This window comes from Desulfomicrobium salsuginis (assembly GCF_054657795.1).
Genome location: NZ_BAAHYA010000001.1, coordinates 991,094 through 1,047,402, shown reverse-complemented (window position 1 = coordinate 1,047,402; position 56,309 = coordinate 991,094). Strand labels below are relative to the sequence as shown.

52 protein-coding genes (2 of these 52 running past the window's edge) are annotated in these 56,309 nt (G+C 64.5%); 13 read left to right on the top strand and 39 right to left on the bottom strand.

Annotated elements, in window-relative coordinates; all coding sequences use genetic code 11:
* The 8 genes in view from rplS to smpB are tightly spaced (at most 37 nt apart) and all read left to right on the top strand, a layout consistent with a single transcriptional unit that may run on beyond the window.
* On the top strand, positions 1-345 hold the 3' portion of the coding sequence (gene rplS, locus ACYQ3G_RS04710) for a 50S ribosomal protein L19 (RefSeq protein WP_028578080.1). It extends 3 nt beyond the left edge of the window; 345 of the gene's 348 nt are visible here — the last part of the coding sequence; the start codon falls outside the window, past its left edge; it ends in the stop codon at positions 343-345.
* Between the two features lie 37 nt (positions 346-382).
* Complete coding sequence (gene rnhB / locus ACYQ3G_RS04705) at positions 383-976, top strand: ribonuclease HII (RefSeq protein ID WP_459824182.1); 594 nt, start codon at positions 383-385, stop codon at positions 974-976.
* Positions 958-1,362 carry a YraN family protein gene (locus tag ACYQ3G_RS04700; RefSeq protein ID WP_459822931.1) on the top strand — a complete coding sequence of 135 codons (405 nt, stop codon included), beginning with the start codon at positions 958-960 and terminating at the stop codon, positions 1,360-1,362. The genes rnhB and ACYQ3G_RS04700 overlap by 19 nt, the downstream gene beginning before the upstream one ends.
* Positions 1,313-2,143 (top strand): 16S rRNA (cytidine(1402)-2'-O)-methyltransferase, encoded by an 831-nt coding sequence (rsmI, locus tag ACYQ3G_RS04695; protein ID WP_459822928.1) that lies wholly within the window; start codon positions 1,313-1,315, stop codon positions 2,141-2,143. Before ACYQ3G_RS04700 ends, rsmI begins: the two co-directional genes overlap by 50 nt.
* A gap of 2 nt (positions 2,144-2,145) precedes the next feature.
* Positions 2,146-2,892, top strand: a complete 747-nt coding sequence (locus tag ACYQ3G_RS04690) for a PTS system mannose/fructose/sorbose family transporter subunit IID (RefSeq protein ID WP_459822925.1) — start codon at positions 2,146-2,148, stop codon at positions 2,890-2,892.
* Between the two features lie 9 nt (positions 2,893-2,901).
* Entirely contained in the window at positions 2,902-3,180 is a 279-nt protein-coding gene (locus tag ACYQ3G_RS04685; RefSeq protein WP_459822923.1) for an HPr family phosphocarrier protein, read from the top strand.
* Entirely contained in the window at positions 3,180-4,946 is a 1,767-nt protein-coding gene (ptsP, locus tag ACYQ3G_RS04680; protein ID WP_459822920.1) for a phosphoenolpyruvate--protein phosphotransferase, read from the top strand. The genes ACYQ3G_RS04685 and ptsP overlap by 1 nt, the downstream gene beginning before the upstream one ends.
* A 23-nt stretch (positions 4,947-4,969) precedes the next feature.
* Positions 4,970-5,434 carry an SsrA-binding protein SmpB gene (gene smpB, locus ACYQ3G_RS04675; protein WP_459822917.1) on the top strand — a complete coding sequence of 155 codons (465 nt, stop codon included), beginning with the start codon at positions 4,970-4,972 and terminating at the stop codon, positions 5,432-5,434.
* 9 nt (positions 5,435-5,443) lie between these two features.
* Here the strand turns inward: smpB and ACYQ3G_RS04670 are convergent, their stop codons facing one another.
* Entirely contained in the window at positions 5,444-6,028 is a 585-nt protein-coding gene (locus tag ACYQ3G_RS04670; RefSeq protein ID WP_459822915.1) for a cysteine hydrolase family protein, read from the bottom strand.
* 138 nt (positions 6,029-6,166) lie between these two features.
* On the opposite strand from ACYQ3G_RS04670, the gene secA reads away from it, so the two are divergent.
* Positions 6,167-8,683 (top strand): preprotein translocase subunit SecA, encoded by a 2,517-nt coding sequence (gene secA, locus ACYQ3G_RS04665; protein WP_459822912.1) that lies wholly within the window; start codon positions 6,167-6,169, stop codon positions 8,681-8,683.
* A gap of 211 nt (positions 8,684-8,894) precedes the next feature.
* On the opposite strand, the gene ACYQ3G_RS04660 is transcribed toward secA, so the two are convergent.
* The 7 genes from ACYQ3G_RS04660 to ACYQ3G_RS04630 form a co-directional block, all read right to left on the bottom strand.
* Positions 8,895-9,734, bottom strand: coding sequence for a glycine betaine ABC transporter substrate-binding protein (locus ACYQ3G_RS04660; RefSeq protein ID WP_459822909.1), 840 nt, complete (start codon positions 9,732-9,734; stop codon positions 8,895-8,897).
* A gap of 18 nt (positions 9,735-9,752) precedes the next feature.
* Positions 9,753-10,589, bottom strand: coding sequence for an ABC transporter permease (locus ACYQ3G_RS04655; RefSeq protein ID WP_459822906.1), 837 nt, complete (start codon positions 10,587-10,589; stop codon positions 9,753-9,755).
* On the bottom strand, positions 10,586-11,779 hold the full coding sequence (locus ACYQ3G_RS04650; protein ID WP_459822903.1) for a quaternary amine ABC transporter ATP-binding protein: 1,194 nt from the start codon (positions 11,777-11,779) through the stop codon (positions 10,586-10,588). The genes ACYQ3G_RS04655 and ACYQ3G_RS04650 overlap by 4 nt, the downstream gene beginning before the upstream one ends.
* A 140-nt stretch (positions 11,780-11,919) precedes the next feature.
* A complete protein-coding gene (locus tag ACYQ3G_RS04645; RefSeq protein WP_459822900.1) occupies positions 11,920-13,050 on the bottom strand; it encodes a response regulator transcription factor in 1,131 nt (376 codons plus the stop codon).
* Between the two features lie 133 nt (positions 13,051-13,183).
* Entirely contained in the window at positions 13,184-14,560 is a 1,377-nt protein-coding gene (locus ACYQ3G_RS04640; protein ID WP_028578066.1) for a sigma-54-dependent transcriptional regulator, read from the bottom strand.
* Entirely contained in the window at positions 14,557-15,783 is a 1,227-nt protein-coding gene (locus ACYQ3G_RS04635) for a two-component system sensor histidine kinase NtrB (RefSeq protein WP_459822896.1), read from the bottom strand. The genes ACYQ3G_RS04640 and ACYQ3G_RS04635 overlap by 4 nt, the downstream gene beginning before the upstream one ends.
* Positions 15,783-16,925 (bottom strand): iron-containing alcohol dehydrogenase, encoded by a 1,143-nt coding sequence (locus ACYQ3G_RS04630; protein WP_459822893.1) that lies wholly within the window; start codon positions 16,923-16,925, stop codon positions 15,783-15,785. The genes ACYQ3G_RS04635 and ACYQ3G_RS04630 overlap by 1 nt, the downstream gene beginning before the upstream one ends.
* A 499-nt stretch (positions 16,926-17,424) precedes the next feature.
* Between ACYQ3G_RS04630 and ACYQ3G_RS04625 the strand changes: the two genes are divergently transcribed.
* From ACYQ3G_RS04625 to ACYQ3G_RS04615, 3 genes are all read left to right on the top strand, one after another.
* Positions 17,425-18,606: an iron-containing alcohol dehydrogenase gene (locus ACYQ3G_RS04625; RefSeq protein WP_459822890.1), complete on the top strand. Its 1,182-nt coding sequence runs from the start codon at positions 17,425-17,427 to the stop codon at positions 18,604-18,606.
* 80 nt (positions 18,607-18,686) lie between these two features.
* Complete coding sequence (locus ACYQ3G_RS04620) at positions 18,687-18,863, top strand: hypothetical protein (RefSeq protein ID WP_156902611.1); 177 nt, start codon at positions 18,687-18,689, stop codon at positions 18,861-18,863.
* Between the two features lie 176 nt (positions 18,864-19,039).
* Positions 19,040-20,761 (top strand): aldehyde ferredoxin oxidoreductase family protein, encoded by a 1,722-nt coding sequence (locus ACYQ3G_RS04615; RefSeq protein WP_459822886.1) that lies wholly within the window; start codon positions 19,040-19,042, stop codon positions 20,759-20,761.
* 327 nt (positions 20,762-21,088) lie between these two features.
* Here ACYQ3G_RS04615 and rpe read toward each other — a convergent pair whose 3' ends face one another.
* From rpe to ACYQ3G_RS04485, 26 genes are all read right to left on the bottom strand, one after another.
* Complete coding sequence (gene rpe / locus ACYQ3G_RS04610) at positions 21,089-21,757, bottom strand: ribulose-phosphate 3-epimerase (RefSeq protein ID WP_459822884.1); 669 nt, start codon at positions 21,755-21,757, stop codon at positions 21,089-21,091.
* On the bottom strand, positions 21,754-22,212 hold the full coding sequence (gene ahbA, locus ACYQ3G_RS04605) for a siroheme decarboxylase subunit alpha (protein WP_459822881.1): 459 nt from the start codon (positions 22,210-22,212) through the stop codon (positions 21,754-21,756). Before ahbA ends, rpe begins: the two co-directional genes overlap by 4 nt.
* Before the next feature lie 105 nt (positions 22,213-22,317).
* Positions 22,318-23,496 carry a heme b synthase gene (gene ahbD, locus ACYQ3G_RS04600; RefSeq protein ID WP_459822878.1) on the bottom strand — a complete coding sequence of 393 codons (1,179 nt, stop codon included), beginning with the start codon at positions 23,494-23,496 and terminating at the stop codon, positions 22,318-22,320.
* Complete coding sequence (gene hemB / locus ACYQ3G_RS04595; protein ID WP_028576811.1) at positions 23,496-24,473, bottom strand: porphobilinogen synthase; 978 nt, start codon at positions 24,471-24,473, stop codon at positions 23,496-23,498. Before hemB ends, ahbD begins: the two co-directional genes overlap by 1 nt.
* Positions 24,474-24,483: 10 nt before the next feature.
* Positions 24,484-25,677 (bottom strand): 12,18-didecarboxysiroheme deacetylase, encoded by a 1,194-nt coding sequence (gene ahbC / locus ACYQ3G_RS04590; RefSeq protein ID WP_028576812.1) that lies wholly within the window; start codon positions 25,675-25,677, stop codon positions 24,484-24,486.
* 132 nt (positions 25,678-25,809) lie between these two features.
* The gene (locus ACYQ3G_RS04585; protein WP_156902463.1) at positions 25,810-25,980 is read right to left on the bottom strand and encodes a hypothetical protein; all 171 of its coding nucleotides are present in this window, start codon (positions 25,978-25,980) and stop codon (positions 25,810-25,812) included.
* Complete coding sequence (locus tag ACYQ3G_RS04580; RefSeq protein WP_459822873.1) at positions 25,980-26,960, bottom strand: zinc-ribbon domain-containing protein; 981 nt, start codon at positions 26,958-26,960, stop codon at positions 25,980-25,982. The genes ACYQ3G_RS04585 and ACYQ3G_RS04580 overlap by 1 nt, the downstream gene beginning before the upstream one ends.
* Positions 26,961-27,011: 51 nt before the next feature.
* Positions 27,012-28,895 carry an asparagine synthase (glutamine-hydrolyzing) gene (asnB, locus tag ACYQ3G_RS04575; protein WP_459822870.1) on the bottom strand — a complete coding sequence of 628 codons (1,884 nt, stop codon included), beginning with the start codon at positions 28,893-28,895 and terminating at the stop codon, positions 27,012-27,014.
* A 78-nt stretch (positions 28,896-28,973) separates the two neighbouring features.
* Positions 28,974-29,384, bottom strand: a complete 411-nt coding sequence (fliS, locus tag ACYQ3G_RS04570) for a flagellar export chaperone FliS (RefSeq protein WP_459822867.1) — start codon at positions 29,382-29,384, stop codon at positions 28,974-28,976.
* Positions 29,385-29,394: 10 nt separating this feature from the next.
* Positions 29,395-31,455 (bottom strand): flagellar filament capping protein FliD, encoded by a 2,061-nt coding sequence (gene fliD, locus ACYQ3G_RS04565; RefSeq protein WP_459822865.1) that lies wholly within the window; start codon positions 31,453-31,455, stop codon positions 29,395-29,397.
* A 132-nt stretch (positions 31,456-31,587) separates the two neighbouring features.
* Positions 31,588-32,484, bottom strand: coding sequence for a flagellin N-terminal helical domain-containing protein (locus ACYQ3G_RS04560; protein ID WP_459822862.1), 897 nt, complete (start codon positions 32,482-32,484; stop codon positions 31,588-31,590).
* A 145-nt stretch (positions 32,485-32,629) separates the two neighbouring features.
* Complete coding sequence (tsaB, locus tag ACYQ3G_RS04555; RefSeq protein ID WP_459822859.1) at positions 32,630-33,373, bottom strand: tRNA (adenosine(37)-N6)-threonylcarbamoyltransferase complex dimerization subunit type 1 TsaB; 744 nt, start codon at positions 33,371-33,373, stop codon at positions 32,630-32,632.
* Positions 33,348-34,415, bottom strand: coding sequence for an RIP metalloprotease RseP (gene rseP / locus ACYQ3G_RS04550; RefSeq protein WP_459822855.1), 1,068 nt, complete (start codon positions 34,413-34,415; stop codon positions 33,348-33,350). Before rseP ends, tsaB begins: the two co-directional genes overlap by 26 nt.
* Positions 34,409-35,614: a 1-deoxy-D-xylulose-5-phosphate reductoisomerase gene (gene dxr / locus ACYQ3G_RS04545; protein WP_459822852.1), complete on the bottom strand. Its 1,206-nt coding sequence runs from the start codon at positions 35,612-35,614 to the stop codon at positions 34,409-34,411. The genes rseP and dxr overlap by 7 nt, the downstream gene beginning before the upstream one ends.
* Positions 35,615-35,623: 9 nt before the next feature.
* Positions 35,624-36,418, bottom strand: a complete 795-nt coding sequence (locus tag ACYQ3G_RS04540) for a phosphatidate cytidylyltransferase (protein ID WP_459822849.1) — start codon at positions 36,416-36,418, stop codon at positions 35,624-35,626.
* Positions 36,415-37,116, bottom strand: a complete 702-nt coding sequence (gene uppS / locus ACYQ3G_RS04535; protein ID WP_459822846.1) for an undecaprenyl pyrophosphate synthase — start codon at positions 37,114-37,116, stop codon at positions 36,415-36,417. The genes ACYQ3G_RS04540 and uppS overlap by 4 nt, the downstream gene beginning before the upstream one ends.
* A gap of 9 nt (positions 37,117-37,125) precedes the next feature.
* On the bottom strand, positions 37,126-37,680 hold the full coding sequence (gene frr / locus ACYQ3G_RS04530) for a ribosome recycling factor (RefSeq protein ID WP_459822843.1): 555 nt from the start codon (positions 37,678-37,680) through the stop codon (positions 37,126-37,128).
* 1 nt (position 37,681) lies between these two features.
* Entirely contained in the window at positions 37,682-38,401 is a 720-nt protein-coding gene (gene pyrH, locus ACYQ3G_RS04525) for a UMP kinase (protein WP_028576823.1), read from the bottom strand.
* A 176-nt stretch (positions 38,402-38,577) separates the two neighbouring features.
* Positions 38,578-39,381 carry a translation elongation factor Ts gene (gene tsf, locus ACYQ3G_RS04520; RefSeq protein ID WP_459822840.1) on the bottom strand — a complete coding sequence of 268 codons (804 nt, stop codon included), beginning with the start codon at positions 39,379-39,381 and terminating at the stop codon, positions 38,578-38,580.
* Between the two features lie 4 nt (positions 39,382-39,385).
* Positions 39,386-40,168 (bottom strand): 30S ribosomal protein S2, encoded by a 783-nt coding sequence (rpsB, locus tag ACYQ3G_RS04515; protein WP_028576825.1) that lies wholly within the window; start codon positions 40,166-40,168, stop codon positions 39,386-39,388.
* 129 nt (positions 40,169-40,297) lie between these two features.
* On the bottom strand, positions 40,298-41,950 hold the full coding sequence (locus ACYQ3G_RS04510) for a ribonuclease J (protein WP_459822837.1): 1,653 nt from the start codon (positions 41,948-41,950) through the stop codon (positions 40,298-40,300).
* Between the two features lie 120 nt (positions 41,951-42,070).
* Positions 42,071-44,134, bottom strand: a complete 2,064-nt coding sequence (locus tag ACYQ3G_RS04505) for a methyl-accepting chemotaxis protein (protein ID WP_459822834.1) — start codon at positions 44,132-44,134, stop codon at positions 42,071-42,073.
* 228 nt (positions 44,135-44,362) lie between these two features.
* Positions 44,363-44,812 carry a 4Fe-4S dicluster domain-containing protein gene (locus ACYQ3G_RS04500; RefSeq protein WP_028576828.1) on the bottom strand — a complete coding sequence of 150 codons (450 nt, stop codon included), beginning with the start codon at positions 44,810-44,812 and terminating at the stop codon, positions 44,363-44,365.
* 11 nt (positions 44,813-44,823) lie between these two features.
* Positions 44,824-46,911, bottom strand: coding sequence for a molybdopterin-dependent oxidoreductase (locus ACYQ3G_RS04495; protein ID WP_459822830.1), 2,088 nt, complete (start codon positions 46,909-46,911; stop codon positions 44,824-44,826).
* Positions 46,912-47,148: 237 nt separating this feature from the next.
* Positions 47,149-48,570, bottom strand: coding sequence for an SH3 domain-containing protein (locus ACYQ3G_RS04490; protein WP_459822827.1), 1,422 nt, complete (start codon positions 48,568-48,570; stop codon positions 47,149-47,151).
* A gap of 45 nt (positions 48,571-48,615) precedes the next feature.
* Positions 48,616-49,479, bottom strand: coding sequence for a YitT family protein (locus ACYQ3G_RS04485; protein ID WP_459822824.1), 864 nt, complete (start codon positions 49,477-49,479; stop codon positions 48,616-48,618).
* Between the two features lie 154 nt (positions 49,480-49,633).
* Between ACYQ3G_RS04485 and ACYQ3G_RS04480 the strand changes: the two genes are divergently transcribed.
* Complete coding sequence (locus tag ACYQ3G_RS04480) at positions 49,634-52,042, top strand: acetate--CoA ligase family protein (RefSeq protein ID WP_459822821.1); 2,409 nt, start codon at positions 49,634-49,636, stop codon at positions 52,040-52,042.
* Here ACYQ3G_RS04480 and arfB read toward each other — a convergent pair.
* The 5 genes from arfB to ACYQ3G_RS04455 form a co-directional block, all read right to left on the bottom strand.
* Positions 52,039-52,452, bottom strand: coding sequence for an alternative ribosome rescue aminoacyl-tRNA hydrolase ArfB (gene arfB, locus ACYQ3G_RS04475; protein WP_028576832.1), 414 nt, complete (start codon positions 52,450-52,452; stop codon positions 52,039-52,041). The genes ACYQ3G_RS04480 and arfB overlap by 4 nt on opposite strands.
* Positions 52,453-52,537: 85 nt before the next feature.
* Complete coding sequence (locus ACYQ3G_RS04470) at positions 52,538-52,855, bottom strand: IscA/HesB family protein (protein WP_028576833.1); 318 nt, start codon at positions 52,853-52,855, stop codon at positions 52,538-52,540.
* A gap of 128 nt (positions 52,856-52,983) precedes the next feature.
* Complete coding sequence (locus ACYQ3G_RS04465) at positions 52,984-54,330, bottom strand: sensor domain-containing diguanylate cyclase (RefSeq protein ID WP_459822817.1); 1,347 nt, start codon at positions 54,328-54,330, stop codon at positions 52,984-52,986.
* A gap of 73 nt (positions 54,331-54,403) precedes the next feature.
* On the bottom strand, positions 54,404-55,726 hold the full coding sequence (locus ACYQ3G_RS04460) for a divergent polysaccharide deacetylase family protein (protein WP_459822815.1): 1,323 nt from the start codon (positions 55,724-55,726) through the stop codon (positions 54,404-54,406).
* A 66-nt stretch (positions 55,727-55,792) separates the two neighbouring features.
* Positions 55,793-56,309 carry the 3' end of a S41 family peptidase gene (locus ACYQ3G_RS04455; protein ID WP_459822812.1) on the bottom strand. Its footprint extends 755 nt past the window's final position, so the window shows 517 of its 1,272 coding nt (coding positions 756-1,272); its start codon lies off the right edge, out of view; it ends in the stop codon at positions 55,793-55,795.

Here is a 56,309-nt window from a genome sequence, read left to right as displayed (position 1 = left end):
GACATCATCAAAAAGATCGAAAGCGAGCACCTGCGTGCCGACGTCCCCAAGTTCCGGGCCGGTGACACCGTCAAGGTGCATACCCGCATCATCGAAGGGGAGAAGGAGCGCATCCAGGTCTTCCAGGGCGTGGTCATGCGTCTGAAGAGAGGCACCACGGACAGCACCTTCGTCGTGCGCAAGGTTTCCGACGGCGTCGGCGTGGAGCGCATCTTCCCCCTGCACGCCCCGACCATCGACCGCATCGAGGTCGTGTCCGAAGGCGTGGTGCGTCAGAGCCGCATCTACTATCTGCGTCGCCTCAGGGGCAAGGCTGCCCGCATCAAGACCAAGAACGCCTGGTAGGCCCGATTTGCTCAGCCAGAAGGGCTGTTCCCGGGGCATGGACGGGGTCCGGGCCGGCATCGACGAGGCCGGCCGCGGTTGCCTGGCCGGCCCGGTCGTGGCGGGGGCCGTCATCCTGCCCCCCGGGTACGACCTCCCGGGCCTGACGGATTCCAAGAAGCTTTCCCCGCGGCGTCGCGCGGTGCTCGCACAAGCCATCAAGGCCCAGGCAGTGTCCTGGGCCTTAGGTTTTTCCTGGCCCCGGGAAATCGACCGCATCAACATCCTGCAGGCCACCCTGGCTGCCATGTCGCGGGCGCTGTGCGCCCTGCGCGTGCAGCCCGACTGCGTGCTGGTCGACGGCAACCGCCCCTTTCCCACGACCCTGCCGCTGACGACCGTGGTCGGGGGCGACGCCATCCATCCCTGCATCTCCGCCGCCTCCATCCTGGCCAAGACCTTCCGGGACGAGCTGCTCGAACGCATGGACGAGCGCTACCCGGGCTACGGCCTGGCCGTGCACAAGGGCTATGGCACGCAGGAACACCTGGACGCCCTGCGGCGCCTGGGCCCCAGTCCGGCCCACCGCCTGACGTTCAAGGGCGTGTGCCCCGCGCCCCGGGAGAAGACCCTGTGGCTGCCCGGCATCTGATCACGGGTCTGGCCGGGGAGGATCTGGCCGCCGCGTTCCTGCAGGAGAAAGGTCTGCGGGTCGTGGAGCGCAATGTCCGCTGCGTCGGAGGTGAGCTTGACCTGGTCTGCGAGGACAGCGGCGCCATCGTCTTCGTCGAGGTCAAGACCCGTTCGGGCCATGTGCGCGGCGAGCCGGGCGAGGCCGTGGGCCCGGCCAAGAGAAAGCGCCTGATCCGCGCCGCGTCGCAGTACCTGAGCCGTAAGAAGGCCTGGAGCAGGCCCTGCCGCTTCGACCTCGTGGCCGTGCTTTTCCTGGACGGGGAGACCCTCGTCGAACACTGGGAGGATATCATCGATGTACGGGACGGTCTGGATCGTGGCCACGCCCCTTGGCAACCTTGGTGATTTTTCGCCCCGGGCGCGGCAGACCCTCGAAGCCGCAGACGTCATCCTGGCCGAGGACACCCGCCGCGCCGGCCATCTCCTGCAGTTGGCGGGCATCGGCGGCAAGCGCCTCCTGAGCCTGCACGAACACAACGAGGACAGCCGCATCGCCGAGGTTCTGGAACTGCTCGGCCAGGGGCTGCAGGTGGCCGTGGTCTCCGACGCCGGAACCCCCCTCATCGCCGACCCCGGCTACCGTCTCGTGGCGGCCTGCCGAAGGGCCGGCGTTTCCGTCGTGCCCGTGCCCGGCCCCTGCGCGCCCATCACCGCCCTCATGGCCAGCGGCCTGCCCCCGTATCCCTTCGTCTTCCTGGGTTTTTTGCCCCGCAAGGCAGGCGAGGTGCGAGCCCTTTTCGGCGCGTACGCCCACGTGCCGGCCACCCTGGTCTTCTTTGAGCGCAAGAACCGCGTCCTGCCGACGCTCGCGCTGGCCTTCGAGGTCCTGGGAGAGAGGGAATTCTGTCTGGCCCGGGAATTGACCAAGAAACATGAGCAGTTTATCAACGGAAGGCTTGGTCAGGCCCTCGACATGGACGGCGAACTCCTGGGCGAGGTGACCGTGGTCGTGGGGCCCCCCGAGGCGGGAGCCGCCACGGGGGAGGCGGAAGTGATCGCCTTGGCCCGGACCATGATCGGGGAGGGCATGCGCCCCAAGGACGCCGCCCGGGCCGTGCGCGAGCGGACCAGAGGCTGGACCGCCAAGCGGATTTACGAGCTGATTCTCGAACAGGACGCGGAGTAGGGGTGGATACGCGTATCTTGCTGCAGGTTTTTCTGCGCACCTACATGGTCGGCGCCACGTTCAACACCCGCGGGATGCAGAATGTGGGCCTGGCCTTCATCATGGAGCCCGGTCTGCGCGCCCTGTACGCAGCAGACCCGGTCGCCCTGAAGCGCGCCCGCGGCAGGTACCTGAAGCACTACAACACCCACCCCTACTGGACGCCGCTGTTGGCCGGGATATTTTTGGCCATGGAGCGCAAGATCGCGGCGGGCCTGCTTCCCGCCGACATCCTGCCCAAGCTGCGCACGACCACGGTCTACACCCTCTCGGCCCTGGGTGACTCCTTTTTCGGGGGCAGCTTCCTGGTCATGTGGTCCCTGGTCGGGGTCAACCTCGCGGCCGCGGACCGCATCTGGCTCCTGGCCCTTTGGGTGCTGCTCTGCCTGGCCGCCCTGCAGTTTTTCAAGATGTTCACCTTCGGCCGCGGCTACGCCCAGGGACTGGCCTTTCTCCAGCGCCTCAAGTCCTGGGGGCTCATCGACTGGGGGCGGCGCCTCAAGCTGGTCAACGGTGTTCTGCTGGCCCTGTTCGTGCTGCAGGTCGCGCCGCGGGGCGGGCTCTGGACCCTGGCCGGGGCAGGTTGCGCGGCCCTGCTGGCCGCGTGCGGCATGTATCGGTCCAGGGACCGCGCCCTGATCCTGGCGGCGGTGGTGCTGGGCGGTTTGGCTGTTCCTTGGGAGAGGGTTCTCCCCCTTGTATCCATGTAGGTGATGCGTATGGACGACGTGCAGGAAAGAACCATCCGGGTCGGCAACAGTCTTGGCCTCCACGCCCGGCCCGCCGGCAAGATATCGCAGGAGGCCCAGCGCTATGCGGCCAGCATCAGCGTGCATTCCGGCGGCATGGAGGCCGACGCGAAATCCATCCTGGATCTCCTGTCCCTGGCCGCCCCGCAGGGCACGGAGCTTCGGCTGCGGGCCCAGGGGCCCGACGCGGTCCAGGCCATTTCGAGCCTGACCAGGATGTTCGAAGACATGTTTGGAGAGGACCGCTGATGCCTTCGCGTACCCTCTACGGCATCCCGGTTTCCGCAGGCATCGCCATCGGCAAGGCCTATTGCCTGAACAGGAACCATTTTTCCGGCATGGCCCGCCAGACCTTGGGCGAAGAGGACGTGCCGCGTGAAATGGAGCGCCTGGGCCGCGCCTTCGAAGCCGCCCTGCAGGACCTGGAACGGATCTTAAGCCTCGTGCCCGAGGACCTGAAGGAGCACGCGGCCATCATCGAGTCGCACCTCATGATGCTGCGCGACCACAAGTTCAGGAAACGCGCCCTGGATCACATCGAGAACACCAGGATCAACGCCGAGTGGGCTCTGGAGCGCGCCGTTGGGGACCTGCAGGAGGTCTTCGCCGCCATCGCCGACGAGTATCTGCGCCAGCGCATGCAGGACGTGCGCCTCGTGGCCGAAAGGGTCCTCGGCAAGCTCGTCGGCGGCGAAGGGGGCTTGAGCGCCATCACCCACCGCGCCATCCTCCTGGCTCACGACCTGTCTCCGGCCGACACCATCGAGCTGGACGTGAACAAGATCATGGCCTTTGCCACGGCCCAGGGCGGCAAGACCTCCCACGCCGGGATCCTGGCCAGGTCCCTGCAGATCCCGGCCGTGGTCGGCGTGGAGGGCCTCGGGGACGACCTGACCGAGGGCAGCATCATCGTCCTCGACGGCTTCCACGGGCGCATCATCCTGGACCCCGACGAGGACGAACTGGCCCGCTACACGGACCTGCAGGCCCAGTTCGAAAGCTATCAGGCCACCATCATGCGCTCCTGCCAGCTGCCCGCCGAGACCATCGACGGGTACCGCATGCAGGTCCTGGCCAACATCGAGCTTTTCGAGGAGGTCGTCGCGGTCAACGACAACGGTGGCGAGGGCATCGGCCTGTACCGGTCGGAATACAGCTACATGAGCCACGGCGGCATGCCCACCGAGGACGAGCTGACCGAGATCTACATGGACATGGCCTCTTTGGTCGCGCCCAAGAAGCTGGTCATCCGCACCCTGGACGTCGGGGCCGACAAGCTCATGCGCATGCAGATCCCGAGCGAACCCAACCCGGCCCTGGGGCTGCGGGCCATCCGCTACTGCCTGAAGCACCGTGACGTGTTCCGCACGCAGCTGCGCGCCATCCTCAAGGCCAGCGTGCTCGGCAACGTGTCCATCATGTTTCCCATGATCTCGGGCCTGCAGGAGCTCGTCGAGGTCAAGAAGTTCTACCGCGAGGTGCAGCGGGAGATGCACGCCGAGGGCATCTGCTTCCGCGAGGACATGCCCATGGGCATCATGATCGAGGTCCCCAGCGCCGTCATCACTGCGGATTTCCTGGCCCGCGAGGTCGATTTCTTCAGTATCGGCACCAACGACCTGATCCAGTACTCCCTGGGCATCGACCGCACCAACAAGGACGTGTCCTACCTGTACCAGCCCCTGCACCCGGCCATCGTGCGATCCATCAAGTGGGTCGTGGACTCGGCCCACCGGGCCGGCATCGAGGTCTGCCTGTGCGGCGAGCTGGCCGCGGACCCCTTCTGCATCCCCGTGCTCATGGGCATGCAGGTCGATTCCATCAGCCTGGGGCCCCACGCCATTCCGGGCATCAAGCGCATCGTGCGCCAGGCCTCCATGGAGGAGTGCAGCGCCCTCCTGAAACAGGTCATGACCAGCCAGTCCGTGGCCCGCAACAACAAGCTCGTCCGGGAAATGATCTTCCGACGCTTCCCCGAGGAGCTCATGTTCTACTCCTCCCTGGTGGACGAGTAGCCTTCAATTCCAAGGATTTTCCCATGTGCGCCAAACCGACGGGCATCAAGATCATCGCGACCAATCGCAAAGCCCGACATTATTACGAACTGCTGGACTTCATCGAGGCCGGCATCATGCTGACCGGCTCCGAGGTCAAATCCCTGCGCGACGGCAAGGTCAACTTCATGGACGGGTATGTGCGCATCTCCGGCGGCGAGGCCTGGCTCTCGGGCGTGCACATCTCGACCTACGCCAACGCGGGCTACGCCCAGCACGAGCCTGACCGCGAGCGCAAGCTCCTCATGCACCGCCACGAGATCGGCTCCCTCAAGTCCCGGATGGAGCAGAAGGGTCTGACCCTGGTGCCGACCAAGCTCTATTTCAAGGACGGCAAGATCAAGATCGAGCTGGCCCTGGCCAAGGGCAAGAAGGTCCATGACCGGCGCGAGGACCTCAAGCAGAAGGCCGTGGACCGCGACACGGAGCGTGAACTGAACCGGTTCTGAAGCGGGCTGCTAGGACGGTGTTTGGGCCCCGGCGGCCAGGCCGCGCAGGTATTCGTCGACGGTGACGCAGTCCATGCCCGCGTCGCGGATGTCGCGGATGTTGGCCTGGTGGATCTCCTCGGTGCGCGAGGAGGAGGCGTCCGTGATCAGGGTCATGCGGTAGCCAAGGCTCAGGCCGTCGAAGAGGGTGGCGCGCAGGCAGAAGGGCAGCTGGGTGCCCGTCACCGCGAGGTGCGTGATGCCCTTGCGGCGCAGGATCAGGTCCAGCTCCGTGAACATGAAGGCGCTGAAGCGCGGCTTGACGATGCGGTACTCGCCCGCTTCGGGCTCCAGGCCCGGGACGATGCGCACCCCCGGCGTGCCGGGCACGACCATGTCTTTTTCCTTCAGGGCGGCGAGGCGCGTGATCTCGACGTCCGAACCGTCGGCGCGGTATTCGCGCACGACGTGGAACACGGGCAGCCCCAGTTCCCGGAAGCGCAGGAGCACCCTGCGGATGGCCGGGATGGTGGCGTGGGCCCCGGGCACTTCGCACGTACCCCCGGGCACGGCGAAATCGTTCTGCATGTCAATGATGAGCAGGGCCTCGTTCATGGCGTCCTTCCTGTGGTTGTCATTGCGTGGAAACTGCCCTAGTGCGTGAACGCGGGCGGTGGCCAAGGAACTTAGCGGCCGCGGCCGCGCCCGGCAAGAATCTCTTACACCCCCAGGACCAACGAGTCGGGAGTATTCATGATCGGTTATTTGACCAAGAAGATATTCGGATCCAGAAACGACAGATACCTGAAATCCCTGCGTCCCCTCGTGGAGCAGGTCAATTCTTTCGAGCCCGCCATGCAGGCCCTGTCCGACGCCGACTTCCCGGCGCGGATGGCCGCCTGGCGCGACGAGGTGGCCGGCGGGCGCAGCCTCGACTCCCTGCTGCCCGAGGTCTTCGCCCTGACCCGCGAGGCCAGCAAGCGCGTCCTTAACATGCGCCACTTCGACGTGCAGCTCATGGGCGGAGTCGTCCTGCACCAGGGCAAGATCGCGGAGATGAAGACCGGTGAAGGCAAGACCCTTGTAGCCACCCTGCCCGTGGTGCTGAACGCCCTGTCCGGCAAGGGCGTGCACGTGGTCACGGTCAACGACTATCTGGCCCGCCGCGACGCGGCCTGGATGGGCCAGCTCTACACCTTCCTGGGCCTGACCGTGGGCGTCATCGTCCACGGCCTGACCGACGCCGAGCGCCAGGCCGCCTACGGCTCCGACGTGACCTACGGCACCAACAACGAGTTCGGCTTCGACTACCTGCGCGACAACATGAAGTTCTACCGGCACCAGCTCGTGCAGCGGCCCCTCAATTTCGCCATCGTCGACGAGGTGGACTCCATCCTCATCGACGAGGCCCGCACCCCGCTCATCATCTCGGGCCCGGGCGAGAAGTCGACCTCCCTCTACGCCCGCGTCAATTCCATCATCCCGAAGCTGGCCCGCGACGAGGACTTCTCCATCGACGAGAAGGCCCGCACCGTCGTGCTGACCGACGAGGGCGTGGTGCACTGCGAAGAGATCATGAACGTCGGGAACCTCTTCGACCCGGCCAACATCACCCTGCAGCACCACATCCTGCAGGCCCTGCGCGCCCACTACCTCTTCACCCGCGACGACCACTACATCGTCAAGGACGGGCAGGTGGTTATCGTCGACGAGTTCACGGGCCGCCTCATGCCGGGACGGCGCTTCAGCGACGGCCTGCACCAGGCCCTGGAGGCCAAGGAGGGCGTCAAGGTCGAGGCCGAGAACCAGACCCTGGCCAGCATCACCTTCCAGAACTTCTTCCGCATGTACGAGAAGCTGGCCGGCATGACCGGCACGGCCGACACCGAGGCCGTGGAGTTCCAGCAGATCTACGGCCTCGAAGTCATCGTGGCCCCACCCAACAAGCCCATGGTCCGCAAGGACTTCCCCGACGTTATCCTCAAGACCCAAAAGGAAAAATTCGAGGCCATCGTCGAGGAGATCCGGGAGCTTCACGCCAAGGGCCAGCCGGTCCTCGTGGGCACGACCTCCATCGAGAAGTCCGAGTTCATCTCCGAGCTCCTCAAGAAGAAGCGCGTCCCCCACGAGGTCCTAAACGCCAAGCACCACGAGAAGGAAGCCGAGATCGTGGCCGAGGCCGGCCAGAAGGGCCGCGTGACCATCGCCACCAACATGGCCGGCCGCGGCACGGACATCGTGCTGGGCGAAGGCGTGCGCGAACTGGGCGGCCTGCACATCCTGGGCTCCGAACGCCACGAGAGCCGCCGCATCGACAACCAGTTGCGCGGCCGCGCCGGCCGCCAGGGCGACCCGGGCTCCTCGCGTTTCTACCTGGCCCTTGACGACACCCTCATGCGCCTCTTCGGCTCCGAGCGCATCGCCGGCATCATGGAGCGCCTCGGCCTCGAAGACGGCCAGACCATCGAGAATCCGCTCATCAGCCGCTCCATCGAAAACGCCCAGAAGCGTGTCGAAGGCCACAACTTCGAGATCCGCAAGCAGCTCCTCGAATACGACAACGTCATGAACCAGCAGCGCGAGGTCATCTACTCCCTGCGCCGCGAATTCATGACCGTCGAGGACGTGCAGCCCACCGTCGAGGAGTTCATCGACGACCTGCTTTCTGACATCTACGAGCCCATGGAGAACCGCAAGGGCCACACCGAGTCCCCCGAGGAACTGAAGGGCATGGTCCGCTCCAAATTGGACGAGATCTTCGCCCTCGAACGCACGGTCGAGGCCGGCAAGTACGTCGAGAAGGACGAGGCCCGCGCCGCCGTCATCTCGGTCCTCGACGAGCACCGCGCCGCAGCCCCGGACCAGTACCAGGAAGTCCTGCGCTTCTTCCTCCTCGACGCCCTGGACCGCAACTGGAAGGACCACCTTCTGCAGATGGACTATCTCAAGGAGGGCATCGGCCTGCGCGGCTACGCCCAGCGCGATCCCAAGCAGGAGTACAAGCGCGAAGGCTTCGAACTCTTCGAGGACCTGCTCTTCCGCATCCGCGAGAACACCATGAAGGCCCTCATGCACCTGCGCATCGAGATCGTCCGCCAAGAGGAGCTCAAGCACGAGGAGCAGGAAGAGGTGAAATACGCCGGCGGCAGTGAACCCGCCGAAACCAAGCCCGACACCGTGCGCCGCGCCGACCCCAAGGTCGGCCGCAACGACCCCTGCCCCTGCGGCAGCGGTCAGAAATACAAACGCTGCTGCGGCAAGCAGGCCTGAAAAACGAAAACCCCGGTGCGAGCCGGGGTTTTCGTTGGTGGTGGGGAGAGGAGGAGGAAGAGGCCTCCGGCGGGCAGGGGGCGCGCCCCCTGCACCCCATTTAGGGGGGATGATCGGGGGGATCGACTGCGAGGGCGAGCCCCTAACCCCAAATCGGGTCAAGGGGCGAGCCCCTTGCGGGGCGCGGGGCGGAGCCCCGCATTGCATCAGCCTACTTGCCCATCCAGCCCTTCACGGTATCCGGGTGTTCCTTCAGGAAGCGTTTGGCGTTCTCTTCGGGGGTGCCGCCGGCCTGGTTCCAGGCCATGACCATCTGCAGCTGCGCCGGGGAGTCCCACTTGAAGTTGGAGAAGAAGGCGTGGACCTCGGGCATGTCCTCCTTCAGGCCCTTGCGCACGATGGCCTCGATCTTCTCTTCGCCGCCCAGCACGCCCTTGGGGTCCTTGAGGTACTTGAGATCCCACTTGCCGAACATCCAGTGCGGGGACCAGGCCGTGACGACGATCCATTTCTGGTTCTTGATGGCGGTGTCCAGGGCCGCGGTCATGGTCGCGCCGCTGCCTTCCATCAGTTCGAGCTTGTTCAGGCCGTAGTCGGCCATGGCCTGCTCGGACAGCTTCATGAGGCCCGCGCCGGGGTCGATGCCGATGATCTTGCCGTCGAACTTGTCGGCGTTGGCGTTCAGCTCCTCGATGGAGTCGATGGTCACGTACGCGGGCACGGCCCAGCCGAGCTTGGCTCCGCCCGAGACCACTGAGACCTTTTCGACCTTGTCCTTGACCTTCTCGTAGTAGTCGGCGTGGGTCACGGGCAGCCAGGCCGTGACCATGGCGTCCACGTCGCCCGTGCCCAGGGCCTGCCACATGGCGGCCGCGGCGACGGGCAGGGTCTCGACTTCATACCCCATCTGCTCCAGGGCGGCCTTGGCCGTCATGGTGCTGGCCGTGGCGCAGTCCCACTCGACGTAGGCGATGCGGACCTTGCCCTTGGCGGCGGTGGCCGGCGCGGCCAGGAACATCAGACAGATCAGGGTAAGCAGGATTTTCTTCATGCGATTCTCCTTTGTTTATTATGTGTCTTTGCGGGTGCCCAGTTTCTGCAGCACCCGGTCCAGGATCATGGCCACGATGACGATGGCGATGCCCGCCTCGAAGCCGCGGCCCATCTGCAGCCGCTGGATGGCCTTCCAGACCTCGCCGCCCAGGCCCTTGGCGCCGATCATGGACGCGATGACGACCATGGACAGGGCCAGCATGACCGTCTGGTTGACGCCGGCCATGATGGTCGGCGCGGCCAGGGGCAGGTCCAGCTTCATGAGGCGCTGCATGCGCGTCGCGCCGAAGGCCGTGGAGCACTCCACCAGCTCCGCCGGGATCTGGCGGATGCCCAGGCAGGTGAAGCGGATGGCCGGCGGCATGGAGAAGACGACCGTCGAGAAGATGGCCGCGGTCTTGCCCAGGCCGAAGAAGGGGATGGCCGGGATGAGGTAGACGAAGGCCGGCATGGTCTGCATCACGTCGAGCACGGGCATGACCGCCTGGTACATGCGCGTGTTGATGGCCGAGAGGATGCCGAGCGGCACGCCCAGGGCGATGGCGCACAGGGTCGAGACCAGTACCAGGGCCAGGGTGCTGACCGTGGCCGCCCAAAGCCCCATGTTCCAGATCAGGGCCAGGCCCAGGACGCTGCCCAGGGTCAGCCTGCGGTCCCGTGTCAGGAGCCATACGCCGGCCGCCGCCAGCACGATGAAGACCGGGATGGGGACCAACAGCAGGCCGCTTTCCATGGCCCCGAGGACCGTCTCGATGATGGCGGCGCTGGCCTTGGTGATGAAGGACAGGTGCTCGACCAGGAAGTCGATGCCGGATTCGATGGATTCGCCCACGGGCAGTCTGAAGTCGTTCATGCGGCACCTCCTCGTTCGGCCAGAGCCGCGACCAGGGTGCCGCGCACGATGAGGCCCTTGAACTTGTTGTTCTCGTCGACCACGGCCAGCGGGTAGGGCAGGTCGGCCATGATGCCGAAGAGGTCCTGGGCCGGGGTGTCCGGGAAGACGGTCTTGATCTCGGTGCAGATGGCCTCGGCCAGCTGTTCCTCGCCCCGGGCGGCCAGGTTCGCGGCCGCGTCGGCGGACACGATACCGACCAGCCGGTGGTTGTGGTCGACCACGAAGAGATGGGCGATGTTGTGCTTGCGCATCTTGCGCAGGGCCGCGCGCGGGCCGTCGGTGCGCAGGTCGGCCACGGCCTCGCTGCGTTTCATGACGGATTCGGCCGTCAGGACCTTGGTGATGTCCACGTCCTCGACGAAGCGGGCCACGTACTCGTCGGCCGGCGAGGTCAGGATCTGTTCGGGCGTGCCGATCTGCACGATGGCGCCGTCCTTCATGAGGATGATGCGGTCGCCGAGCTTCAGGGCCTCGTCCAGGTCGTGTGAGATGAAGACGATGGTCTTGCGCATCCTCTCCTGCAGGTTGATGAGCTCGTCCTGCATGTCGCGGCGGATGAGTGGGTCCAGGGCGCTGAAGGCCTCGTCCATGAGCAGGATGTCCGGGGACAGGGCCAGGGCGCGGGCCAGGCCCACGCGTTGCTGCATGCCGCCCGAGAGCTGGCGCGGGTAGGACTCGCCCCAGCCGTCCAGGCCGACCATGGACAGCGCCTCTTCGGCCAGCCGCAGACGCTCGGACTTGTCCATGCCCTGGATTTCCAGGCCCAGGGCGGCGTTTTCCAGCACGGTCCGGTGCGGGAAGAGCGCGAAATTCTGAAAGACCATGCCCATCTTGCGTTGCCGCAGGTGCCTGAGCTCCTCGTCACCCATGGTCGCGACGTCCTGCCCGTCGATGAGGACCTTGCCGGCCGTGGGCGTGATCAGGCGGTTGAGGCAGCGCACCAGGGTGGACTTGCCGCTGCCGGACAGTCCCATGACGACCACGATCTCGCCCTCCTTCACCTCGAAGGAGGCGTTGTTCACGCCAACGCCATGGCGGGTCTCGGCCATGATCTCGTCCTTGGTCCGGCCCTTGGAAAGCATCTGCAACGCTTTCTTGGGGCTCGGCCCGAATATCTTGTACAGTCCTTCGACACGTATTTTGTCCATTCAATCTCCTTGGCTGCGGGTTCGGGGGCGCGCCGCATCCGCGGCCCGCCTGTATTCAGCATCGGGCAGAATACCCATGACGGGCAGGGGATCAAGGGGACGTGGCGGGGATGGATCGGGTATGCGGGCATACCCGACGGCTAGAGGGGCGGGTGCTGCTGGAGAAAGGCGGACAGCGGGACGGGCCCGCCCTTGAGGCCGAGCTTGCGGCGGATGTTCTTGCGGTGGGTCTGCAGGGTTTCAAACGAGATGCCGAGCTGCTCGGCGATGGCGCGGCCCTGCCAGCTCTGCTGGATCAGGCGGCAGATGTCCATTTCCCGGGGGGTGAGCAGGGCGAAGAGGGCGGCCGTGTCGGACGGGGCCTCGGCCATGTCCGCGATGCGCTCCTCCAGGGCCGAACGGTAGGCCTGGCGGACGAGGTGGGAGTCCTCCTGGACGATGCGCTCCACCGTGGGCAGGACCTCCTCGCGGACCTGCTGCACGAGGCCTTCCTTGAGTTCCTGACGCTCTTCCTCGACATTGCGCAGGACATGCTTCAGGGCCGTGTCCATGTCCGCGACCTGCCGGCGGCTTTTGGCCAGGTCGCGCTCCAGGGCCATGCGCCGGCGCTGGTCGCCCAGCATGAATTGGTAGAGCCGCACCCGGCCGACGCTCAGGCAGCGGATGGTCATCCTGACGGGCGTCTCCTGGCCGGCCGGTCCGAGGGTGACCTGGGAACCGCGCCAGGACGCGCCGCTTTTGAGGGCCCGGGCTGTGGCCAGGATTCTGGGCTCGTCCGACGGGGGCAGGATCCGCGGCAGGGCCGAGCCGTCCAGACATTCGTCACCCGCGGCATAGAGCGTGTGGGCCTTGCGGTTGGCCGCCAGGATGCGGAAGGAGTCGTCCGTGAGCAGGATGGCGTCGCGCGCGTCGTTGAAGACCGCGTTGAACACGGCGTAGTCAAGGACGGACGCCGTGGGGGCGGGCGCGTCTCCGATGGGTGCCGCCAGGGTCAGGGCGGCCACGGTCAGGGTCGCCAGGTACCCGCCCGATGGCGCCAGCCGGCCCGGCAGGGGGACGAGGTTCAGGATCAGGGGCTGGCCCAGGGGGCCTGTCAGGCTGTGGGCGGTGCCTGTCGGGAACCGCGTCAGCAATTCCCCGACATCGGAAGCCTCCATGCCCAGCGCCTCCCACAACGGCGTTCCCGGCGGGAGGTTCCACTCCGGGTTCTTGCCGGCGCAGGCTTCCACGATCCGTCCCGCTTCATCGCAAAAAATCAGCACCGTCGGCATCGAGGGTCCTCCATGGCGCGCCAAAAAACAACCGTCACGTTCGGGCCACCGGCGCAGCCATGCCCGCTTGGCCGAACGCTTCCGGGAGCGAGCCTCCAGGCGGGTTTACGGGGGATGTGTCGAAATGACCCGGTCACTTGCCCAGGAATCCGATGTCCTGCCCCGCCACGTCCGTCAGGCTGTATTCCTCGAGTTTGCGGTACAGGGTCTTGCGGCCGATGCCCAGCATCTGGGCGGCCTTGGATTTGTTGCCCTGTACGGCGTGCATGACCATGCTGATGTGCGAGCGCTCCAACTCCTCCAGGGTGGAGAAGCCCTTTTCGCGCGGGTTCTGGCAGCTCTTCTGGCAGAAGGGCAGGGCCTTGACGTTGATGAGGTTGTTCTCGGCCAGGATCATGCCGCGTTCGATGATGTTCTTGAGCTCGCGCACGTTGCCGGGCCAGGGGTTGTCCATGAGCTGCTGCAGTGCCCGGGGGGAGATCTTGTACTCCTTGCCGTCCTTGGCCAGGGACATGAGGAAGTGCTCGACCAGGGACGGGATGTCCTCGCGGCGTTCGCGCAGGGGCGGCAGCTCGATGGTGAAGACGTTGATGCGGTGGTAGAAGGCGTCGTGGAACCGCCCCTCCTCCACCTCCTTGGCCAGGTTCTTGTTGGTGGCGAAGATGAAGCGCACGTCCACGCAGCGCTCCTCCTTGTCGCCCACCCGGCGGAAGTGCTGGGTCTCCAGCACGCGCAGGAGCGCGCCTTGCAGTTCGAGGCTCAGTTCACCCACTTCGTCGAAGAAGAGCGTGCCCTTGTGGGCCAGGGTCAGCAGGCCGTCGGTGCTGCGGTCGGCGCCGGTGAAGGCGCCCTTGCAGTAGCCGAAGAGTTCGCTCCGCAGAAGCTCCTTGTCGAACGTGCCGCAGTTCTTGATGATCAGCGGCTGGTCCGCGCGGCGGCTCTGGGCGTGCAGGGCGGCCGCGGCCACGTTCTTGCCCGTGCCGCTCTCGCCCGTCAGCAGCACCGGCACGTCCGTGGGGGCCGCCTTTTCGATGAGGTAGCGGACCTGCTGCACGGACTTGGAGTGGCCGATGAACTTGGGCATGGACTTGTGCTCCGAGTTGTGCCGCAGGAGTTCGTTTTCCCGCTGCAGCCGCACCCGCTGGTAGGCCTTTTCGATGACCTGCTCCATGCGTTCCAGGGAGAAGGGTTTGGTGATGTAGTCGTAGGCCCCGTTTTTCATGGCCTCCACGGCGTTGTCCACATCGGCGTAGCCGGTGATGAGGATGATGGCCACGTTGGGCACCGTCTCCAGCAGCTTGCTCATCAATTCAAGGCCGTTGGCGTCTGGAAGCCGGATGTCCAGGATGATGATGTCGCAGAAGTTCTTGTGCAGGAAATCGAAGGCCTCGGCGGCGCTCCCGACGGTATGGATGTTGCGCCCGGGGGACGTGAGTTCGCGGGAGAAAAGCTTGCGTATGTTGGACTCGTCGTCGACGACGAGGATCTCGATGGAATTGAAGATGCTCATGTGTTTGGTTCCTTGTTGTTTCCGGGGAATCCGGTGGGAAGCATGACCTTGAAGATGGAGCCCTTGCCCGGTTCGCTGCAGACGAGGATCTCCCCCTTATGCTGCTGGATGATGTTGTAGCAGATGGACAGACCGATGCCGATGCTGTGACCCTTGGTCTTGGTCGTGAAGAAGGGGATGAAGAGCTTGCCCAGTTTGTCCGGGGAGATGCCCTGGCCCGTGTCCTCGACGGTCAGGGTCGCGTGTCCCGGCCTGCCGAAGCTGGTACGGATGGTGATGGTCCCGTCGGACTCTATGGCGTCCATGGCGTTGAGGACCAGATTGAGCAGGACCTGCTTCAGTTCCCCCTGGGCACCCTGAATGGTTGCGGGCGAGGGGTACAGATCGAGGACCAGATTGATGCCCGGACGAAGCTTGATCTGGTGGTGCAGGATCTTGACGGAGTCTGCGACCAGCGTGTTCAAATCTATCGTGTTGAACTTGCAGGTTTTCTGGCTGCTGAAGGAGAGCAGGTTGCCGACGATGTCGCGGCAGCGGTTGCACTCTTCCAGGATGGTGGTGGTGTAGTCGGTGAAATCTTCAAGCAACGATGAGTCCGCGTTATCGGCCAACAACGTGGCCAGGGCCGGGATACGGCGCTTGAGGGCCTCGGAGAAGCCGCTGATGGCCGCCAGGGGGTTGTTGATCTCGTGGGCCACGCCGGCGGCCAGGAGGCCGATGGTGGCCATCTTCTCGGCCTGGTAGTATTTGGCCTGGTACTCCTTTTCCATGGTCACGTCGCGCTTGGAGACGAGGACCGTGCGGACGTGCCCCTTGTCGTCGAACATGGGGGATGCCACCACCTCGAAGCGCAGGTTACGTTCCGAGCGGGGGTCGAGGTACGAGGTGCGGTCGGGCTTTCCCGTCTGCAGGGCCGTGCGCAGGGGGCAGGTCCGGCAGGGAGCCGATCGGCCGCGGAAGACTTCGTAGCAGTACATGCCCTTGGGTTGGTCGATGTCGAAATAGTCGTGGAAGACCTTGTTCACGTAGACGATGCGGTAGTCGGGCGACACCACGGCCAGGAGGTCCATGATGCCGTTCAGGATGTCCTGGATCTCCTGCTTCTTGCGTTCGAGTTCGGCATTGTAGGTCTCGAGTTCGGCCATCTTTTCCTGCACTTCGCGGAAGAAGCCGAGCTTGGTGTACTCAGGTCCGACGATGTCGGACAGCTTGGTCCTGTTCATCACCAGACCTCTTCGCAGATGGCCAGAAGCTCCTCGGCCGTGGCCGGGCGGGGGTTGGTCAGCAGGCAGGCGTCCTTGGTGGCCATCTCGCAGATCTGCGGGAAAGCGGTGCGGTCGTTGACGATCTCCCTGAAATGGGTCGAGGTCCCGAGTTCCTCGAAAATCTCGTGCAACCGTGCGATGCCCCCTTCCGCGGTCTGGCGCGAGGAGGACAGCCTGCGCCCCAGGACGATTTCACCGATGGTGGCCATCTTCTCCTCGCAGGCAGGCAGGTTGAACTTCATGACCGCCGGCAGCAGGACCGGGTGCACCATGCCGTGGGTCGTGTCGAAGAAGCCGCCCAGGGAGTGGGCGATGGCGTGGCAGGCGCCGAGGCTCGCGTTGCTGAAGCTCATGCCCGCGGCCGTGGCGGCGATGGACAGGAATTCAAGGGCCTTGGGGTCCCTGGTCTTGAGGGCGGGCTGCATGTTGTCGAGAATGAGGTGGATGGCCTTCAGGGCCTGGGTTTCGGTAAGCGTGTGGGCGATGAGGGACACGTAGGATTCGACGGCGTGGGCCAGGGCGTCCACGGCCGAGGAGATGAGGAGGTCGTCGTCGACGGTGGACAGGAGTTCCGAGTCGATGATGGACACGTTGGGCGTCAGCGAACGGCTGATGAGCGACATCTTCACCTTGCGGGCCACGTCGGTGATGATGGCGAACTGGGAGATGTCCGATCCGCTGCCGGCCGTGGACGGCAGGAAGATCATGGGCGGCAGCGGGCTGGTGATGAGGTTGGCGCCCTCGTAGTCCTGGATGGTCCCGCCGTTGCTGACCACCGTGGCCACGCCTTTGGCCATGTCCATGGGGCTGCCGCCGCCCAGGGCGATGACCACGTCCGCCCCTTCGGCCTTGTAGAGCTCCGCTCCGGTGTGCACCTCGTAGTCGCGGGGGTTGGAGCTGACATTGGAGTAGTAGACCCAGCGCAGGGAGGAGGCTTCGATGATCTGCAGCAGTTTCTTCACCCAGCCGCTTTTTTCCAGTCCCGGGTCGCTGACCACGAAGACCTTCTTCGCGCCCAGCTGAAGGGCGTAGGAACCGGTGTATTCCATGCTGCCGTGGCCGAATATGATTTCCGGCAAAGAAAATTTCCGAATGTCCATGCTCATCCTCGCTTGGGTAGGTTCAACGTGCTCCGGGCCTGGCGGTGGGATCGTCCGCCGAAGGTGTGTGCAAAAAGGATACGATCAGCGTCCTTCTGCCGGAGCGGGTGCTCCGATTTTTGCGAAGCACTTTGTAACACACTGTAAATAAGGTGCAAAATTCAGTTCAAAGGGGTTCTGTCTGCCTGCGGTTCACGAAGAGGCCAAGGGGTGGTTGCGGCGATGAACGGGCATAATGGGTCTTTTTGACCCAGAAGCGTCGTCAGCGCAAGGATCAAAGTGATACAAAGAGGGGGTGCGCCGTGCCGCGGAGGCGGTGTTCGCTCCTGCCCTCCGGGGAATTCAGGTGATGTCTTCGCTGTGATTATGGCGGGTTAGCGTAAAAAATGAGGTAAAAAATCATTCATTTTTCATTCTGGCCCCGTTTTTGCCTAAGGGAAAATCACGAGAGTCAACTAAGGTCCTTTTCGTTTGTAACAATCTTTAGCGAGGTGTAATCATGGCTGTTCAAGAAATGGTTTACGGTTTCTTCATTCCCAGCGTTACTCTGATCGGTATTGGCGCTTCCAAGCAGATTCCCGAGAAGATCAAGGCCCTGGGCGGCAGCAAGCCTCTGGTCGTTACCGATAAGGGTATCACCGGTTGCGGTCTGACCAAGCAGATCACCGACCTGCTGGACGCCGCCGGAATGAAGTACGAAGTATACGACGAAACCATCCCGAACCCCACGGACAACAACGTCCATGCCGGCGTTGAAGTTTACAAGAAAAAGAAATGCGACTCCCTGATCTCCCTGGGCGGCGGCTCCTCCCATGACTGCGGCAAGGGCATCGGCCTGGTCGTGGCCAACGGCGGCAAGATTCACGACTTCGAAGGCGTGGACAAGTCCACCAAGCCCATGCCCCCGTACCTGGCCGTGAACACCACCGCCGGCACCGCCTCTGAAATGACCCGCTTCTGCATCATCACCGACACCTCCCGCAAGGTGAAGATGGCCATCGTCGACTGGCGCGTCACTCCCGGCATCGCCATTGACGATCCGATGCTGATGGTCGGCATGCCCCCGGCGCTGACCGCCGCCACCGGCATGGACGCCCTGACCCACGCCGTGGAAGCCTACGTTTCCACCATCGCCAACCCCATGACCGACGCCTGCGCCCAGAAGTCCATGGAACTGATCGCCAAGTACCTGCGCAAGGCCGTGGCCAACGGCAAGGACATCGAGGCCCGCGAAGGCATGTGCTTCGCCCAGTACCTGGCCGGCATGGCTTTCAACAACGCCAGCCTCGGTCATGTCCACGCCATGGCTCACCAGCTGGGCGGCTTCTATGACCTGCCGCACGGCGAATGCAACGCCATCCTGCTGCCCCATGTCGAGCGCGCCAACATGAACGCCAAGCTGGAACGCTTTGTCGACATGGCCAAGTTCCTGGGCGAGAACGTGGAAGGTCTGTCCGTCCGCGCCGCCGCCGAGAAGTGCCTTGACGCCATCAAGCAGCTGTCCACCGACGTCGGCATTCCCGCCGGCCTGATCGAACTGGGCAAGCGCTACGGCAAGAACGTCAAGAAGGAAGACATCGCCATCATGACCGGCAACGCCCAGAAGGACGCTTGCGGTTTCACCAACCCCCGCTGCCTGAAGGACGCCGATGTGGCGGCCATCTACGAGGCGGCCCTGTAAGCCTTACGATATCGCCCGCGCGCCGGAGTCTCTCCGGCGCGCAACCTGCTTCGCGGTACATGCCGGAAACGAGGTGCATCATGTGGTTCGACGACGCTTCACTCCTTCGCCTGGAAGAGGTCGACTGGAAGATCGGCAACGATCGGGGTGAACTCAGCGTATCCGTGTGCGACCAGCGCGTTCCGGAGACGGCCGGCTTCGATGAGATGTGGTGCGGCATGCAGGAGGAAGCAACGACTGCCTATGAATGCACATGACGCTGGGATCACCATGATCTGAGCCGGAAAAGAGACTGCCGCGAAGTTTGCGATGCCAGTCACCGGGGGCAGGGTTGGAGTTGGCATTAACTCCAACCCTGCCCTTTTTTTTGCTTTATGTCATAATTGACAGCACTTGCTGCCGTTCAACCCTTTTACTTGCCATAGGAGAGACCATGAAGATTCTGCGCATCAATACCCGCGCCAAGACCTTCAAGTTCGAGGAACTCGGCGACTACGCCGGTCTCGGCGGACGCGCCCTGACTTCCAGGATCGTCAACAGGGAAGTGCCGGCGGACTGTCACGCCCTTTCCGCCGACAACAAGCTCATCTTCGCCGGCGGCGTGCTGGCCCCGACCAACGCCGCCAACTCCGGCCGCGTTTCCGTGGGCGCCAAGTCGCCCCTGACCGGCGGCATCAAGGAGAGCAACTCCGGCGGACAGTTCGCCCACACCCTGCCCAAACTCGGTCTGCAGGCCATCATCCTCGAAGACAAGCCCGAGGCCAGCAGCCCCATGCAGGAGATCTTCGTCTCCGCCGACAAGGTCGTGTTCAAGGATTCCGCCGTGGCCGGCATGCGCACCTACGCCGCCCAGGAAAAGCTCCTGGCCGCCTACGGCGACAAGGCCGTGACCGCCATGGTCGGCCCCGCCGGCGAGCAGTGCCTGGCCGCCGCCACCATCCAGTTCTCGGATCCCGAGGGCCTGCCTTCCCGTTCCGCCGGCCGCGGCGGCATGGGTGCGGTCATGGGCTCCAAGGGCGTCAAGGCCATCGTCCTCGACGGTGCCGCCAACGTGAAGGTCGAGTACGGCAACGAGGAGCTGTTCAAGGAAGCCCGCAAGGAATGGGTCGACATCCTGCGCGGCCACCCCGTCACCAGCCAGGGCCTGCCCGGCTTCGGCACGGCCGTCCTGGTCAACGTCATCAACGAGGCCGGCGCCCTGCCGACCAAGAACTTCCGCATGGGCAAGTTCGACGGCGCCGAGAAGATCTCCGGCGAGACCCTGGCCGCCAACATCGAGAAGCGCGGCGGCAAGACCAAGCACGGCTGCCACACGGGCTGCATCATCCAGTGCTCGCAGGTCTACCATGACAAGGACGGCAAGTACCTGACGACTGGCTTCGAGTACGAGACCATCTGGGGCTTCGGCGCGGACCTCATGGTCGACAACCTGGACGACATCGCCATGATGGACCGCACCTGCGACGAAGCGGGCATGGACACCATCGAGATGGCCAACACCATGGCCATGGCCATGGAAGCGGGCATCATCGCCTGGGGCGACTCCAAGGGCGTCCTGGCCGAACTGGCCAAGGTCGGCACCAAGGACCCGCTGGGCCGCATCTACGGCAACGGCACGGGGTACACGGCCCAGGCCTTCGGCGTTGACCGCGTGCCCGTGGTCAAGAACCAGGCCCTGCCGGCCTACGACCCGCGCGCCGTCAAGGGCGTCGGCGTGACCTACGCCACGACCCCCATGGGCGCCGACCACACCGCCGGCTACGGCGTGTGCCAGAACGTGCTCAAATGCGGCGGCGACGTGGACGGCCACAAGAAGGAAGGCAACATCGAGATCTCCAAGAACCTGCAGGTGGCCACGGCGGCCGTGGACTCCCTGGGCCTGTGCCTGTTCGTGGCCTTCGCGGTGCTCGACGACGCGCGCGGTGTGCCGTGCATGGCCAAGCTGGTGTCCGGCCTCATCGGCAAGGACTACAGCGTGGACGAGCTGGTGGGCATGGGCGTGAACTGCCTGAAGGACGAACTGGACTTCAACAAGCGCGCCGGCTTCACCGATGCCGACGACCAGCTGCCCCGCTTCTTCCAGACCGAACTCCTGCCGCCCCACAACGTCGGCTGGGATTACACCGCCGAGGAACTGCAGGCCGCCAAGGTCTAGACTTTCAACCCGCTGTCCGGGGGCTTTGCGGCCCCCGGGCTGCGACCACGGCAGTGCACCGCACTTCCGGCGAGGGCCGGAAGGCGGCCGTGAGGCCACCCTGCGATCCCGATGGATCCGTGGCCGAGGACGCGACACTTGGGCGCGCATGTATCGTTTCGACTCAATGCGCCGTAAAATATGTCAAAAATGACATGTTTTTAATCAGATAGGTCACAATTCACACAACTGTGACGCGTCAGAACGGAGCACCCGTAAAAGCAAATGGCCGCCGAGTTTCCCCGGCGGCCATTTGCTTTACATGGTGTCTTTGCTTGCCGCGTTCGGCTATTTCCCCAAGACGGCTTCCATGAAGGCCTTGTGCCTCTCGGCGTAGGGCGGGAAGCCGAAGAAGGCGGAGCCGGAGACAAGGACGTCGGCGCCGAGGTCGAAGAGTTCCCTGGCGTTGTCCAGGGTCACGCCCCCGTCGACCTGGATGAGGGTCGAGAGGCCTTTGGCGCGGATCATGCCCGAAAGGGCGGCGATCTTGTCCTTGCAGAAGGGGATGAAGGACTGCCCGCCGAAGCCGGGGTTGACGCTCATGATCAGCACCATGTCCAACTGGGGCAGGAGGTATTCGACGACATTCAGGGGCGTGGCGGGGTTCAGGGACAGGCCGGTCTTCATGCCCGCTTCGCGGATGGCGCTGATTGTCCGCTCCAGATGCAGCGTGCTCTCGGCGTGGATGCACAGCAGGTCCGCGCCCGCGTCGGCGAATTCCTTGATGTAGCGCTCGGGGCGTTCGATCATGAGATGCACGTCGAAGAAGAGCTTCGACGTCTTGCGCAGCTTGCCGATGACGGGCGGGCCGAAGGTGATGTTCGGCACGAAGGCGCCGTCCATGACGTCCCAGTGCACCCATTTGAGCCCGGCGTCCTCGAGGGCCGCCAGTTCGGCGCGCAGGGCTCCGAAATCCGAGGACAGGAGGGACGGGGACAGGATGAATTCGCGCATCATTCCTCCCGGTCGCCCATCTTGAAGTCGACCTGGATCTTGTACATCTTGGTGGCCGGCAGGTTCAGGATGGAGATGCCCGTCTTGCGTTTGATGCCGGCCAGGGTTTCCTGCACCTCATCCCAGGAAGGGCCGATGAAGGTGAACCAGATGTTTTGGCGGTGCTGGCGCAGGTAGTTGTGGGTCACGCCGGGGAGCTTGTTCACTTCGGCGATGAACTCTTCGAGCTTGTCCTCGGGCACGGCGGCCGAGCACAGGGTGGAGTGCCAGCCCAGCTTCTTGGACTGGAAGTTGGCCCCGATGCGGCGGATGACGCCTTTTTCCTTCAGAGCACGCACCCTGGCCAGGGTCTCGGCCTCGGTCAGACCTACTTGATCGCCGATCTCAGCGTACGGACGGGATTCCAACGGAAAGCCCGTCTGGATGATGTCCAGTATCTTCTTGTCGAAATCGTCCATTCGCTCCTCATGCCCTATGCGGGTCGTTGCAACCGTTCTGACGATACCCTTGTACGGGTCCAGGGGCGAGCCCCTGGCGGGGCGCGGGGCGGCGCCCCGCATCTCTTACGACTTTATCCGCTCCAAAAGCTTGGGCACATACGTACACAGTGGCTCTTCACCCATGTAGTTGTTGTCCATGGAGTGGGCGCGGGCACGGCATCCGCCGCAGACCTTGTGGTATTCGCACACGCCGCACTTGCCTTCGTACTGCTTCTGGTCGCGGAACTGCAGGAACTGTTTGGAGGACCGCCAGATTTCCGGGAAGGGCGTGGTGCGGATGTTGCCGCAGTCGAGCTCCAGGTAGCCGCAGGGCTGGACCTGGCCGACGTGGGAGATGAAGCAGAAGCCCGTGCCGCCCAGGCACCCGCGGGTCATGGCGTCGAGGCCGAAGTTCTCGGGCGTGACGGCGATGCCCTCCTCCTTGGCCCGCTGGCGCATGATGCGATAGTAGTGCGGGGCGCAGGTGGCCTTCAGATGCATCTTCGTGGTCTTGCGGAAATCGTAGAACCAGTTGAGCACGTCCTCGTACTCCTGGCCGGTGATGACCTCGGCCCCGAGCTGGGCGGCCCGGCCCGTGGGCACGAGCAGGAAGATGTGCCAGGCCGCGGCGCCGATGCGCTCGCACAGGTCGAAGATCTGCTTGAAGCTGCCGAGGTTGGCGCGCGTCACGGTGGTGTTGATCTGGAACTCGATGCCGGCGTCCTTCAGGTACTCTATGCCGCGCATGGAGGCGTCGAAGGCGCCGACTACACCGCGGAAGTCGTCGTGGCTCTCTGCGTCGGGTCCGTCGATGGAGATGGAGCAGCGCTGCACGCCAGCCTCACGCATATTCACCGCCGTCTCCGGGGTGATGAGGGTGCCGTTGGGTGACATGACGCAGCGCAGGCCCTTGTCCGTGGCGTAACGGATGAGCTCGTACACGTCGGCGCGCATCATGGGGTCGCCGCCGGTGAAGATGATGATGGGGTTGCCGACCTGGGGGAAGGTGTCGATCAGGGCCTTGGCCTCGGCCGTGTCCAGCTCGCCCTCGTAGGGTTCCAGGTGCGCCTCGGCCCGGCAGTGCTTGCAGGCCAGGTTGCAGGAGCGGGTCACTTCCCAGGCGATGAGCTTGCAGGCCGGGGTGCCGTCGGGAAGGGTCGTGACCATGCCGCCGGGTTTCGCGCCCGGATGGCCGCCCGGATGGCCGGCCGGCGGACCGTCGAGGTTCGGCCGGCCCGCGCCGTGGTGGGGATGAGTGTGCATTACAGGTGTCCCGCCTTGAGCAGGTCTTGGGTGAAGTAGGAGAGGATCAGGTCCGCGCCCGCGCGCTTGAAGGCGATGAGGCTTTCCAGCGCCACGGCTGTCTCGTCGATCCAGCCGAGCTGGGCCGCGGCCTTGATCTGGCTGTACTCGCCGCTGACCTGATAGGCGGCCACGGGCAGGTCGAAGTTGTCGCGCACGAGGCGGATGACGTCGAGGTACGGCAGGCCCGGCTTAACCATCAGGATGTCGGCGCCTTCCTCAACATCGGCGGCCGCTTCGCGCAGCCCTTCGCGCCAGTTGGCCGGGTCCATCTGGTAGGTCTTGCGGTCCCCGAACTTCGGCGCGCTTTCGGCCGCGTCGCGGAAGGGGCCGTAGAAGGCCGAGGAGTACTTGACCGCGTAGGACATGATGGGCGTGTTCAGGAAGCCCGCTTCGTCCAGGGCCTGGCGGATGGCGGCCACGCGGCCGTCCATCATGTCCGAGGGCGCGACGATGTCCGCGCCGGCCTTGGCCTGGGCCACGGCCGTGCGGGCCAGCAGCGCCAGGGTCGGGTCGTTTTTGACTTCGCCTTCGGGCGAGACCAGGCCGCAGTGGCCGTGGGAGGTGTACTCGCACAGGCAGGTGTCCGCGACCACGACCAGTTCGGGCCAGCGGTCCTTGATGCGGCGGATGGCCTGCTGCACGATGCCGTTCTCGGCGTAGGCCTGGGAGCCGGCCGGGTCCTTGTCCACGGGAATGCCGAAGAGGATGAGGCTTTTGAGGCCCGCGTCCACGGCCCCGGCCACCTCGTCCATGAGCTGGTTCAAGCCGAGCTGGAACTGTCCGGGCATGGAGGCGATGGGCTTGCGGAAATCCGCGTCGGACTCGACCACGAAGTAGGGCTGGATCAGGTCGTCGCGGGACAGGCGGCTTTCGCGCACCAGATCCCGCATGGCCTTGGAAGAGCGCAGCCTGCGGCCACGATGGAATGTGTTCACGTCCGCCCTCCTAGAGCTTCTCGCCGGTGATTTCCTCGTCCGTCAGGTAGCAGGCCGGGTCGTGGGCCCAGAAGTCGTCGAAGTAGGCCTCGGCGCGGGCGCGGAAGTTGCCGCCGCAGATGTTCAGGAAGCGGCAGGTGGCGCAGCGGCCCTTCACGTGGGGGCGCTTGTCCTTGAGCTTGTGCAGCAGTTCGATGTTCTCGTCCGTCCAGATTTCGGAGAAGGGACGCTCGAGCACGTTGCCGAAGGTGTGGTGGCGCATGAACTGGTCCGCGTGCACGGAACCGTCCCAGGAGATGCAGCCGATGCCGCGGCCCGAGGAGTTGCCCTCGTTCATTTTCAGGAGTTCGAGCACTTCGGCCGCGCGCTTGGGGTCTTCCTTGAGCATGCGGAAATAGACGTAGGGTCCGTCGGCGTGGTTATCCACGGTCAGGACTTCCTTGGGCAGGCCGCGGTCGTGCAGGTCGCGGGTGCGGTCCATGATCAGGTCGACCACGGCGCGGGTCTCGGCATGGTCCAGGTCTTCCTTGATGAGCTCGGAGCCGCGGCCGGAGTAGACCAGGTGGTAGAAGCAGATGCGCGGCACTTCCAGGGATTCGATGAGGTCGAAGAGGTGCGGGATTTCCGAGGCGTTGCGCTTGTTGATGGTGAAGCGCAGGCCGACCTTGAGGCCTTCGGCCTGGCAGTTCTCGACGCCCTTCAAGGCCTGCTTGTAGGCGCCGGTCACGCCGCGGAACTTGTCGTGCACGGCCTCGGCGCCGTCCAGGGAGATGCCGACGTAGGACAGGCCGACTTCCTTCAGTTCCTTGGCCTTGGCCTTGGTGATCAGGGTGCCGTTGGTGGAGATGACGGCGCGCATGCCCTTGGACGTGGCGTACTTGGCCAGTTCGACCAGGTCTTCGCGCACCAGGGGCTCGCCGCCGGAAAAGAGCATGACAGGCGCGCCGAACTGCGCCAGGTCGTCGATCATGACCTTGGCCTGCTCCGTGGAGATGGGGTCCTTGTGGGCGCTCGGCTCCACGGCGTGGGCGTAGCAGTGCACGCACTTGAGGTTGCAGCGCTGGGTCATGTTCCAGACCACAACGGGCTTCTTGTCCTTGGCGAACTGCAGCAGGTGAGAGGGGAGTTGGGCGGAATTGCGTCCGTAGCGCAGGGCGTCGGAGGGTTCCACCGTGCCGCAGTAAAGTTTGGAGATACCGATCATGGTTGCCTCATGTGAACGCGAAGGTTCGTCTATGGGGTGCGAACCGGACGGCGCGGGGCCTGGCGGTTCGGAAAAATTCGGGAGAGCCGAAGGCTTGTCCTAATGGCTGTGGCTGTCAAGTCAAGGGCGGACCTATTGCAGGGTGCGGGTTGGGGGCTCGTCCCCCAGGAGGCGGGCCACCTTGTCCTGGTGATCCCTGGAAGCGGATTCCTTGCGGGTCGTCTGCTCGGCGGGTTTCCTGCGGGCGTTGCGGCCCAGGCCCTTGTCCACGGCCAGCCGCCAGAGACTCTTGAACGTGCGCATCAGGCCCTTCCGGTGACGAGGGTCAGGACGATGGCCACGGCCAGGGCCAGGAGCATGGGCAGCACGAGCACGGCCAGGACCTGTTTGTTGCTGGCGCCGTGCACGTGGCGCAGCCCCAGGAATTTGTAGACCGTGGCGCCGATCATGGCCAGGGGCATGCCGATGTAGGGGATGACCATGAGCAGCATGGGCGCCGCGCTGTACGCCTCGGCGCGGAAGGTCCCTTCGAAGCCCTTGGTGTCGGCCTTGAAAAGGCGCAGGAAAAAATGGTTGATGGCCGTGTCCATGAACAGGAAAACCGAGACTTCGAGGGGGTAGAGGATGAGGGCCAGGGCTGCCTGCGCGGTGTGCCCGAGCCCTTCGGTCAGCAGGCTCGGTGGCATGATGCCCAGGAGCTGCCAGATGGACTGGGACAAGGCCACGGCCTGGATGACGACGAGAAAAAAGAGCAGTGGCTTCATGATCCCGTGGCCCACGGGCATGGCCGAGAAAAAGCCCTTGGGGTTGGCGAGCACCTGCATGAAGGTTTTGGCGAAGGCCAGTGGGTAGCCCGACGTCGCGCGCTCCCACAGGGGGAGGCTGGCCTGGGGCTGGTCGTCGGCGCCGGCCCCGTGGGCTTCGTCGCCGTCGTCGTCGTTCAGGGCCTCGAGCTCCTTCCAGAGATCGTCCTCGCGCGGGGCCTGGCGCTGGTGCGGCGCGGGATCTTCCGCTGCGGGACGTGCAGGAGTCTCGGCGGGCTGGACCTGCGCCGTTTGCGCGGGGCGTTCGTGGCGAGGCAGTGGGGCGTCTGCGGGTGCGGTTGGCTGAGCAGGCCCGGCAGGTTCGTGCTGCGGGACGCCTACGCCGGCCGGCTGACCGGGAAGTTCCCGGAATTTGAACCGGTGCTGGCACTTGGGGCAGGTGGCCATGACCGCCTTTGGCGGAAGCTTGGCCTCGTTGACGGTGCGTCCGAACCCGCAGCTGGGACAGGTGATGTTCATGACGAATGCGCTCTCCTCTTGCGAGAAGGCTGATACCCCCTCTTGGTCCGATTAGCAACCGCGGCGGGTTTTGGGGCAGAGAAAGAGGTCGTCGAAGAGGTGCACGAAAAAGGCCACGATGAGCACGCCGCTGTAGTCCATGGTGCTGTCGGAATCGAATTCGCGCAGCATGTGCTCGATGAATTCCGGCCTGAAGTAGCCTTTGTCCCGCACGGCAATGGGAGACAGGGATTCGCCGATCAGCCCCCTGAACATGCGTACGAACCATTTGCCCGGGGGGGCCAGGGGTTGCTTGCGGCGGCGGCAGATGGCCGGGGGCAGGAACGTGCGGAAACCTTTCTTGAGCAGGTGCTTTTCGTTCAGCCCCCGCATCTTGAAGCGGCCCGGCAGTGAGAAGACGTACTCCACCAGCCGGTGGTCCATGAAGGGGGACCTGAGCTCCACGGAGTTGGCCATGCTCATGGTGTCTGCCAGGGGCAGGGTCAGGTTGGGCAGGCGCATGCGGCTCTCCAGGTACAGGGCCTGATCCAGCAGGGACCTGGAGCCCGGAACCGTCGGCAGTTCGCCGTCCCGCTCCCCGAGTCGCGGAAGCAGCCTCTCGATGAAGCCGTCGGACAGGAGCTGCCCCTTCATCTGAAAGGCCTGGAACCTGTACGGCAGGGCGGGGTGGGCTGCGGGGAAGCCCTTCAGGGCCGTGTAGTGCATCAGGGCCTGCTGCGGCGAGGAAAGGGCCGGGAAGACCCGGCGCAGGAGGTTCGCGCGGGCCGGGGTCTCGCTGCGGCCGATGAAGTCCATCAGCTTCAGGAGCTTGAAATAGTCATACCCGCCCAGGATCTCGTCGGCGCCGTCGCCGGACAGGACGACCTTGAAGCCCATGTCGCGGATCTGACGCGACAGCAGGTACAGGGGCAGGTTCAGGAGCGTCACCAGGGGCGTCTCCAGATGCCAGACCAGGTTTTCGATTTCTTTCTCCTCGATGGAGCAGAGGAACTCGTGGTGCGTGGTCCCGAAGGCCCCGGAGACCATGCGCGCGAAGTGGCGCTCGTCGTAGCCCGCGTCCTCGAAGGTGATGGACAGGGTGTGCACCGGCGCGTTGGAGAGATGGGCGTAGAGGCCGGTCACGCTGCTGGAGTCGATGCCGCCGCTCAGGTACGAGGCCACGGGGACGTCGGACACGAGCCTGGCGCGCACTGCTTCCATCAGATGGTGGCGCAGGCCTTCGGTCGCGTCGTCCTCGCTCAGACCGGCAGGCGGCGCGTCCATGGGAATGTCCCAGTAGGCCGCGACGCGGAGCCCCTTGCCGTCGTGGACGAGAAAGCTCGCGGGCGGGACTTGGCGTATCCCTTCCAGGAAGGTGTCCGGGGCGAGGTTGAAGCCGTAGTCGAGGAGCCGGTCCATGGCCAGGGCGTTCACGGCCCGGGGGACGCCCGGATAGTGCAGGATGGCCTTGATCTCGGAGGCGAAGACAAGGGTCCCGTCCGGCAGGGCCGCATAGAAGAGCGGCTTCTTCCCCATGCGGTCCCGGGCCAGGAACAGGCGCCGGGCTCCGGGGTTCCAGATTGCGAAGGCGAACATCCCCGCCAGCCGGTCCAGGCATTTTTCGCCCCACTGCACATAGGCGGCCAACAGGACTTCCGAGTCGGAGCGGGTGCGGAAATGGTGGCCGAGGCTGGCGAGTTCGACCCGCAGGGGCTGGTAGTTGTAGATCTCGCCGTTGAAGACCAGGATCATGCCTGACGGTTCGTGGACCAGGGGTTGGTTGCCGCCCTGCAGGTCGATGATGGCCAGGCGCCTGGACGCCAGGGCGCAGCGCTCGTCCTGGTGCAGCCCCTGGTGGTCGGGGCCGCGGTGGGCGATGGCCAGGGCCATGGCGCCGAGGATGTTCGTGTCCGGAGTGATTCCGCTGGGATTGAAAAAGCCGGCTATGCCGCACATGCACGCGTTCCCGGTTGAGGTGGTGTCCCGGTGGACGGATGCAGAATGCGTGCCCTGGCGATACCGCGCATCGGCAGGTCAGCGTGCGTAGTAGGCTGCGGCCTTGGGTGGCGCGGGATGGGGCTGTGTCCTGGAAATTTCGGCAAAGGCCGAGCGGAAGGAGGACAGGATGCCGATGACCTCGTCGATGATGGCCGTGTCCATCTTCAGGTTGGCGCGCAGCAGGCGGGTGTTGCAGTACATGTAGAGGCGGTGCAGATTTTGGGCGAGATCGCCTCCCCGCTCGTTGTTCAGGGAGCCGTCGAGTTCGGCGATGATGTCCAGGGCCTGGGAGATGAGGATGCCTTTCTTGGCGAAGTTCTTGGCCTCGATCTCCTCCTTGGCCTGTTCGAGGAAGGTGATGGCCCCGTCGTAGAGCATGACCACGAGGTGTCCCGGGGTCGTGGTGGTGACGTGAGTCTGCATGTATGCGTTGGCGGCTTTGTGCACTGCGTTCTCCTTAACTGGACGAGCCCGGCAGGCTCTTGATTTGCGAGCTGAGCTGGGTCGAAATGTTGTCGTAATTGCCCAGGACCGCCTCGAGGTTGGCGAAGCGCAGCCGAAGGGTGCGCTCCAGCAGGGCCAGCCGCCGCTCCTCGTAGGCGATCTTGTCGTCGATGGAGTCCATGATGTCCTGGTAGTTGTCCTTGAGGATCTCCAGGGTGCCCGTCAGGGGGTCCGTCAGTTTTTTGATCTCCTGCGACAGCTCCTCGGCCTTGCCGGACTTGATCTGGACCTGCCCCGAGTAGGAGCCGGGCGTGAGGTTCAGAATCTCCACCGCCAGGCCGCGTGCAGTGTTGCCGTCGCCTGTGGCGACGATCTTGTTGCCGTCGATACCTGCGGCATATCCGTTGATGCTCGCGGCCGTGATATTGCCGCCGGCGTCCACCGTGTAGGAAACTGCGAAATCTCCTGCGCCGGTGATGCCCTTGACGTAGGAGTCGAACTTGAAATTGGATGATTCCACGGCCTGTCCGTTTACCATCTCCTTGGTGGACGGATAGTAGTCCGCGCTGAAGAGTCGGGCCACGGCGTCGGGGTTCGAGGTCAGGGCGGCGGAGAAGGCGCTTTGGTCCAGTTTCAGAAGACCGAAGGTGGGGGATCCTTCGCTGGTGTCCGTGGTGATGCCGATGCTGCCCAGGGAGATGAGGGGGTCCATGTCGTAGTCGAAGCCCACGCCCTTTTCGGCCAGGATGTTCTTGATCTTCTGCTGGATCATCTGCAACCCGTAGTTGCCCGTCAGCAGGGAGCCGGACACGCTGGAGCCCACCGTCGTGACCTGGGTCTGTTCCTTGATCTGTTGCAGCACCGCGTTCACGGATTCTACGAAGGTCTGGACATTCGAGGTCACGGACTCCGGATCCAGGCTGGTGGTGAGCGTCGAACTTCCGGTGCTGGTCAGGTTCATGGTCACGCCGGGGATGACGTCGGAGATGGCGTTGGTCGCTCGCTCGATGTACCCGTCCGTGGCGCCCTGGATCTGACTGAAATGGCGGGCCTGCAGGCTTTCGACGTTCGTGCCCGGGGCGTTGATGATGGAAATCTGGTTGGCGGAGCCCGGCTCCCCGGCCAGGGTGAATTCGAGGCTGCCAAAGGCGTCGGTTGCGGAGGCGGTGACGCCTGTGGCGGCCGTGATATTCGCCGCCAGGTCGGCCCATGTGTCGGAGGCCGAAATGGTTATGGAATGGATGTTGCCCGCATATGCGAATTTGAATGTCCCGCCGCTGGCGGACACTACGTCGGTGGAGGCTGCGCCCGCCACGGTTGTCTTGAGAATGTCCGCGGTCTGGGTCGGGGGGATGAGCGGGAAGCCATCCACGCGGAGCTGCGCGTTGCGCGCGTTCTGCGTTTCGATGAACTGGCTCTTTCCAAAGTTTGCCAATAAATTCGGAGAAGTCAGTACGTCGTCGACGATGAAGTCATTGCTTGCGCCCAGGTCCATGCTGCGGATCTGCAGACGGTAGCCGCTGCCGTCGTTGATGACGCTGGCGCGCACGGCGTTGCGGTTGTCCGGGTCCGAATTGATGAGATTCGCGAATTGGGACAGGGTTGTGGTGGACGTGACGTCCACGGAAACCTGCCGGGAACCGACAGTGAAGGCGAAGGTCCCGGATGCGCCTCCGCTGATGACTTGGTCAGGCGAGGAAAAAATTACCGCCCCCATGTGCATGTCGTTGGTCGCCAGGGATACGACCTCGATCTGATGGGAACTTTCTTCCGCCGCGCTGCCGGCTGTGGCTGTCAGGGCCAGCGGGTTTGAAGATGCGACCTGCTTGACAAGAAATTCGTCCGGCGTGTTCATGCCGTCCAAGGTCGTTTTCAGCGAGAGCAGTGCCGTGGACAGGGAGTCGAAGCTCTCGCTCTTGGCTTCCCACTGGGCGCGCCAACTCTCCAGCCGCTTGGTGTGCGTCTGCTCGACCTCGACCAGCTTGGTGACCATGGACTCGAAGTCGGTGCCCGAACCGAGCCCGGTGAATCGTATGGCTCCGGAAGTGAGAGTGGTGGTCAGGTCGTCAGCCATGGGGCCTCGCGTGCTTTGGGATGAGGTGCGTTCGCATCCAGGACTCAAGCAAACTCGGTGCCATCCCTTCAGGGAAAAAAGGCCGGGCCGCTTCCGCGACCCGGCCGGGAATGCGTCGTCAGCTCAGGGGCGTTATCCCTGCATGAGCTGCAGCGCCATCTGCGGCAGGGTGTTGGCCTGGGACAGCATGGCCACCGCTGACTGGGTCAGGATCTGGTTGCGCACGAAGTTGGTCATTTCCGTGGCCACGTCCACGTCGGAGATCCGGGATTCCGCTGCCTGCAGGTTCTCGGACTGGACCGTCAGGTTGGTGATGGTGTTTTCCAGGCGGTTCTGGAGGGCGCCCAGGTTGGCGCGGATGTTGTCCTTGGAGATGATGGCCTTGTTCAGTGCTTCGAGAGACTTCTGAGCTCCTTCCTGGGTCGAGATTGAATACCCGCCATCTAAGGCCGGATCTGCAGCGTTTCCAACTCCGAGAGCCGACGCAGTCGCAGTACCGATCTTGATGTAGTAGTAGTCCTCGGCGCTGTCATTGGCCGTCCCGAAGTGGACCTTGAGCTTGCCAGTGGACTGTAGGCCACCACCACTGAAGGTGTCGCTCGAAAGGTTGCCGTTCAGCAGATAGATGCCGTTGAAGTCCGTGGCGTTGGCGATTCGGGTGATTTCCGAGGCCATCTGCTGGTACTCCGAGTCGATGATCAGACGCTGGTCCGAGGTGTAGGTGCCGGTGGCGGCCTGCTCGGCCAGCTCCTTCATGCGGATCAGCTTCTCGTCGATGACCTGCAGGGCGCCGTCGGCGGTCTGGATCATGGAGATGGCGTCGTTGGCGTTTCGCACGCCCTGGTTCAGGGACGCGATGTCGGCGCGCATGAGTTCGCGGATGGCGAGGCCGGCTGCGTCGTCGGCGGCCGTGGTGATGCGCAGGCCCGAGGACAGGCGGTTCACCGAGGTGGAAAGGTTGCTGTAGGCGCCGGAAAGGTTTCGGGCCGCGGTCATGGCCATCAGGTTGTGGTTGATGATGAGTGACATAGGTAATTCCTCCTTGAAAGATTGTCGGCATCCTTGCCTTTGGATTCGCAGCCTGATGGGGCCGCTTCATTGCTCTTGATGACTGAATCGGCAGGAGGCGGATTTTCTTTAGGGGAAATTTGTCCGACAATTCATGTCAGACGGATCACTCGAAGTCCGGGATGTGACGCCGCGCTTCATCGCTGGGGATGCCGCGGGACTGGGCGATGGCGTCGAGGTTGTCCTCGGCGTCGGATTTGCGCAGGTAGAGGGGCGGGGGAGGGCTGCCGGCGTAGGATGCCGCGCATGCCGCGGCCAGCAGGGCTGTCGGCGTCGGCGTGTCCAGGGCGGGGGGAAGGACGGACGCATTGGCGAGTCCCTGCAGTTCGGGATTCGTGCGCAGGCCGCTGCCAAGCAGAAAGAGCGGGGCGGGACGGCCAGCGAGCAGGCCCAGCGCCTGGGCGACGCGCGCGGGCCGGACCGGACCGAGGGGCTGGCCGGACAAGAACCCCTGCATGTAGACCTGCCCTTTGCGGGCGTAGGTCAGCACCCAGGTTTCCCCGGTGGCGAAATCCGCGGCCTGGGCGACCAGCAACTCCAGGTAGGCCAGCCCGGCCATGGGGATGGCGAAGGCCCGGGACAGTCCGTACATGGCCGCGTGGGCGATGCGCAGGCCCGTGAAGGACCCGGGGCCGCGCACGCAGGCGATGCCGGCCAAGTCACGGGCTGTCGCGCCGCGCACGGCCAGGGCGCGCTCCATGGCCGTGGGCAGGTGGCGGATGGACTGGCCGGGGCAGAGGATCTCCTCGCTGAAGAGGAGGCTTCCGGGCGTGCCCAGAACGACCTGCAGGCGTTCCTCGGCGCAGTTCAGCGCCAGGAAGAGGCTAGCGGAAGTGGCGCAGGATGTCATTGAAGGTCGCCACGATCATGAGCATGAGCAGGAGCGTCATGCCTATCCTAAGCGCCGCCTGCTGCACCTTGGGGCTCAGGGGGCGGCCGGTGATGGTTTCCAGGAAGAAGAAGAGGATGTGCCCTCCGTCCAGGACCGGGATGGGCAGCAGGTTCAGGATGCCCAGGTTGATGCTGATCAGCGCGGTCAGGGCCAGCAGGTTGACCAGTCCGTTCTGGGCTTCCTTGTGGATCATCTCGGAGATGAGAATGACCCCGCCCATGTCGGTCCAGGGGATGACCCGCTCCACCAGTTTGACGATGCCCATGACCATGAGAGAGCTGACTTCCTTGATCTGCCGACCGCCCTGCACCGCCGCGCCCAGGAAGCTCAGTTCCCGGCTGGAGAGTTCGCCGCTCGGGGCGATGCCCATCATGGGCACGACCTTGATCTCGCCGAAGAGGTTGCGCTTCTCCTGCAGCCGCGGGGTCACGTCCAGGGACACGATTTCGCGGCCGCGGGCCACCGTGACCTGCATGGCGGCCCCCGTGTTGGCTTCGATGCGGCTGACCAGATCGTCCCAGACGGCTATGGGCTGGCCGTCGATCTCGACGATGCGGTCGCCCGGGACCAGGCCGGCTTCCGCCGCGGCGCTGGCGTTGGTCACCTGGCCGATGACCGGCAGCATTTCCTGCACGCCCTGGCTGTAGGCCAGGCCCCAGAAGATGAGCCAGGCCAGGAGAAAATTGAAGGCCGGGCCGGCCAGCACGACGAGCATGCGTTGCCAGGGCGGCCGGCGGGAGAAGGACTCCTCCTGCGTGAACCCTTCGGGGAGTTCCGCGTCGGGCGATTCGCCGACCAGTTGCACGTAGCCGCCCAGGGGGAAGGCGCAGACGCGGTAGTCCGTCTTGCCGCGGGTGACGCCGAAGAGCCGCGTCCCGAACCCCAGCGAGAAGACGCTCACGCCCATGCCAAGGCGCCGGGCCACGACGAAGTGGCCGAGCTCGTGGAAAAAGATCAGTCCGCCCAGGACAAGCACAACCGCCAGGATGCTGGTCACCATTCCCCTCTTCCCAGGGCCTCTGCGGCCCGTGTTCGTGTTTGCGCGTCGAGGGAGAGAATGTCGTCCAAATCCTGCACGCAGGTCAAGGCATGCATGGAGAGCATTTCCTCGATGAGCCGGGCGATGCCCGGAAAAGAGATGCGGCCGTCCAGGAAGGCCTGCACGGCCACTTCGTTGGCCGCGTTGAGGACAACGGGACTTCCGGCGGCCAGGGCCTCGCGGGCCAGGCGCAGGCAGGGAAAGCGTTCGGGGTCGGGCCCTTCGAAGGTCAGGGTGCCGACTTTGGCCAGGTCCAGCCGCTCCAGGCCGATGTTAAGCCGCTCGGGGTAGCCCAGGCAGTAGCCGATGGGGATCTCCATGTCCGGCACGCCTAGGTGGGCTAATTGGGAGCCGTCCGCATACTCGACCAGGGAGTGGACGATGGACTGGGGGTGGACCACCACATCCACGTCGTCGAGGTCGGCCCCGTAGAGGTGCACGGCCTCGATGATTTCGAGCCCCTTGTTCATCATGGTCGCGGAATCGATGGAGATTTTTGCGCCCATGGACCAGTTGGGGTGCTTGAGGGCCTGGGCCGGGGTGACGGTCCGAATCTTCTCGGCCGGCCAGGTGCGGAAAGGCCCGCCCGAGGCGGTCAGGATGAGTCGCACGGCCTGCCGCCCGTCGTGTCCGGCAAAGGCCTGGAACAGGGCGTTGTGCTCCGAGTCCACGGGCAGGATGACCGCGCCGGACTCGGCGCATGTCCTGCGAAAGAGCTCTCCGGCCAGGACGAGGGCCTCCTTGTTGGCCAGACACAGGACCTTGCCGGCCTTGGCCGCGGCCAGGGCCGGGACCAGACCGGCCGCGCCGACCTGGGCGGCCAGCACGAGGTCCGCTTCGGGCAAGGTGGCCAGTGCGGCGTACCCGTCGCGGCCGACGAGGATTTCCGGCGCGTAGCCGGCCGGCAGCAGCCCTCGCAGTTCCCGAGCCCGCTCTTCGGTCAGGACCGCCAGATACCGCGGGCGGAACATGCCGGCCTGGCTCGCGAGCAGTTCGACGTTCCGGGCTCCGGCCAGGGCCTCGACGCGTAGCGCGTCCGGGTTCTTGGCCACGACGCGCAGGGCGCTGGTGCCGATGGAGCCCGTGCTGCCCAGGATGGCCAGGGAGCGGGGGCCGGACCGGCCGAAAACCGGCGAGACGAGGGGGGAGATGTACTTCATGGCGTCACGCTAGGCGAAAAAGGGAAAAAGCGCAGCCAGGCCGCAGTAGAGCGGCAGGGTGAAAAGCAGGCTGTCGATGCGGTCCAGGATGCCGCCGTGGCCGGGCAGGACCCAGCCCGAGTCCTTGATGCCCTGTCTGCGCTTTAAGGCGGACTCGAAGAAGTCCCCGGTCTGGGCGGCGATGTTGAGCCCGGCCCCGAGCAGGGCAAAGGCCTGCCACCCGGCCGTGCCGAAGGCGAGCCCGAAGGCGGTGCTGACAGCGACGCTCGCGCCCAGGCCGCCGATGCTTCCGGCCCACGTCTTTTTCGGGCTCACGGACGGCCAGATCTTGGCTCCGCCCAGATAGCTGCCCGCATAGTAGGCCCCGGTGTCGGCTGCGAAGGTCGTCAGCAGCACGAGGCCGATCTCCGGCGCGGAGACGGTGCGGAAGAGCCGCAGGATGAAAGGCAGGTACAGCAGCCCGGTCAGCAGGATCTGGCTGTCCTGCAAGGCGTCGGGGAAGCGTGCGCGGTCATGCTGGGCCAGGAACGCCAGAGCCATGCCGAGCATCGCCAGGCACGCCAGGGCGGTGCCGGACCAGGTCAGCGGCGCCCAGACTAGCCCCAGGGCCAAGAGCGTCCCGCCGGCCTTCCAGGCGATTTTTTCCCGCAGCGGCCAGAACATGGCGTAGAATTCCAGAAGACCCAGGCAGGCCACGGCCGCGATGGCCAGGCTCAGGACCGGGTCGCCGCTGAAAATGGCCCAGCCCAGAAGCGGCAGCAGGATGACCGAGGTCAGCACGCGTTGCAGATGGGCGCTTTTCATGCGTTCTGCTCTCCGGTCGTCCCGAACCGGCGCTGCCGCGCGGCGTAGTCCGCCAGGGCGGTCTGGAGTTCGGGACCGTGGAAGTCGGGCCAGGCCACGTCCGTAAAGTAGAGTTCGCTGTACGCGCTCTGGAAGAGCAGGTAGTTGCTGAGGCGCAACTCGCCGCTGGTGCGGATGATGAGGTCCGGGTCGGGCATGCCGGCGGTGTAGAGTTCCGCGGCGAACACGTCCTCGGTCAGATCCTCGGGCCGGACGCCCTTGCGCAGCACGGCCTGGCAGGCGCGCAGAATTTCAAGCCGTCCCGAATAGTTGAGGGCCAGGTTCAGGTTCATGCCCGTGCAGCCGGCGGTCTTGTCCACGGCGTGGCGCAGGACCTGCCTGGTGGCCATGGGCAGCTCGTCCATCTCGCCCAGGACGTTCAGGCGGATGGACTGCTCCAGCAGGGACGGCAGTTCCGCGCTCAGGAACTCCCGCAGCAGGTTGAAGAGGAAGCCGACCTCCTGCTTGGGCCGCGACCAGTTCTCCTTGGAGAAGGTGTAGAGGGTCAGGTAGGGGATGCCGAGTTTGCGGCATTCCCGCACGATCTCCCTGGCGGTCTCGGTGCCGGCCTTGTGCCCGGCGCTGCGGTCCAGGCCGCGGGCCTTGGCCCAACGGCCGTTGCCGTCCATGATGATGGCGAGATGGGTGAGCGGTGGCATGAACTGGCTCTAGATCTCCATGATTTCCTTTTCTTTTTCGGCCAGGGCCGCGTCGGCCTTCTTGACGAAGCTGTCCGTGGCCTTCTGCACCTCGTCCTGGGCCTTGTGCAGATCGTCCTCGCTGATCTCCTTGGCGGTCTGCATCTTCTTCAGGGCCTCGTTGACGTCGCGGCGCACGTTGCGGATGGCCACCTTGGCCTCCTCGGTGTACTTCTTGGCCATCTTGACCAAGTCCTTGCGGCGTTCCTCGGTCAGGGGCGGGATGTTGATGCGGATGGCGCGGCCGTCGTTGATGGGGGTCAGCCCGAGGTCCGACTTCATGATGGCCTTCTCGATGTTGCTGAAGGCGTTGCGGTCCCACGGCGAGATGGAGATGGTCCGGCTATCGGGGATGGACACCGAGGCGACCTGGTTGAGCGGGGTCGGGGTGCCGTAGTACTCGACCCGGATGTTGTCCACCAGGGCCGTGGAGGCGCGTCCGGTGCGCAGTCGTGAAAAATCCTTCTCCAGGCTGTCGATGCTCTTCTGCATCCTGCTCGTGCAATCCTTGATATGCTTTTCCATGTCATTCTCCTTGAACGATGGTTCCGACTTCCTCGCCCCGGACCACGCGCTGGATGTTGCCGGGCACGAAGAGATTGAAGACGCCGATGGGGAGCTTGTTGTCCATGCACAGGGATATGGCCGCGGAGTCCATGACTTTCAGGCGGCGCTGCAGCACGTCGATGTAGGTCAGACGGTTGAACATGACCGCGTCGGAGTGCTTCTCGGGGTCCTTGTCGTACACGCCGTTGACCCGCGTGGCCTTGAGGATGGCCTCGCACTTGAGTTCCATGGCCCGGATGACCGCGGCGGTGTCCGTGGTGAAATAGGGGATGCCCGTGCCCGCGGCGCAGATGACCACGCGGCCCTTTTCCAGGTGGCGGATGGCCCGGCGGCGGATGTAGGGCTCGGCCACTTCCTTCATGTCGATGGCCGTCATGACGCGGGTCGTGACGCCGAGCTTCTCCAGGGCGTCCTGCACGGCCAGGGCGTTCATGACCGTGGCCAACATGCCCATGTAATCGGCCGAGGCGCGGTCCATGCCCTTGGATGAGACGGACACGCCCCTGAAGATGTTGCCACCGCCGATGACAAGGCTGAGCTGCACGCCCAGGGAGGCCGCCTCGACCAGCTCGCTGCAGATGGACTGGATGGTCGCGGGCTCGATGCCGAACCCCTGTTCTCCGGCCAGGGCTTCTCCGCTCAGTTTGAGCATGACTCTGCCGTATCGGAGCTTGTCCATATGTTTCTTACCTCGTGCTGAAAGGTGAACGAAAAGGAGGCCGGGATGCCCAGCCTCCTTCTCGAAAAAAGTCTATAGCCATTTCGGAGGGCCGGCGCAACAGGAGCCGGGCGCGTCCTGCCGTCATGGCCGGGGGCGGCGGATGGGCCAAAAAAAAGGGCCTTGCGGCCCTTTTTTCATGCGCCAATCGCGAACCGGTAAAACCGGGCGATATCTGCGTTCTTCCCGAGAAGATCCTTGATGGTCTTCTTGTCGTCCTTGATGAAGACCTGCTCGCGCAGGCAGACTTCCTGATAGTACTTGCGAATGCGGCCTTCGACGATCTTTTCGGCGATCTGGGCCGGCTTGCCTTCTTCCTTGGCCTGGTTCAGGTAGATTTCCTTTTCCTGGGCCAGGGTTTCGGCCGGGATCTGGTCCGGGCCGACGCACAGGGGATTGGCGGCCGCGACCTGCATGGCGATGTCCTTGGCCAGCTCGGGGGTGGCCGCGCCGGTCAGTTCGACCAGGACGCCCAGCTTCTTGGTGGAGTGGACGTAGGAGCCGATGACGCCGTCGCCGCTCAGGGCCACGTATGCCAGGCGGCCGGTCTGCATGTTCTCGCCGATCTTGCCGATGAGGCCGGAGAGGTCGGTGGCCTCGGCGGGCAGGGCCTCGATGTCGTCCGTCTTCTTCTCCATGGCCAGCTTGGCGAGCCCTTCGGCGAAGGCGATGAACTCCTCGTTCTTGGCCACGAAGTCGGTCTCGCACTTGAGCTCGCTCATGGCGGCGGACTTGCCGTCGTCGGCGATGACGACCGTGATCAGACCTTCGGAGGTGGCGCGTCCGGCCTTCTTGGCGGCCTTGGACAGGCCTTTCTCACGCAACCAGGCGATGGCCTTTTCCTCGTCGCCGTCGCACTCGCTCAGGGCCTTCTTGCAGTCCATCATGCCCGCGCCGGTGCGGTCGCGCAGGTCCTTAACCATTGCTGCGGTGATGCTCATATCGTTATACCTCTTCGTCCGTTTCGGCGGATTCGATGTCTTCGGCGACCGGAATTTCAACTTCGGCGGTCTTTGCTGCCTTGGGCGCGGGGGTGGTGTCCTTGGCGCTGGCCTGGCCTTCGACGCAGGCGTCGGCCATGGCGGCGGCGAAAAGCTTGATGGCGCGGATGGCGTCATCGTTGCCGGGGATGATGTAGTCGATCAGGTCGGGGTCGCAGTTGGTGTCGACCACGGCCACGATCGGGATGCCGAGCTTGCGGCATTCCTTGACCGCGATCTCTTCGCGGTGCGGGTCGATGATGAAAGCGGCCGCCGGGGGCTCCTCCATGTCCTTGATGCCGCCGAGCGTCAGGTTCAGCTTGGCGACCTCGCGCTCCATGCCGACGATTTCCTTCTTCAGGAAGCGGTTCACGGAGCCGTCCTCGAACATGGCCTCAAGCTTCTTCAGCCGGCCGATGCTGGTGCGGATGGTCTGGTAGTTGGTCAGGGTGCCGCCCAGCCAGCGGTTGGTGACGTGGAACATGCCGCAGCGCTCGGCTTCGGCCTTGATCACGTCCTGGGCCTGCCGCTTGGTGCCGACGAAGATGATCTTGCCGCCGCGGGCCACGGTTTCGGCGATGAAGTCGTGGGCCTTGCGGTACAGCTTCACGGTCTGCTGCAGGTCGATGATGTGGATGCCCTTGCGAGCGCCGAAGATGAAGGGGCGCATCTTGGGGTTCCAGCGGCGGGTCTGGTGGCCGAAGTGAACTCCGGTCTCCAGCATCTGTTTCATGGATACGTAAGGCATGGTTGATCTCCTTGGTTTTTTTCCTCCGCCCGCATGAGCCCGGATGGGCCAAACCAGAGGCGCGGGCGTGTGGAGTGTTTGAGAACTGCAGTCCGTACGCGAAGCTGCAGGATTAGGCAAGGGAAAAAATCAGACCCTGGCCACGAGGGGGATGACGATGGGGTCGCGCTCCAGGACCTTGCGGAAGAAGCGGCGCAGGGCCGACCGGATGCGTTCCTCCAGCTTATAGGCCTCGCAGTTCGGATTGCCCTCCATGACGTCGAGGATGATGCACTTGGCGTCCTCGAGGATGTGGGCGAAGTGCTGCTCGAAGATGAAACCCTTGGACTGGATGCTCGGGCCGAAGACGATGGTCCCGAACTCGTCCTGGACCAGCAGGACGACCACGAGGCCCTCGCCGCCCAGAATCTGGCGCTCCTTGAGCACGCTCTGCCCCACGTCGCCCACGCCCTTGCCGTCGACCAGGATGGACTCGGCGTTGACGGCCTCCTCCAGCCGGATGCCCGCTGGAAAAAGGGTCACGGGCTGGCCGTTTTCAAGGATGATGGCCCTCTCGGGGGCCACGCCGTGGGACACGGCCAGTTCGGCGTGCTTGAAGAGGTGGCGGTACTCGCCGTGGACCGGCACGAAGAATTTGGGCCGGACCGTGTCGAGCATGATCCCCAGCTCTTCCTGATGGGCGTGCCCCGATGCGTGGATGGCCTGGACCTTCTCGTAGAGAACGGTCGCCCCCTGGCGGTAGAGGTCGTTGATGACCCGCGTGATGGCCCTGGTGTTGCCGGGGATGAAGCGCGAGGACATGATGACCGTGTCGCCCTTGTGGATGTTGATCTGGCGGTGCTCGCTGCGGGCCACGCGGCTCAGGGCCGAGAGGGGTTCGCCCTGGGAGCCCGTCAGCAGGATGACGATGCGGTCGTCGTCGAGGTAGGCCAGTTCCTCCATCTCGCAGGAGTTCTCGCGGTTGAAGCGCAGGTGCCCCAGCTCCCTGGCCGCCTCGATGTTGGCCACGAGGCTGCGGCCCGTGAAGGCGACCTTGCGGCCGTGCCTGGCGGCCAGGTCGAAGATCTCCTGCATGCGCTGGATGTGCGTGGCGAAGAGGGTGACGAGGATGCGGCCTTTGGCTCCGGCGAAGACCTCATCCAGCCGGGCCTGGATCTCCCGTTCCGTCAGGGAGAACCCTTCGCGTTCGACGTTGGTCGAGTCCGAGAGCAGGAGCGTCACGCCGTCGCGGGAAAAGTCGGAGAAGGCTTCGAGGTCCGTGGCGTGGCCGTCCAGGGGGTTACGGTCGATCTTGAAGTCGCCGGTGTGCACGATGCGCCCGACCGGGGTCTCGATGCCCAGGCCGTACCCTTCGATGATGCTGTGGCAGACGGGGATGAAGGTCACGGCGAATTCGCCGAGGTCCAGGCGCTCCCGCGGCTTCACCGGCCGGAGCGCGACGTGCGACTCGAGGTTGCGCTCCTGCAGGCGCTTCAGTGCCAGGCGCAGGGTGAACTCGGAACCGTAGAGCGGGGTGTCGTGCAGGTAGGGGGCGATCCAGGCCAGGGCGCCGATGTGGTCCTCGTGGCCGTGGGTCAGGATGATTCCCTTCAGCTTGTGGCGGCGGCTGACGATGAAGTCCATGCGCGGGATGACCACGTCCACGCCGTAGAGGATGACGTCCGGGAACATGAGCCCGCAGTCGATCAGGATCATGCTCTGCTCGGTCTCCAGGGCCATGCAGTTCATGCCTATTTCGCCCAGTCCGCCCAGGGGCGTCAGGGTCACGTGCGCTTCGGACATCAAGGGGCTCCGATGGTTATGAGGTTCCGTTTTTTGAGGAAACTAAGGGAAGAGGGGGGCGAGGACAAGGCAAAAAAAAGGGCCGCCTGGAGAGGCGGCCCGGAGGGGGGCGTCTGCACCCTAGATCTTGAACTTCCCGACCATGGTGTCGAGCTCTTCGGCCAGCCCGGACAGGCCCCGGGCGTTGTCGTGCACGGCCGCGGCCGTGGCGGCGACGTCGCCGGAGACCTCCCGCACCTTGCCCACGTCGCGGGCGATCTCGCGGACCGCCGTGTCGGTGTGGGCCACGTTCTCGTTCACCTGCTGCACGCCCACGGATGCCTGACCGACGTTCTCGGCGATGTCCTTGGTCGTCACGGACTGCTCCTCCACGGCCGCGGCGATGGTGCCGACGATGGCGTCCACGTCGCCGATGACCTCGGTGATCTGTTCGATCTCGCGTACCGTCTGGCTGGTGGCCTGCTGGATGCCCTGGATGCTGTTGCGGATTTCCTCGGTCTCGCGGGCGGTCTGCTGCGCGAGCTCCTTGATCTCGTTGGCCACAACGGCGAAGCCGCGTCCCGCTTCGCCGGCTCGGGCCGCCTCGATGGTCGCGTTGAGGGCCAGGAGGTTGGTCTGGGACGAGATGGCCATGATGGACTCGGTGATCTTGCCGATGTCCCGCGTCGCGGCGCCGAGGTCGCTGACCTGGGTCGTGGCCTTGTCCGCCGCTGTCACGGCCTGCACGGTCATGTCCTTGGCCTTGCCCGTGTTCACGGCGATTTCGGAGATGGTGGCGCTCATCTGCTCGGAGCTGGCGGCCACGGTGCCGATGTTGACCGCGTATTCTTCCATCGCCGCGGCCACGGTATTCATGTTGGCGCTCATTTCGTCCGTCGATGATGCGGCGTCGGACGCCGAGCGCGTCATGACGTCGGAATACTCCCTGAGGCCCCCGGCGAGTTGCAGCAGCCCTTCGGAGGCCCGTGCGACCTGTCCGGAGTTGCGGGCGACTTCGCCCAGGATGTTGCGGATCTTGTCCAGGAGCTTGTTGAACCACGAGCACAGCTCCCCGATTTCATCCCTCGACTTCACGGTCAGGCGGTCGGTGAGGTCGGCCCTGTCTTCGGTGATGTCCACGATGCGGGACATCATGTCGCCCAGGGGCCGGACGATGAGGCGCTGCAGGACGAAGGAGCTGACCAGTCCCGCGGCCACGAGGATGAGGCCCATGAGGGCCAGGATGTAGAAAGCCACGTCGTGGATGGCGGCGGTCCAGGACGACGCGTCGAAGGCGTAGACCAGCACGCCGACCTGGGTGCCGGCGTAGTCGTTGACCGGAAAGGCCGCCAGGGCCATGTCCCCGAAGCGCTGGTAGGCTGTGCCCTTCTGCCCCGCAAGCAGGAAGTCGGGGGTGACGAGGCCTTCGACCCGCCCGTCCTCGGTCGGCGTCACAAGCACGAACTTCCCGCCCACCACGGGGTTCTTGTCCGGATTCTGCAGTTCCGTGGCCACGGAGAGGTTTTCGGCGTTCATGTAGACTGCCATGCTCCGGCCTTCCCCGGAGGCCGCCCCGGCGATGACGGACTCGAAGGATTCGAGGGTCTCCACGGATCCGAGCTGCCTGCCGCTCGCGTCCTTGACGGGGGCGATGCCCCGGATGGCGAAGCCGCCGCTACCGACCTCGATGCCCCGCAGGGGCTTGCCGTCGGCGTTGACCTGCATGACCGTCTGCCGAAAACTCGACAGGTCGTCCGAGATGTCCACCCACTCACCCTTGCGTTTGGTCTGCTTCTCGCGCCACAGGCGCACGAGGCTGCGCGCCGGCGGGAGGTGGAAATGCAGTTGCATGGCCTTGCCCGAAACCTCCTTGAAGCCCGAGAGGTCGTCGGACAGCAGGGCGCGCAACTCTTCCCTGGCGCGCTGCAGGGTGGGGTCGCTTTCGTTTTCGAGGTTGCCGAGGTGGGCGAGTTCGAAGGCCTGGATGACGTCCGTGCGGCGGGAAAAAAGGGCGGCCTTCTCCAGGCCCTGGGCCGCAAGCGTCTCGATGGCCGTGTTGACCTCGCGCGATTTCTCTTCGGCGATGGAGCGCAGAAGCTGCCCCTGGAATTCGGTGAGTTGGCCGCGGATGAGCAGCGCTCCGGCAAGCCCGAGACAGACCACTGTCAGGAAAAGCGGGAGTACGAATTTTGTCCTGAGTTTCATACAGTTCTCCATAAAGCAAATTCTGCTCCAAAGCATTGACGCATAGGAGGTGAATCGTCACATATCATGGCAATTTTTCGATATCAACTTTTGAGCAGAAATAAAATCTTGTCTACGAATAGGAATTGATATGCATAGGATGCATTGATTAATTGTCGAGAAAATAAAGAAAAAAGCCCCGGGATTGACTCAATCCCGGGGCGCTTGTGCGACAAGCAGAGTTTTGAGCTATTTTTTTCGTTCAAGACACAGCGCGTGTGTCGTGCATGCAGTCACACAGGCTGGTTCGAGTCCTGCGTCGAGCCTGTCCATGCAGTAGTCGCACTTCCCGACGACATTCTCCTCTTCATGCAGAACGGGAATGTTCCATGGGCAGGCGGAGATGCATGATTCACACCCGATGCAAAGCTCCTTGATCACGTAGACCAGGCCGTCGGATTCTCTGCGCACCATGGCCTGCGTAGGGCATGCCGCGACGCACGCCGGATCTTCGCAATGGTAGCAGCTGCGGAAGGACGCCTTCATGACGATTTTACCGTCCTTGAATTCAGGAGCTCCGGATGTATGCACGGCGTACTTGATGCCGACGGGATTGTTGTTCTTGACCTTGCAGTGCACCTCGCAGGCTTTGCAGTGGATGCAACGCGACTTGTCCAATTTCATTCTGTATTTGCTCATCGTTGCCTCCCCTAGATTTTGCGCACGCCGACAAAGTGTTCCTGCATGGACAGACATCCGCCGCCCTTGTCCCAGGATTCAAGACCGCCAGGCATCAGTTCGTTGTCGGATGCGCCCTTGCCGATGGCCCTGGATTCGGGCGGCAGCTTGTGGCCGAACCCGTGCACCATGAACAGGGCTTCGGGGTGGACGCATTCGGTCACGAAGGCCTTGAGCTTGCCGGTCTGCCCTTTGCCCGAGAAAATCTCGACCATGTCGCCATCGGCGATGCCCAGCTTTTCGGCGCGGCTGGGGTGAATCCAGGCCGTGTTTTCAGGCATCTGCTCGGCCAGCAGCGGGTTGTTCACGGTGTGCCCCTGGGTGTGGACGCCGACTCGGCCGAAGGCGATGCGGAACATGCCTTCGGGCGGGCTTGCCGGCGAGACGTACGGGGGAAGGGTCTCGTGGCCGGCCTTGGCCCACTTGCCGCTGACCATCTCGATCTTGCCCGAAGGCGTCGGCAGCTTGATCTCGGACATGGGGCGGTAGAGGGGCTTGTCGGCCAGTTCCACGAAGCCCTTGGCGTCGAAGTCCTCGATGGTCACGCCCGTGTCCTGGAGCTGGTAGTTCCAGATGTCCTCGATGCTGTCGAAAGCCAGGCCGTCGACGCCCAGGCGTTTGGCCAGACCGCAGAGGATTTCCCACTCGGCCTTGGAGTCGAAGGTGGGTTCCTGGGCCCGCTTGCGCACGAAGAACTGGGGCTTGAGACCCGACTTTCCGGCGATGATGCTTTCCCGCGCCAGGTAGGTGGACAGGGGCAGAACCACATCGGAGTGCCAGGCCGTGTCGGACCAGGAGAAGGTGACGCTGACCAGCAGGTCGAGCTTTTCCCATTTCTTCTTCACGGCCTCGGGGTCCGGCATGGCCATGAGGGGGTCGTGGCGGAAACACAGGTAGGCCCGGATGGGGTACGGCTCGCCCGTGACGATGGCGTCGTAGGCCAGGTTGACGAGGCCCGGGCCGGCGTCGAACTGCGGGTACTTCCAGCCCACGCCGTCGGCGCGCTTCTCTTCGGGTTTGGGGAAGAGATCCACAAGCTTCTTGAGGCCTTTGCGGCCCACTTCCTTGGCCGTGTTGACGAAGGGCAGGCCGCCCTTGGCGCCGAAGGCCCCCAGCAGGGCGTTGATGATGTAGGCCGTGCGGCAGACCTGGAAGGAGTCGTTGTAGCGGGCGACCATCCAGCCCGGATGCCAGATGACGCTGGGCGCAGCGGCGGACAGCTGGCGGGCCAGATCGCGGATGCCCTCGGCCGTGGCGCCGGTCTCGGCGGCGGCCCACTCGGGCGTGTAGGGTTTGACGAATTCCTTGAGGCGGTCGAAGCCTTCCACGAACTGCTCGACGTATTCCTTGTTGTAGAGGTCGTCGTAGATCAGGGCGTGGATGACGCCCAGGTTGAAGGCGTAGTCCGTGCCGGGGCGGATCAGGAAGAAGTTGTCGGCCTTGCTCGCGCTGACCGTGCCGCGGATGTCGATGACGGTCAGCTTGGCCCCGCCGGCGATGCCGTCCAGAGTCGCATTGACCTCGGCGACGTTGATGGCCTCCATGATGTTGCGGGTCTGGAGGATGATGTGCTTGGCGTTGCGCAGGTCATAGGCGACCATCTTGCGGCCCACGCCGATGACGGACTGGGCGCCGTGCTGCACGTTGCGGGCGCAGGACGCGTCGTGGTTGCAGTAGTTGGGCGATCCGATGCCGCGCATGAACGCCTGATGCAGGTCGGGGAAGGGGCCGCCGCGGTCGGACCAGAGCACGGAACGCGGGCCGTGTTCGGCCATGATGCCTTTGAGCTTGTCGGCCACGTAGTCCAAGGCTTCGTCCCAGGACACGGCCTTCCACTTGCCTTCGCCGCGTTCGCCCACGCGGATCAGCGGCGTCTGGGGTTTTTCCGGATCCTGCTCCAAGGCGATGCCCGCAGCGCCGCGGGCGCACAGTCCGCCTTTGAGGGGGGAAAATTCGTTGCCCTGGATGCGCGCGGCCTTTCCGTCCCGCACGTCCACCTGGATGGGGCAGCGCACGGTGCACATGCCGCAGACACTGAACACTGATTTGGTTGCCGTCATGGCCTTCTCCCGGTGCTAAAGCGCGAAGCACGAATACGCAGGCCTCGCTGGGGTTTTCACGATATGATTTCTCGTCACTAACTCCAGACGGCTTTTCTGCAAAACGGAGGGCCAGAAAGTTCATTATTTCACAAGGCAAAGTGGGTGCGTCGTGCGCGCATCGGCCGCGGGCGGCTTCGCTTGTGCCAAAAGTGCGCAATCAGCCCGAGTCGGGCATGGATCGAACCGGCAGGAGCCTTACGGCGCAGACGGCCGGGGCGTTTCCGTGGCCACGTCGGCGCCGAGGATGGCCATTCCGCGGATGCGGTCCAGAAAGGCGCCCCACCTGACGTCCGGTCTGTCCTCACCCGGCCGGAGGGTCGAGATGGCGAGGCGGCCGATGACGGCTCGTCCTGTCCCGCCGTCTGGCAGGACGGTGCGTACTCCCCAGATGTTGTGCAGCAGCAGCGGTTCGCCACGCGGGTCGGTGCCCAAGTAGAGCCCGATGTGGCCCGGCATGGAGATGAGCGAGAGGAACGGTTTGCCCTGGCTGCGGATGGTCGAGAGCTTCTGCTCGGCGTTCAGGCTTTCGAGGCTGATCTGGCGTTCGCCTTGCCTGGCCTGCTGCGACGAATTGCGCGGCAGCCAGATGCCGAAGGGCAGGAACAGGTCGCGCAGGGTGGATGAGCAGTCCCGGTTTTCATACAACCCGCCCCAGCCGTACAGCTGGCCTGCCATGGCGTCGGCCAGGCCCGCCACCGCGCGCGATGTCAGGGGCAGGGGCATGGGAGCGGCCTGCAGCGTTCCGAGTTGGGCCAGCCCCATTTGCGCCCTGCCGTCGGCATCGCGCAGTGGGACTTTGACCACGAGGTCCTGGCCCGTGCGGGCATGCAGGGGGAAAATGGCGCCGATATGCGCCTGCCCGAGATATCTCCCGTCTCCGATGAGCGGCGTGTCGTCCGCGCGCACGGCGGCCATGACCCGCGTGCGGTAGCCTTTGCGGAACGGTTCGTCGGTCAGGGCGACATCCTCGTGGCGCACCCAGCCGGAGGTGAAGGGCGTCTCCACATAGACCCAGGCCCGGTCCCGGGATTCGTGGGAGATGAAGACCGGCGTGCCCAGCCACAGGGCGCTGTTCTGGAAATAGTCGAAGGGAAAGCCTTCTCCCGGCAGGGATGGGTCCAGGAAGAACGGGCGCAGCGACGGCAGGACGCGCAGGGCCGTGTTGCGCGTGACGATGGCCGGGGCGGCCATAGACGGGTAAAAGGCCATGTCCTGCAGGGCAACCACGGTTTCCCAGCGCTCCCTGGGATAGGGCTGCAGGTTTTCGGCATAACCCTGCTTGGAACCGTAGGCGGCCGTGCCCCAGAAGGCCTCCTTGGCCGGGATCGACGTTCGGGCCAGGTCCCACGGGGCGAAAAAGCGCTCCAGGGCCCGCTCATGCAGGACGATCTGCTCTGCAAGCCCCAGGAGCGGTTTGTCCGACAGGGGAACCGCCTGGCCCACGCGCTGAGGAACGTGCAGGAGGACTTCCGGCACCGTCTCGGGCAACGTCGGGATTTCCGCCTGGACCGGGGCCGGGGGTTGCGGTGGCTGGGGCGCCTGTTTGGCGGCGCAGCCGGTAAGGGCCGCAACGGCCGTGCACGCGGACAGCAGCCAGAGGCCGAGGAGACGCTTCATGCATCGCATCCTTGTTCGAGGTGTTGCTCGGCGGGTTGCGCGGTGTCAGTACACCTTGCGCCGTGAAAACCCTTTGCCGATGACGTTGAACGTGTTTTCGAAAATGACGAAGGCGTCCGGGTCCAGGGTGAAGATCAGCTCTTCGAGTTTTTTCTGCTGCACGTTGTTGACCACCGTCATGACGACCTGCTTCGGCAGGCCCGTGTAGCCGCCTCGTCCCTCCAGCAGCGTGACTCCCCTCTGGGCTTCCTTCATGATGGCGTCGGCGATGCTCCGGGCGTGCTCGGAGACGATGAAGACGAGCTTGCGCTGGTTGAACATGCTCAGGACGTAGTCCGTGACCTGCCCGGTGACGAAGACGAGGATCAGGGAATACAGGACCAGGTCCGGGTCCATGAGGGCGAAGCTGGCCGTGAAGAGGGCGGCGTTGAAGAGGAAGCTGATCTGCCCGATGCGGAAGCCGAAGCGCTGGTGCAGGATGATCCCGATGATGTCCAGCCCCCCGGATGAACCGAAGGAACGCAGGCTGATGCCGACGCCCGTGCCGGCCAGGATGCCGGCGGCGATGACCGCCAGGAGCCGGTCGTGGACGGGCAGGGTGAAGGTGATGAGTTCCATCCAGGCCGTGATGGCCAGCATGCCGTAGGCCGTGTAGAGCACGAAGCGACGGCTGACCATGATCCAGCCGAGCACGGCGATGGGGATGTTGAGGATGAGCAGCCAGACGCCCGGGGTCAGGGTCTTGGTGAAGTAGAAGATGAGCAACGCGATGCCCGAGACGCCTCCGGTCAGGACGCCGTGGGGCACGGCCAGGGATTTGATGCCCAGGGCGAAGAAGAAGCTGCCGACGGTCAGCAGTGCCAGGTTCCAGGGGATGGAGAAGGCGAAGCGCCTCAGGTTCGCGTTCATGCGCCTGAGCTTGCATCGTTTCGGGGAAATGTCCATACATGAACGCATGCCCGGGCCATGTCCCTGTTTGCTTCCCGCGGTCGCCCCCTGTACATGTCGGCGACGACCGGGACGTCCCGGGAACGGAAAAAACCGCCCAGCGCCAGGAGGCTACATGCCAGTTTCACGGGTCGCGACGCATATCGACTTTCCGGCCATGACCAGGCTGTTTCAGGGCGCCGCCGCCGAAAACAGGCGCTTCCTGTTCGAACACGAGGTCTACGACCTGCTGCGCAACCTGGGCTCCGAAACCCCGCCGCGCACTGTCCTCCTGCGGGCGGGGACGCGCCCTGCGGACGAGGAGCTCCTGTCCCTGCCCGGGGACAGGGTCGTGCTCAAGATCGTCTCGCCCTACATCGTGCACAAGAGCGACGTGGGCGGCGTGCGGGTCGTGCCCAAGCAGCCGGACAGAATCCGTTCAACCTGGCGACGGATGATGTACGAGGTGGCGGAGAGTTACGCCGACCGCATCGAGCGCCGGCCGGGACATGCCCCGCAGCGATACTCCGGTCTGACCGGCGACGCCCTTGTCGCGGCCGTTTCCCAGGACATTCGCGGCGTGCTGATGGTTCAGTTCCTGCCCCAGGAGTCGTGCAGCTTCGGCAACGAACTCATCGTCGGTCTGCGCGCCACGCGGGAGTTCGGCATGGTCCTCACGGCCGGCGTGGGAGGGACCAATACGGAACTGCTGGCCGAAAATTTCCGCAAGAACCGCAGCATCATTTCCGCCTCCACGGAACTCAACGACGGCGAATCCTTCTTCGAGCTTTTCCGGCGCACCGTGTCCTACAAGGTCCTGACGGGCAAGACGCGCGGCCAGAAGCGCGTGGTGGCCGACGAGCAGCTCATCGAATGCTTTTCGGCCTTCATCAAGGTCGGGAACCACTTCTCGCCCACCAGCGCGGACGCGCCCTTCGTCATCGAGGAACTGGAAATCAACCCCTTCGCCTTCCAGGATTTCATGATGGTGCCCCTGGATGGCATGTGCCGCTTTTCCGAGCGGTCGTCTTCCTTCAAGGCACCGCGGCCCGTGGAGCGCATCGATGCGCTGCTGCACCCGCAGCGCATCGGGATCATCGGCGTGTCGACCTCGCGGCGCAACTTCGGTCGGGTCATCCTGCAGAACGTCCTGGCCCAGGGCTTTCCGGCCGGAAGCGTCACCGTGATCCACCCTTCGGCCGCCGAGGTGGACGGAGTGGCCTGCGTGCCGAGCCTGGCCGCGCTGCCGGCGCCCGTGGACCTCTTCGTAGTGGCCGTGGCCGCCGGGAGCGTTCCGGAACTCATCGAGGAGGTCCTGGAGACGGGCAAGGCCGGGTCCGTCCTGCTCATCCCCGGCGGTTTGGGCGAGACCCCGGACAGTCGGGACCTGGCCCGGCGCATCATGGAGCGCATCGACGAGGGGCACCGCAGCGGCGACGGTCCGGTCTTCCTCGGCGGCAACTCCATGGGCGTCATCTCCCACCCGGGGCGCTACGACACCTGGTTCATCCCCGAGGAGAAGCTGCCCAAGGCCCGTGGGCAACATCGCCGCAACTCGGCCTTCATCAGCCAGTCCGGGGCCTTCATGGCCACGCGCATGAGCCGCACGCCGGAGCTCGACCCGGCCTACCTCATCTCCATCGGCAACCAGAACGACCTGACCCTGGGCGACCTCATGGCCTATTTCAAGGGGCATCCGGACATGGACGTCGTCGGCGTCTACTGCGAGGGCTTCAACGACCTCGACGGCGTGGACTTCACCCGCGCCGTGCGCCAGGCGGTCCTGGCCGGCAAGGAGGTCGTCTTCTACAAGGCCGGCCGCACGCCAGAAGGCAAGACCGCGACCTCCAGCCACACGGCTTCCCTGGCCGGGGACTACACGGTCTGCGAGGCCTGCCTGACCCAGGCCGGGGCCATGGTGGCCAGGTCCTTCAACCAGTTCACGGAGCTGTGCATGCTGGCCAAGGGGCTGCACGGCAAGGCCATCGGCGGCAATCGCATGGGGGCCGTATCCACGGCCGGGTACGAGGCCGTGGGCATGGCCGACAACATCAGCGCCGACGACTTCGAGCTGCGCATGGCCACCTTCGCGCCGGCAACGCGGGATCGCCTGGGGAAAGCCCTGGCCGCCTGCGGCCTGGACCGGCTGGTGGAGGTCAAGAACCCGCTGGACATCAACCCGGCCGCCACGGACGCCCTGTTCGTGGAGGTGGTGGAGGCCCTGGCCGCGGATGCGGGGGTGGATCTGGCCGTCATCGGCATGATCCCGCTGACGCCGTCCATGTCGTCCCTGGCCATGGACCTGAGCCAGAACATCGCCGAACGCATCGGCGACATCGCCAGGCAAAGCCCCAAGCCCCTGGTGGCGGTGGTCGACGGGGGAGAAATGTATAACCCCTTTGCGGCCATGCTGCGCGAACATGGCATGTCCGTGTTCAGGGATGCGGACCGCGCCGTGCGGGCCCTGGGGCTCTATGTCCAGGCCAGGCTCGGCGCCGAGAACCTGCGGTGCCGACAAGGCGGCGATGTGGGCGAGGAGGGCTAGTTTTCGGCGCCTTTGCGCAGGGCCTTGAGGCGGGAATGTTTGGCCTTGGATGCCAGACGGCGTTCTTTCGACGCGCGCGAAGGCTTGGTGGCCTTGCGTGCTTTGGGACGGACGGCGGCCTGGGCCACCAGCAGGGCCAGCCGCTCCAGGGCGGCCTTGCGGTTGGCCTCCTGCGTTCGGTGGGACTCGGCCCGCAAAACCAGTTCGCCGTCGGCCGTCAGGCGTCTGCCGGCCAGAGCGGCCAGACGCGCCAGGCCGTCCTCGTCCAGCCCGGTGATGGCGTCCAGCCGCACCCGCAGGCGCACGGCCGTGGCCACCTTGTTCACGTTCTGGCCGCCGGGGCCGCCGGCGCGGATGCACTCGAAGCGGATGTCCTCGTCCTCGATATGGATGCGTGAAGTGATGCGCATGCGTCCGACCTAGCGGAAATGCCTCGGCCTTGAAAGCGGAAAGGGCTGCCGAAGCAGCCCTTCCCGAGTTCGAATCCGGTGCGGCCTAACTGCAGCTTCCGCCGCAACCGCACGACGAGCAGCCCCCGCCTTCGGGAAAGACCATGCTCGACTCGACCGAAAAGCCCGTGTTCTGGTCGAAGAGGACCGTCACGGGTTTGGCCTGCTCGAACAGCGCCTCCTCCATCAAAAATGAGTATCCGTCGATCTCGAAGACCTGATCGCCGGTCTTGTGTTCGTCCAGGGCCAGGCCCAGCCTGGGGCCGCCGCATCCGGACGCCAGGTATATGCGGATGGGTTCCTTGTCCTTGCCGTTGAAATGCTGGTCCAGCTGCTCTTTGGCCGCCGGTTGGAGAATAAACATAGATGCCTCCTATTTAATGAATAGGAAAATCTTTAATAATTGCCCCTGCCCTGTCAAGGAGTCGCCACAAAGAAAACGGCCGGACATGGAGATGACCGGCCGCCTGCTTGCTCCCGAGAAGGCGAATGTCAGCGCATGAGGTAGAATCCCAGGTCTGTGTCGTAGCTTCTCTGGTCCGTGAACTGGCATCCGACATAGCGGTCGTTCATGTAGCGGACCCGTACCACGCGGTTTATTTCCGAACGCCGCGAGTCGTCGAGGCGGAAGGTGACATTGAGGAGTTCGTTCTTGTTCAGGCGGTGGCCAAGGAGCGTCGTGAAGCCCAGGCCGTTGAGGGACACGTTGTCCACGAGAAAGTCCCCGGTTTCGCCGGTTTCGGTGTTGGCGAAGCTCCCGGCGAGCTGGACGTCCTTGCGGTAGTACTGGCGGCGCTCCGTGGCCTGTTTCTCCTCGCTGAACATCTGGAAGAGGTTGGAGCCGACGTCGCGAAACTTGCGGAAGCCCTGCGGCTCGTTACGACAGGCTTCACAGATGCCGAGCACCGGCACCACGTCGTCCTGCACGGCCGAGAGGGTTTCAAGGGCCAGGGAAAAGTTGGGCATCTGGCGCGCGGCGGACTGCTGGGAAATCTTGGCGCTCAGGCGGTTGCCGACATCTATGGCCGGCACCTTGAGCGTATTGGGCATGATCACGGCGAAGGTGTCGGCCTTGATGCGGCAGGGAACGTCGACCTTGCGGATCTCTTCCTTGAGGACCGTGGCCACCAGCTGCAGGACCCGGTCGATGGATATCGTGCCATGGTCCTCGTTGAGCTTGCGCAGGTTTTCGATTTTCAGCAGCACGACGCTGGAGGGGATGCCGTAGCGTTTGCAGACCTCGATCTCGCGTTCCATGTGGCGGTCGAAGGTCCGCTTGTTGGCCAGGCCCGTCAGCAGGTCCGTCTCGGCCATGCGCTTCATGGCCTGGAAGTAGTAGGCCTTCTCCAGCACCAGGGTGATGATTTCGGCCATAGCCGAGAAATCCTGCAGATGCTTGGCGGTGAAGGATCCGCCGCTGCGCGTGTCGATCATTTCCAGGACGCCGTAGACAGCGTCGCCGCTCTTGAGGGGGACGGCCACGAGACTTTTGCAGCCCTTGGTTTTGGCTGTCAGGAACAGGGCGGGGAACCGGGGGTCGCTGTCTGCGTCCTCGACGAGGAGCGCCTCTCCGCCGCTGGCGACCCACCCGGCGACGCCCTTGCCCTTGCGGAGCTTCTTGCCGCCAAGGAGTTCGGCCTTGTCGCCGGCCACGTAGGTGAAGGTCAGGTCGCCGGTTTCAGGCTCAACCAGCAAGGCTGCGAGATGTCTGGGGGCAAAGTAGCGTTCCACGCTGCCGCAGATGTCGCTCAATGTTTTCTGGATGCTGGCCCGATGCGAAGTCCCGCGCGCTATTTCAAGAAGGACTTGAATGCACGAAGAAGCGGTCTGCGATTCCATGGCGTCACTCCTGCGGTACGTCGATATGACTTTATGAATATCTTTCTTCCATTGGAGAAAAAGCCTTTCTTTGTCAAATGTCTTTGATGGAGCAGATGGTTACGTTCATGTCGCGGGTTCGTGCCCATGTTTCCAGTGCGGACAGGGTGGCCGGATAAGGGTGCCCTATGGCCACGGCCACTCCGGTGCGCTTGGCCAGGGACTCGGCCTTGCGCAGTTGCAGGAGAATGGCATGTTCCGTCGCTGAATTGTCGAGGAAGATGTGGCGCCTGTAATATCGCATGCCGAGTTTCCTGCTCACCTCGCGCACGCAGCTTTGCGGGGTGGTCAGGCTGTCCAGAAAGAATTTCCCGCGTCCTTTGAGGTGCGCCAGGACCACGGTCATGGCTTTTGCGTCGCTGGTCAGTTTCGAGCCCATGTGGTTGTTGACCCCGTCGACTTCCGGCAGTCGGGCCAGGTTGTCGGCCAAGGTCCGTTCCAGCGTCGCCTCCGACATGTTCGTGCGCAGGGTGCCGGGGCCGGAGTTGGCGGTCTTGGGGAAGCCGTCGGGTTCGCAGGGCAGGTGCAGAAGGAGTTCGAGCCCCTTTTGCCTGGCCAGGCCGGCCACCTGCCTGGCCTTGGTGTTGTGGGGCAGGACCGAGAAGGTGACCCTGAAGGGCAGCTCTGACAGGCGCTTGGCCGTGGCCATGCTTTCGCCGAGGTCGTCGATGACGATGACCAGCTTCGGCGCGGCGGCTACGGGTTCGCTCGTTTCCGGCGTTTCGGGCGGAAGCGTGAGGGGCAGGAAGAGGTGGTGCGTCGGCTCGCCGAGGATGGATATCTCGAGGTCCCGGGGGTTGCCGTCGACCGTGGCCAGCGAGGCCTCGGGCTCCAGCTGCGAGATGTTCTGCTTGAGCCGGGCCAGGAAGTCGAAGACGTCGTGCCCCAGCGAAACGGTCAGGTTCTGGTAGAAGAACTCCTGTCCGTTGTGCTCGCGTTCTTCCACGGCCTTGTGGCGCATGACCATGTCCCGGCCGCCCGCCGATTCCAGCGCCAGCAGGATGGCCAAGTCGACGTTGCGGACCCTGGCCTCGAAATCGTCTGCCTGGGCTTCGTATGGCTGTGCGGGGGCCTGTTCAGGATTCCCGGGTTCGGTGCGTTCCTGGGACGGCGCAGGTTCGCGAGTCGTGCCCGGAACCGTCGGCCGGGCCGGAGCCTGGACAGGGGCGGACCGCTCCACGGGCGGAGTCTGCGGCTTGGCGTCCACGGGCTCGGGGGGGCGCAGGGGGAGGCGCAGCGCAAGAAAAAGGCTCAGGCCGGTTACAAGGATGACGCTTGGCCAGAGGATGGCCCTGAACAGGGAGAATTTCGGGAGGCTGGCCGGAGCCTTTTTCCCTTTTCTTTTTTTGGGAGGCATAGGTCTTCGGAAAAGCATCGGGGCGGCATTGGCCGCCCCGATGTCACGTCATGACGATTGGTGAGATCAGTTGGTGAGCTGCATGAACCGAGGCAGGGATTTGACCATGCTCAGGCCCACACGCAGCTGGTTGTCCTTGGCCAAGGCGTCTTGCGCGTCGGTCGCCACTTTCCCCGCCTGATTGTCGCCGTTGGGGTTGTCCAGATGCTTGGCCAGGCTGGACTCCCTGAAATCGACGCCGTCCTCGGCGTTCTCGGTCGCAGCCACAAAGGGCAGTTCCAGATCGGGGTCGATGCCTTCGGCCTGAATGGAACGGCCGTTTGGGGTGTAGTAGAGGGCGATGGTCAGCTTGACCGCCGAACCGTCGGACAGGGGCATGATGGTCTGCACCGAACCCTTGCCGAAGGTCTTCTCGCCGATCAGGATGGCCCGCTTGCGGTCCTGCAGGGCGCCGGCCACGATCTCCGAGGCCGAGGCCGAGCCGGAATTGATCAGCACCACCACGGGGCAGTTCACGTCCGTGGACTGCTTCGAGGCCGTTTCATCCTTGCGGCTCTTGGGGTCGCGCCCCTGGGTGTAGACG

Bases quoted from the DNA above. Each gene is read 5' to 3' on its own strand.
- ACYQ3G_RS04460 (WP_459822815.1), bottom strand. From the start codon at position 55,726: ATGCCTCCCAAAAAAAGAAAAGGGAAAAAGGCTCCGGCCAGCCTCCCG.
- secA (WP_459822912.1), top strand. From the start codon at position 6,167: ATGATCGGTTATTTGACCAAGAAGATATTCGGATCCAGAAACGACAGA.
- tsf (WP_459822840.1), bottom strand. From the start codon at position 39,381: ATGAGCATCACCGCAGCAATGGTTAAGGACCTGCGCGACCGCACCGGC.
- ptsP (WP_459822920.1), top strand. From the start codon at position 3,180: ATGCCTTCGCGTACCCTCTACGGCATCCCGGTTTCCGCAGGCATCGCC.
- ACYQ3G_RS04615 (WP_459822886.1), top strand. From the start codon at position 19,040: ATGAAGATTCTGCGCATCAATACCCGCGCCAAGACCTTCAAGTTCGAG.
- fliD (WP_459822865.1), bottom strand. From the start codon at position 31,455: ATGGCTGACGACCTGACCACCACTCTCACTTCCGGAGCCATACGATTC.
- ahbC (WP_028576812.1), bottom strand. From the start codon at position 25,677: ATGATCGGTATCTCCAAACTTTACTGCGGCACGGTGGAACCCTCCGAC.
- arfB (WP_028576832.1), bottom strand. From the start codon at position 52,452: ATGCGCATCACTTCACGCATCCATATCGAGGACGAGGACATCCGCTTC.
- ACYQ3G_RS04510 (WP_459822837.1), bottom strand. From the start codon at position 41,950: ATGTCCGAAGCGCACGTGACCCTGACGCCCCTGGGCGGACTGGGCGAA.
- asnB (WP_459822870.1), bottom strand. From the start codon at position 28,895: ATGTGCGGCATAGCCGGCTTTTTCAATCCCAGCGGAATCACTCCGGAC.
- ACYQ3G_RS04655 (WP_459822906.1), bottom strand. From the start codon at position 10,589: ATGAACGACTTCAGACTGCCCGTGGGCGAATCCATCGAATCCGGCATC.
- ACYQ3G_RS04465 (WP_459822817.1), bottom strand. From the start codon at position 54,330: ATGGAATCGCAGACCGCTTCTTCGTGCATTCAAGTCCTTCTTGAAATA.
- ahbA (WP_459822881.1), bottom strand. From the start codon at position 22,212: ATGGACGATTTCGACAAGAAGATACTGGACATCATCCAGACGGGCTTT.
- rsmI (WP_459822928.1), top strand. From the start codon at position 1,313: ATGTACGGGACGGTCTGGATCGTGGCCACGCCCCTTGGCAACCTTGGT.
- ACYQ3G_RS04585 (WP_156902463.1), bottom strand. From the start codon at position 25,980: ATGCGCACGTTCAAGAGTCTCTGGCGGCTGGCCGTGGACAAGGGCCTG.
- ACYQ3G_RS04645 (WP_459822900.1), bottom strand. From the start codon at position 13,050: ATGCCGACGGTGCTGATTTTTTGCGATGAAGCGGGACGGATCGTGGAA.
- rpsB (WP_028576825.1), bottom strand. From the start codon at position 40,168: ATGCCTTACGTATCCATGAAACAGATGCTGGAGACCGGAGTTCACTTC.
- ACYQ3G_RS04470 (WP_028576833.1), bottom strand. From the start codon at position 52,855: ATGTTTATTCTCCAACCGGCGGCCAAAGAGCAGCTGGACCAGCATTTC.
- ACYQ3G_RS04660 (WP_459822909.1), bottom strand. From the start codon at position 9,734: ATGAAGAAAATCCTGCTTACCCTGATCTGTCTGATGTTCCTGGCCGCG.
- ACYQ3G_RS04640 (WP_028578066.1), bottom strand. From the start codon at position 14,560: ATGAGCATCTTCAATTCCATCGAGATCCTCGTCGTCGACGACGAGTCC.
- ahbD (WP_459822878.1), bottom strand. From the start codon at position 23,496: ATGCACACTCATCCCCACCACGGCGCGGGCCGGCCGAACCTCGACGGT.
- ACYQ3G_RS04500 (WP_028576828.1), bottom strand. From the start codon at position 44,812: ATGAGCAAATACAGAATGAAATTGGACAAGTCGCGTTGCATCCACTGC.
- ACYQ3G_RS04540 (WP_459822849.1), bottom strand. From the start codon at position 36,418: ATGAAAAGCGCCCATCTGCAACGCGTGCTGACCTCGGTCATCCTGCTG.
- ACYQ3G_RS04685 (WP_459822923.1), top strand. From the start codon at position 2,902: ATGGACGACGTGCAGGAAAGAACCATCCGGGTCGGCAACAGTCTTGGC.
- uppS (WP_459822846.1), bottom strand. From the start codon at position 37,116: ATGCCACCGCTCACCCATCTCGCCATCATCATGGACGGCAACGGCCGT.
- ACYQ3G_RS04670 (WP_459822915.1), bottom strand. From the start codon at position 6,028: ATGAACGAGGCCCTGCTCATCATTGACATGCAGAACGATTTCGCCGTG.
- frr (WP_459822843.1), bottom strand. From the start codon at position 37,680: ATGGAAAAGCATATCAAGGATTGCACGAGCAGGATGCAGAAGAGCATC.
- ACYQ3G_RS04635 (WP_459822896.1), bottom strand. From the start codon at position 15,783: ATGAACAGGACCAAGCTGTCCGACATCGTCGGACCTGAGTACACCAAG.
- smpB (WP_459822917.1), top strand. From the start codon at position 4,970: ATGTGCGCCAAACCGACGGGCATCAAGATCATCGCGACCAATCGCAAA.
- rseP (WP_459822855.1), bottom strand. From the start codon at position 34,415: ATGGTGACCAGCATCCTGGCGGTTGTGCTTGTCCTGGGCGGACTGATC.
- ACYQ3G_RS04625 (WP_459822890.1), top strand. From the start codon at position 17,425: ATGGCTGTTCAAGAAATGGTTTACGGTTTCTTCATTCCCAGCGTTACT.
- rpe (WP_459822884.1), bottom strand. From the start codon at position 21,757: ATGATGCGCGAATTCATCCTGTCCCCGTCCCTCCTGTCCTCGGATTTC.
- ACYQ3G_RS04630 (WP_459822893.1), bottom strand. From the start codon at position 16,925: ATGGACATTCGGAAATTTTCTTTGCCGGAAATCATATTCGGCCACGGC.
- ACYQ3G_RS04480 (WP_459822821.1), top strand. From the start codon at position 49,634: ATGCCAGTTTCACGGGTCGCGACGCATATCGACTTTCCGGCCATGACC.
- ACYQ3G_RS04620 (WP_156902611.1), top strand. From the start codon at position 18,687: ATGTGGTTCGACGACGCTTCACTCCTTCGCCTGGAAGAGGTCGACTGG.
- ACYQ3G_RS04650 (WP_459822903.1), bottom strand. From the start codon at position 11,779: ATGGACAAAATACGTGTCGAAGGACTGTACAAGATATTCGGGCCGAGC.
- ACYQ3G_RS04485 (WP_459822824.1), bottom strand. From the start codon at position 49,479: ATGAACGCGAACCTGAGGCGCTTCGCCTTCTCCATCCCCTGGAACCTG.
- ACYQ3G_RS04490 (WP_459822827.1), bottom strand. From the start codon at position 48,570: ATGAAGCGTCTCCTCGGCCTCTGGCTGCTGTCCGCGTGCACGGCCGTT.
- dxr (WP_459822852.1), bottom strand. From the start codon at position 35,614: ATGAAGTACATCTCCCCCCTCGTCTCGCCGGTTTTCGGCCGGTCCGGC.
- ACYQ3G_RS04560 (WP_459822862.1), bottom strand. From the start codon at position 32,484: ATGTCACTCATCATCAACCACAACCTGATGGCCATGACCGCGGCCCGA.
- ACYQ3G_RS04505 (WP_459822834.1), bottom strand. From the start codon at position 44,134: ATGAAACTCAGGACAAAATTCGTACTCCCGCTTTTCCTGACAGTGGTC.
- ACYQ3G_RS04495 (WP_459822830.1), bottom strand. From the start codon at position 46,911: ATGACGGCAACCAAATCAGTGTTCAGTGTCTGCGGCATGTGCACCGTG.
- tsaB (WP_459822859.1), bottom strand. From the start codon at position 33,373: ATGACATCCTGCGCCACTTCCGCTAGCCTCTTCCTGGCGCTGAACTGC.
- ACYQ3G_RS04580 (WP_459822873.1), bottom strand. From the start codon at position 26,960: ATGAACATCACCTGTCCCAGCTGCGGGTTCGGACGCACCGTCAACGAG.
- pyrH (WP_028576823.1), bottom strand. From the start codon at position 38,401: ATGGACAAGCTCCGATACGGCAGAGTCATGCTCAAACTGAGCGGAGAA.
- rnhB (WP_459824182.1), top strand. From the start codon at position 383: ATGGACGGGGTCCGGGCCGGCATCGACGAGGCCGGCCGCGGTTGCCTG.